The following is a 57,671-nucleotide window of genomic DNA, read 5'->3' as shown; positions in this document are numbered from 1 at the left end:
CATTTATCCACACCCCAAACGTGCGGGAATCGGGACCATCCTAAAATGATTCCGGCTCGTCCCCAACAACGACGTTGGGCCCGACAACCCGCACATCCCAAACTGGACTGTCCGCATCGATAGCCGTCCTCGACGACGCCGATCGCCGAATGCACCACGCGTCATATGCAAAATATGCAGCCGAAATGACAGGTTATCGGAGGGGCACGTCGCTGCGACGGTGTTGAACAGATTGCGTAACGCCTAAAACCCGCATGATTCCAATGGTTTGAGCATGACAATCATTGTTCCATGCGTATTAAGCATGGAATGCTCTGCGTCGCAGACATTGTTGTCCGTGAAACGAATTGCCGACAATGGGAATCACAACGTTCACAACAGTCGTGAATGCCAGTGATTTCAATGGTTTTCATGAAGACGCGCGCCATATGTCTGTGGTGTACGCCGCATATATGAAAACGGGGATTGCGCAGAAGCGAGGAAGAAAGGACTTGAACCATGCTGGAAATCAACATGGATGATGTCATTGCGGTCATACAGTCCGTGCAGAGCGGACTGATTGTCATAGCGGCATTTTTGCTGCTGGCCGTGGTTCTCACGGTGGCGGTCAACAGGAAGACGGTTGCCGACCAGTCCGTGCGTAAGCTCACGCACTCCACATCATGGATTATTGCCGGCGTCGCCGCCGTGATTTCCGTGACCATGATGCTCACGGGGCCTTTGAATAACATGATCACGATGGCCACTGCGGAAAAGCATGAGATGAGCGCTGCGACCATCGCGAAGACCAACAAGCTCGCCGTCGATATCGAACGTGAAGGTATCACGTTGCTGCAGAACAACGACGATACCCTGCCTCTTGCGGCTGGCAACATCAATGTATTCGGCTGGGCGTCCACCAATCCGATTTATGGCGGCACCGGATCCGGTGCGCTCTCCGACGCCTACGACACCACGTCGCTGCTCGACGGCCTGCACGATGCCGGGTACAAGACCAATGATGAACTCACCAAGTTCTACACCGATTACCGCACCGAACGTGGTGTCATCGCCGTCACCTCAGCCGACTGGACGCTTCCGGAGCCTGCGGCTTCGACTTATACGGACACCTTGATTAACAACGCGAAGGACTTCTCCGACACGGCCATGGTCGTCATCGGCCGCGTCGGCGGCGAAGGCCTCGACCTGCCGACCGACATGAACAAGGACGGTGTCACCTACACCGACAACTCCAGCGACTATCAGGATTTCCCTGAAGGCACGCACTATCTCGAGTTGAGCCAGTCCGAGAAGGACATGATCGATCTGGTCACCGCCAACTTCGACAAGGTGGTGCTGGTGTACAACGGTGCAAACGCGTTCGAGTTCGGCTTCCTCAAGGACTACCCGCAGATCAAGAGCGTGTTGTGGGCTCCGCACCCCGGCCAGGCAGGTTTCGAGGCGCTTGGTGAGGTGATGACCGGTGAAGTCAATCCATCCGGTCGCACCGCCGACACGTTCGTCACCGATCTGACCAAGACCCCGAGCTGGAACAACTTCGACGCCTTCCAATACGACAACGTGCAGGAATTCGAAGTGGATTCCGCTCGTGGCGTCCGCTCCCCGAAGTTCGTGAACTATGTCGAGGGCATCTACGTGGGGTATCGCTTCTACGAGACGGCCGCGGACGAGGGACTCATCGATTACGACGCAACGGTGCAGTACCCGTTCGGCTACGGTCTGTCGTACACCACCTTCGAACAGAAGATGGGTGACGTCTCCTACGCGAACGGCAAGGTCAGCTTCGACGTGACCGTGACCAACACCGGCGACAAGGCCGGCAAGGACGTGGTCGAGACGTACTTCAACCCGCCCTACACCGATGGCGGCATCGAGAAGGCGACCGCGAACCTCGTCGCGTACGACAAGACCAAGGAACTGAAGCCGGGGGAGTCCCAGACCATCACCATCGAATTCGATGATGACGACATGGCCTCCTACGATGCCAAGGATGCGAAGGCATACGTGCTGGAACAAGGCGACTACCGAATCTCCATCAACGAAAACTCACATGATGAGATCGCCTCCGCCACCGTCACCGTGCCGGAGACCATCACCTACAACACCGACGGCAACACGCACAATGGCGACAAGACCGTGGCCACCAATGCCTTTGACGACGTCGAGGGCGACGTGACCTACCTAAGCCGTGCCGACCACTTCGCCAACTATGCCGAGGCCACCGCCGCGCCGACGGACCTTTCGATGTCGGACGATGTGAAGGCCACGTTCTACAACAACGGCAATTATGATCCGACCAAGTTCGACAACGCAGATGACCAGATGCCGACCACCGGTGCCAGGAACGGCGTAAAGCTCATCGACCTGCGCGGCAAGGACTACGACGATCCCGAGTGGGACAAGCTGCTTGACCAGCTGACCTTCGACGAGATGGACAATCTCATCGCCAACGGCGGCTATCAGAACGCGGCCATCGCATCCATTGGCAAGGTGCGACTGTCCGATGTGGATGGCCCTGCCGCCCTGAAGGACAACTTCACCGGCGTGAGCTCCATTGGCCTGCCGGCGAACATCGCGCTCGCCTGCACATGGAACAAGGATCTCGCTCGCCAGTATGGCGAAAGCATCGGCGACATGGCCCATGAGATTCAGGTGTCCGGCTGGTATGCGCCTTCCATCAACACGCACCGTTCCGCGTTTGGCGGCCGTAATTTCGAGTATTTCTCCGAAGACCCGGTGCTGACCGCCGGACTTGCCTCCGAGCAGGTCTTGGGTGCTGCCGATCGTGGCGTGTACGCCTTCACCAAGCACTTCGCGCTCAACGAGCAGGAGACCGAACGCAACGGCCAGCTGTGCACCTGGGCCGATGAGCAATCAATCCGCGAGATCTACCTGCGTCCGTTCGAGGAAGTGGTCAAGGCTGATGGTGACGCACAGGCCATGATGGGCGCGTTCAACTACATCGGCAACACCTACGCCAGCGCGCACGTAGGCCTCAACAAGACTGTCCTGCGCGACGAGTGGGGCTTCAGAGGCATGCTCGAGACGGATTACTTCTCCGGCCCGAACTATGGCTATCAGACGGCTGATCAGGCTATCCGCGGCTACACCGACATCATGCTCGCCACCGCCGATACCACCAACCATGTGACCGATCATTCCGCCACTTCGGTGATTGCGATGCGCCGGGCTTCCCACAACATCCTGTACACCGCAGTCAACAGCTGGCGATACGCGGATGGGCAGCCTGACGCGAACATGCCGGCCTGGCAGATCGCGATGATCGTGGTTGATGCGGTGCTTGGCGTGGTGTTGGTCGGACTTGAGGTGCTGGCCGTGCGCCGGTTCCTGATCCGTCGCAAATCCGCAACTATGGTTCGCTGACTCGGTTCGCTGATTCACTGCCCTGAATCAGCGGGCTCCTCCTGGGCGGTAACCGATCTCCTTCCGGTTACCGCCCATATTTCGTTGAACGTCTGTGGGCAGTCGTCTGCTGCGTACACCGCTACGTTGCGCAGCCTTGTCGCCTTGCCACAGTCGGGTCCACAACCAATCGTGCGCGGGAAATGACAGGTTGTGTAACGTGGACGGCACAGCCCGACGGAACCTGATTCAATCAAACTAGCGACGAATCGTGTGCGATCCGAGCGCTGCGTGGATGCGGTGCCGGCAGTGTGGCGCAACGGGATTCGTCAGGCGGACGTACACGGTGCCAATGTGCAGTAATGCCAATATGACGGTGTCAACGGACAGCCAACGGACAACAGTGCAGTGCAAGGGAGAACGATATGGAACTCGAAGATCTTTCGGTGGCCGAGAAAGCGGCGATGCTCTCCGGCGGCTCCGAATGGGATTCGCGCGGCAACGACCGTGCCGGCATCCCCAGCTTTGTGATGAGCGACGGCCCCCACGGCGTGCGCCGACAGCTCGGCGAGGGCGACCACCTCGGTCTGGGCGCGTCCAAGCCCGCGACCTGCTTCCCGACCGCCGGCACCGTGGCCAACTCATGGGACCCGGAACTCGCCGAGGAGATGGGCGAGGCGTTGGGGCGCGAAGCGCACGACCTCGACGTCAACGTGTTGCTCGGCCCCGGCCTCAACATCAAGCGCAACCCGCTGTGCGGCCGCAACTTCGAGTACTATTCCGAAGACCCGATCGTGGCCGGACGCATGGCCGCCGGACTGATCCGCGGTATCCAGTCCAACGGCGTCTCCGCATGCCCGAAGCATTTCGCGGTCAACAGCCAGGAGCTGCGCCGCCAGGCTTCGAACTCGGTGATCGACGAGCGCACGATGCGCGAGATCTACCTCACCGGCTTCGAGATCGCCGTGCGCGAGGCCGCTCCGATGGCCATCATGACCTCCTACAACGAAATCAACGGCGTCTACGCCCACGAAAACAAGCACCTGCTGCAGGACATCCTGCGCAACGAGTGGGGCTTCGATGGCATGGTCGTCTCCGACTGGGGCGGCTCGAATTCCGCCGTCGCCGCGGTCAAGGCCGGCGGTTCGCTCGAGATGCCCAGCCCCGGCTTCACTTCCGTGCGCGAACTCGAAGGCGCGGTCAAGGCCGGCACGCTCTCCGAGGCCGACCTCAACGCGCGCGCCGCCGAAGTGGCCAAAATCGCCCGACTCACCAAAACCGAGGGAGTGGGACGCAACGACCTGCTCAAGGATGACATCATCGCCGCTCACCACGCCGTCGCACGTAAGGTCGCCGAAGGCTCGTCCGTACTGCTCAAGAACGACCCGAGCCAGCTGCCGTTGCAGCACGGCACTCGTGTGGCCGTGGTCGGCGATATGGCTGCAACCCCGCGATTCCAAGGCTCCGGCTCGTCGAAGGTGAACGCCACCCGCGAGGAGAACATTCTGGACGAGCTGCGTAACCCCGAAACCGCCGCGCAGACCGGCGTCACCGTGACCGGCTACGCCCAAGGCTACGACCGTCAGGGCACTGACAATCAGCAGCTCGCCGACGAGGCCGTCGCGCTCGCTTCGCAGGCGGACACGGACGTCGTGCTCGCCGTGGTGGGACTTGACGAGCGCAGCGAATCCGAAGGCCTCGACCGGTCCACCATGGCCATCCCGCAGGTCCAGAACGACCTCGTGGCCGCGCTGGCCGCTACCGGCAAGCCCGTCGTCGTGGTCCTTGTGGCCGGCTCTCCGGTCGAACTGCCGTGGTTTGACGACGTGGCCGCCGTCCTGTACGTCGGACTTTCGGGACAGGCCGGCGCATCGGCCGCAGTGCGTGCGCTGACCGGTCAGGTCAACCCCTCCGGCCATCTCGCCGAAACCTGGCCGCTGAACTATGACGACTGCCCGTCCTCCGGCTGGTATCCGGCCATCGGCCGCGACGCCATCTACCGCGAAGGCCCGTTCGTCGGCTACCGCTACTACGAAACCGCCGACGTGCCCGTCCGTTTCCCATTCGGCTACGGATTGAGCTACTCGACCTTCACCTACGGTGATCTCGTCGCCGACGAAACCGGCGTGCAGTTCACGGTCACCAACGATTCGGACGTACCCGGTTCGACCGTCGCACAGTTGTATGTGTCCGGACCGTCGCGCACCGGGGACGTCGGCGTGCTTCGCCCGACCCGCGAGCTCAAGGGCTTCGCCAAAGTAGCGCTGGACGCTCACGAATCCCGGACCGTGCGCATCGAATTCGACCGGTACACGTTCCGCCACTTCGATGCGGCGGCCAACGCGTGGCGCACTGAATCCGGCATCTGGACTTTGAGTGTCGGAGCCAACGTCGAGGATCTGCCGCTCACCACCGCATTCGCCGTTGCCGGCGACGTGGACGCCGAGCCCGCCGACGCCACCCTTGGCCATTACCTCACGGGTGACGTCAAGCAGGTGACCGATGCCGAGATGGCCGCGCTGTTCGGCCATGAGGTCATCGCCCCCGGCAAGCCCACGGTGCTCGGCGTCAACGACCCGATTTCCTCGTGGAGCGGCTCGAAAGGCTTCGTGGCCCGAACCATCGCCAACACGCTGACCAGCCGTGAGGCCAAGGTCCGGCAGAAGACCGGTGCGCCGGACCTCAACACGCTGTTCATCCTCAACATGCCGCCGCGGGCCATGAGCAAGATGACCCAGGGCATGATCGACTCGGCCATGGTGGACGCCATCGTCAAGATCGCCAACGGCCACACCTTCCGCGGCCTCGGCGGCCTGATCGCCGGGTTCTTCCGCAACCAATCCGCCAACAAGCGCATCGCAAAGGAGCTCAACCATGACTGACAGCAACAAGGCCGCCGCCGAGAAGCTCGGGCCCATCCGACAGTGGATCAAGGACCATCCCACCATCTGGGAGTTCATCCTGTTCAACGTGCTGTCGAACATCTCCACCATCTCCCGCTTCGTGGTCACATGGATCGGCACGGCCGTGTTCGTGGGCGCGCTGGGGCTGACCGCGCCGTTCTACTTCCTGATCTTCAACTACCCGGAGTCCGGCAATGGTCTGGGCGGTTTCCTCACCTTCCTGTGCGCGGAGGTGATTGCGCAGGTGGTGAACTTCTTCGTGCAGATGAAGTGGGTGTTCAAGTCCGATTCCAGCTTCAGGGACGCCGCGTGGAAGTACGCGATTCTGGCCGTGGTGATCGTGGTGGTGAATCTCGTGCTGCCGGGCTACGTCACGTCGCTGTGCCAGGGCTGGGGCATGAATGCAGGCGTGGCCGGCACCATCGCCTCTGTGGTGAATACTTTGCTCGCCGTGGTGGTGAGCTATCCGCTGCTCAAGTTCTGGATCATGCCGAAGAACCAGTGAGATGAGGCGGGCGCTTCGGCGCTGCGTTCATGTGGTGTGGCCACGGTCGTCCTAGTCGACCGTGGCCACACCTGTATTTGGAGGTATTCCGCGGTGGAAGTTGCCCCCGGGGAGATGCTTTCTCGCTTGCAAGGGGTACATCAGCGCTCCTGCGGACACGTATCTGCTTTGCAAGGGGTACCTCAAACGCAAAACCTCATGTATAACCGTTGCAATCGCGGCGTCCGTACACGAGGTTCATGAGATCATGTACCCCTTGCAAAGCAGATACATGTCCGCCAACCGCCCAATGTACCCCTCACAAGCAAGATACAGGGAAAGTGCGGGACCGAAACACAGAATCGCAAGACGCATGGGCGATGAATGGGACCGCAGCACGGTTGCAAGAAAATGTGAGCAACGCCACATCGGTTTCCGAGGGCCGTTCGGTGTCGATCTGGACGGACGTCGGGGTTGTCGGAATGGCGGAAAATCAACGAGGAAAACACTACATCTAGTATTGCGCTCCGCGACACCCCACTACACATAGTGGCTTGATTGTAAATCACATGGTTGTAATATGGCCTTCGCTTCATTGTTCATTCTTTGTTCAGCAGCACCGCCAAGGGGGGAGCAACACCATGACCGTCACCGTGTTCACCAAGCCGCATTGCCCGCAGTGCGAGGCCACCAAGCGTCAGTTCACCAAGCTCGGTGTGCCGTTCGAGACCGTGGATCTTGAGCAGAACCCGTCCACGCTCGAGCAGCTGCAGGCCGCCGGCTTCCGACAGGCGCCGGTGGTGATTACCCCCGACAACTCCTGGGCCGGCTACCGTCCGGACCTCATTCGCGAGGTCGCCAAGCAGGCTGCCGCTTCGGCTGCTGTCCCGGCTGCGGTCGCCGCGTGAGTGAGGACTTGGTTTCGAGCCTGAAGCCTGACGGCCGGCCAAGCGCCCGCATTGCCATTGATGGGTGCAACGGTGCGAAGAGCAGCGCGCAAGATGGCTTACCGCAGGGCGACTCGTCGGCCATGGGGCGGGAGACAGAAGCGCATGCCGATTCCGCCGCCCCTAGCCGCCCTGAGTATGCCACGCAAGACAAGGCAATCGGTGCGCTGGTCTATTTCTCCTCCGCATCGGAAAACACCGCGCGGTTTGTCGCCGGTTGCCGACTGCAGGACGAGGGCATCAACGTCTACCGCATACCGCTGAAGGCCGTCGAGGGGCCGCTGAATGTGCGCGAGCCGTACGTCATCATGGTGCCCACCTATGGCGGCGGCGTGGTCAAGAAAGCCGTGCCCGTTCAGGTCAAACGCTTCCTCAATGACCCGGCCAACCGGGCGTGGATCAGGGGCGTCATCGCCTCGGGCAACACGAACTTCGGCGAGGCCTACTGCGCGGCGGGAGACATCATCGCCGCCAAGTGCGGAGTGCCGTTCCTCTACCGATACGAACTCATGGGCACCCCTGAAGACACCGCCGCCGTGCGAGACGGGCTTGTCCGCTTCTTCGCCAAGAACGCGCAATAGGATGCGGAACGGCCGTACGATGCCGATACCCCACGGAGAAGCCTGTAACCTGCGCTGGTCCCCGCGCGGACTCACCTGATTCGCTTGAGCCAAGCGAGAAGCCTCGGAAACGCACGGCACACCCGCCACGGACGAGTGCCACGGACGAGTGGAACGACAACGCCTTCCGGAGATGGGAGCCGCGGCTCCGGCCGGCTCCCATCCATCAACTTCTGTCATAACCATCCAAGGACCATCATCATGACCGATTTCACCAACACCGGCCTGCAGCTCGACAACACCGCCATCACCGCGGCCGAGCGTGACGCCGATCCGGCACACGACTACCACGCCCTCAACGCGATGCTCAACCTGTACGACGAGAATCATCGCATTCAATTCGACAAGGACAAGGCAGCCGAACGCGCGTACGTCACCGGTCACGTCGAGGCCAACACCATGCGTTTCGCCTCCACCGCCGAACGACTGCGCTACCTCATCGACAACCAGTACTATGACCCGAAGGTATTCGGACAGTACACCCCGGAATTCCTCGACCGCTTCTACGCGCACGCAGAATCCACCGGCTTCGAGTTCGGCACGTTCCTGGGCGCCTTCAAGTTCTTCAGGTCCTATGCGCTCAAGACCTTCGACGGCAAGCAGTACCTCGAGGACTTCCCGCAGCGCTGCGCCGCCGTGGCCCTTGAGCTCGCCGCGGGCAGCGAGGAGCGCGCCCTCGAGTACCTCGACGAGATGCTCGCTGGTCGTTTCCAGCCGGCCACCCCGACCTTCCTCAACCTCGGCAAGGCCCAGCGCGGCGAGCCGGTGAGTTGCTTCCTGGTGCGCATCGAAGACAACATGGAGTCCATCTCGCGCGGCATCAACGCGGCCCTTCAGCTCTCCAAGCGCGGCGGCGGCGTGGCCCTGCTGCTGAGCAACCTGCGTGAGCTCGGCGCGCCCATCAAGCACATCGAGAACCAGTCCAGCGGCGTGATTCCGGTCATGAAGTTGCTTGAGGACTCGTTCTCCTACGCCAACCAGCTCGGCGCGCGCCAGGGCGCCGGCGCGGTGTACCTCAACGCCCACCACCCGGACATCCTGCGCTTCCTCGACACCAAGCGCGAGAACGCGGACGAGAAAATCCGCATCAAGTCGCTCGCCCTCGGCGTGGTGATTCCGGACATCACCTTCGAACTGGCTAAGCAGAAGGCCCAGATGGCCCTGTTCAGCCCGTACGACGTGGAACGTGTCTACGGCAAGCCGTTCGCGGATATCTCGGTCACCGAACATTACGACGAGATGGTGGCGGACGACCGCATCAGGAAGACGTACATCGACGCTCGCAAGTTCTTCACCACCATCGCCGAACTGCAGTTCGAGTCCGGCTACCCATACATCATGTTCGAGGACACGGTCAACCGCGCGAACCCCATCGAAGGCCGCGTGACCATGTCCAACCTGTGCTCCGAGATCCTGCAGGTACAGGAGCCGAGCGCGTACAACGAGGACCTGACCTACGCCCATGTGGGCCGCGACGTCTCCTGCAACCTCGGCTCGCTCAACATCGCCAAGGTGATGGACGGCGGTCGTCTGGGCGACACCGTCGAAACCGCGATCCGCGCACTCACGTCCGTCTCCGAGCACACCTCGATCAACGCCGTGCCCTCGATTCGACGCGCCAACGAGGAAGGCCACGCCATCGGTCTCGGCCAGATGAACCTGCACGGCTTCCTGGCCCGCGAAGGCATCCACTACGGCTCCGAGGAAGGCCTCGACTTCACGGACATGTACTTCATGACCGTGGCCTACCACGCCTATCGCGCCTCGCATGCGCTCGCCGTGGAACACGGTCAGGCGTTCAGGAGCTTCCCGACCTCCGCCTATGCCAAGCCGGTCGGCGAGGGCAACTACTTCGACAAGTACACCGACGGCAGCCGTTCGCTCGAGCCGCGCACCGCCCGCGTACGCGAGCTGTTCGCCAAGTTCGGTATCTCGATTCCGAGCGTGGCCGACTGGGTGGCGTTGCGCGATGCGATTCTGCGCGATGGTATCTACAACCAGAACCTGCAGGCCGTGCCGCCCACCGGTTCGATCTCGTACATCAACCACAGCACGAGCTCGATCCACCCGATCGCCTCGCCCATCGAGATCCGCAAGGAAGGCAAGCTCGGCCGCGTCTACTACCCGGCCGCCTACATGACCAATGAGAACCTCGAGTACTACAAGGACGCCTACGAGATCGGCTGGAAGGCCATCGTGGACACCTATGCCGAGGCCACCCAGCATGTGGATCAGGGCCTGTCCCTGACGTTGTTCTTCCCGGATACCGCCACTACGCGTGACCTCAACAAGGCCCAGATCTACGCTTGGCGCAAGGGCATCAAGACGCTCTACTACATCCGCATCCGTCAGCAGGCACTGGAGGGCACCGAGGTCCAGGGCTGTGTCTCCTGCATGCTGTAGTTGACGTGGCTGCTAGCGTTGGCATTGATGTTGAGACGTTGATGCTGACGCTAGCGTTGACGTTGACGCGATGGGGGAATGGCATGTGTTGCTCGACGCACTCAAGGCCGTTCGGCCAAGCCTACGGTCGAGCAACACATGCCATCCCCCCCCCCCCCCCATCGCTGCGCTCGCTGGTTTTACGAATCGTTATATTGCAATTGAATACGTAGCGGTTGGTTGACGGACGCGTTGTCCGAACGTAAAGACTTGGCCAGAGCGGCCCGGAGCGTGTCGGACAACACGTCCGTCAACCAACCGCGTCAACCCGATAAGGAACAACAATGGCACCAATCTCCATCCCGCGTAAGCCCCTGAAGCTCATCGACCGCGTCTCCGCGATCAACTGGAACCGTCTCGAGGACGAGAAGGACCTCGAGGTCTGGGATCGTCTCACCGGCAATTTCTGGCTGCCCGAGAAGGTCCCCGTCTCCAACGACATCCCTTCCTGGCAGCAGATGAGCGAGGAGGAGCACACGCTCACCATGCGCGTGTTCACCGGCCTGACCCTTCTGGACACCATTCAGGGCACGGTCGGCGCGGTCTCCCTCATCCCGGATGCGCTCACCCCGCACGAGGAGGCCGTGTACACCAACATCGCGTTCATGGAATCCGTGCACGCGAAGTCGTACTCGTCCATCTTCTCCACCCTGTGCTCCACCGAGCAGATCGACGCCGCCTTCGATTGGAGCGAGGAGAACGAGTTCCTGCAGAAGAAGGCCGAGATCGTGCTCGACTACTACGAGGGCGACAACCCGTACAAGCGCAAGGTGGCCTCCACCCTGCTCGAATCGTTCCTCTTCTACTCCGGCTTCTACCTGCCGATGTATTTCTCCGCGCACGCCAAGCTCACCAATACCGCCGACGTGATTCGTCTCATCATCCGTGACGAGGCCGTGCACGGCTACTACATCGGCTACAAGTACCAGCGCGGCATCGAGCGTCTCACCGAGGCCGAGCGTGCCGACATGCAGGATTACACGTACGACCTGCTCAACGAGCTGTACGACAATGAGGTGGGATACACCGAATCGTTGTACAGCGGCGTCGGCCTGGTCGAGGACGTGGAGAAGTTCCTGCACTACAACGCCAACAAGGCCCTGATGAACCTCGGCTACCCGGCGCTCTTCCCGGCCGAGATCTGCGACGTGAACCCCGCGATTCTCGCCGCCCTGAGCCCCAATGCCGACGAGAACCACGACTTCTTCTCCGGTTCCGGCTCCTCCTATGTCATGGGCAAGGCCGAGGAGACCGACGACGACGATTGGGACTTCTAAGGGCGTCCGAAGCCCGATAGGCGACGGTATGTACGCGTTCCGACGAGGTCGCCGCATACATACCGTCGCTGGGAGGGCCGAAACGGACGGTAAATACGCGGGACTCTTGTTCGGCCGCGTACATACCGTCGATTCCGCCGCAATCCGGACGGAATCGTCTCAGGGCCGCCGCACTTGCCGGGTCATCGGTCCGTCGGCCCGTCTGGGCCGCCCGCCGATTCACCGAGGAATCACCGAGGAATCAGCACGGTGAGCACGAACCAGTGGTCCTCGGTCCGGATTGTCACTTCGCCGCCGTACTGCGTGGCGATATGACGTATCGACTTCACGCCGAACCCGTGCCGGGAGGCGTCCCGTTTGGTCGTGCGCAGCGCGCCGGTCGAGTCCTTCTTGAGCGTCGAATCGTAGTAGTTCTCCACGCGAATCACCGTGAACCGGCCCTGGCCGTACAAGGCCAGTCGGATGAGCCGCTGCTGGGGATTCGGCAGCTTGCCGGTCGCCTCGATGGCGTTGTCCAGCGCATTGCCGAACAATGAGGCGATATCCATCGAGCTCATGCCGGCAAGCAGTTTGCCGTCCGCCACAGCCGTCAGTGTGATGCCACGGTCCGCGCATGTACGCATCTTCGTGGTCAGGATCACGTCCAGCACCGGATTGCCGGAATGCTGCTGCGCGCTGGCCGCCGCCACCGAATGCTCCAGCTGCTCGAAGCCGGCCGCCACATGCTCGGGGTCCACCTCGGCCCGCAGCGCCGCGATCTGATGCTTGAGGTCATGGGCCAGCCGCCCGATGGACTCGATGTTCTCCTTCGACGCCAGATACTCCTGATGCTGGCTGTTGAGTTGCGCGTTGATCGAGGCCAGCTCGGCGCTCGCCGCCATGCGCCGCGCCTGCTCCTGCTGGGCGTACAGGATCGCGAAACCGCAGAAATCCACCAGCGTGCGGATGTAGAACACTTCTTGGCCGACCCTGCCGGAGAACGGCGTGTTGGTCGAGACGAAGCTCAGGTTGCTCATCGCGAACGTCACGATGGTGATGGCCACCGTGCCCACCGACAGCTGCCAGGTGGTGCCAGTCGGGGCGTCATGCGCGAAATTGCCGCGCTCGATCGCCCACGCAGCGGCGAACCCGGCCGCGTATGTCGCCACCAGCAGTCCGGCCGACCACAAGGCGTTGCCGCCACCCACGGATTTCAGGCTCAGGAACGTCACGAGCTGCCAGTGCAGCGAGGCTACCAGCTCGGCCAGTACGAACGCGCGCGCCGCGATATACAGCCCTTCGCGATTGCCGGTGCCGGCGCCGAACCGCACGATCGCCCACATGCCGCCGAACGCGAGCAGCATGCCGCCGACCCAGAACCACAGCGGCATCGCGCCGTCGAAATACTGGATGCCGATCATGCCGGCAAGGCCCAGCGCCCCCACCGCAATCGTTCGCTGGCGGGGCACGCGCCGGTAGATGACCATGAGATAGGTCACGCAGGCCATCCATTCGCAGATTCCCGTATACAGGCGGGGGATGTCCGGCAGGGCGTTGGTGATGGTTCCGCCGATCATGCCGATTCGCCTGTCGCGCCGTCCGCTGCGCCGCCGACGGTCGCCGTACCGCCGACGGCCGGGCCCTCGCCGGCGCCCATCCGCGCGGTCGGCCCGGACGCGCCCATGTAGTTCGTCAGCGCGGTCAGGAACGCCTTCTTGCGCGGCCGGCTCACCCGCAGGCGCTCGGCGTTCGACATCACGCAGTCCTGTCCATCCACGCCCACCACATGCCGCAGATTCACCAGATAGCAGGAGTTGGAGCGGAAGAAGTCCTGATCAGCCAGCCGCCCCTCGAAGTCCTTCAGCGTGCCGGACACCGACAGTTTTCCATCGAGCGTGTGGACGATGATCGTATGCCGGATCGACTCGATGTACGTCACATCCGAAAGCTCCAGCCTCATCTGATTGCCGCCGGCCTCGATGAGCATCGACCCGTCCGAGCGCCGGCGCACCATGTCGATGGACCGTTTGAGCTCCTGACGGAACGCGAAATACGGCACGGGCTTGAGCAGGTAGGAGAGCGCCTGCACCTCGTAGCCGTTGATGGCGTATTGCGGCGCGGCGGTGATGAACACGATCACCACCGAGTCGTCGCGCTCGCGGATGCGCCGCGCCGCCGACATGCCGTCCATATGCGACATCTCGATGTCCAGAAACAGGATGTCATACGTGGGCGTGTACCGCTCCACGATCGCCTCGCCGTCGTTGAACACGGAGATCGTGAACTCCACGCCGGTCTCGCTACGGTATTGGTTGAGATAATCCAGAACACGCTGGCACGCCGACGGGTCGTCCTCGACCACTCCCACTCTCACACTGCGCATGACCTTACCTCCCTGTCATGTTCCTCCTGCATCCTATCCCAGTGCGGGCGATATCGGTTGCCGCGCCGGGTACCGTGCGCGCCTCGACGCGTGCCCCGGTACCGCTTTCGAACGGGGCGTCACATCTCCCGTACCTTCACACGGCGGCGACACGATGGCGGTACGCTGTACGTATGGAACATGAGCCGTTGGTCAGCATCATCATCCCGGTGTACAAAGTCGAGCGGTACCTTGACAAGTGCGTGGCGAGCGTGGCCGCGCAGACCTACGCCAATCTCGAAATCCTGCTCGTGGACGACGGCTCGCCGGACGGCTGCCCGGCCATGTGCGACGCCTGGGCCGCCAAGGACGCCCGTGTGCGCGTGATCCACAAGCCCAACGGCGGCCTGTCCGACGCACGCAACGCCGGAATCAAGGTCGCCACCGGCGCGTACATCTACTTCGCCGACTCGGACGACACCGTGGCCCCCACGCTGGTGGAGGACTGCCTTGCCGCGATGCGCGACTACGACGCCGACCTCGTGATGTTCCAGTTCGACACCATCTCCGAGAATGACAAGCCGTTGCTGTCCAACTACCGGCACAACGACTATTCCGAAGTCCAGATCCTCACTCCGGTCGAAGCCATCAAGAAACAGGTCAAGGCCGAGATCGACGGCTATTTCTGGGCGTTTCTGGCACCTGCCGCCACCTATCAGAACACCGGCTTCTCCTTCCCGGTGGGGCGCAAGATCGAGGACCTGTCCCGCATCTGCAACGTGATCGGCGAGGCCACGCGCGTGGTCCGCATCCCCAAGGCCCTCTACCACTACCGCATGCGCGAGGGGTCGATCACCGCCAGCTGGGACCCGCAGCTCACCCGCGACTGGACCCGCGCGGCCGATGACCGCGAGGAGTACATCGTCCACCGGTTCCCCGAACTCAAGGGGTTCATGACCCTGCAGCAGCTGAACTTCTTCGCCAACTTGGACTACGAGACCATCCGGCAGTCGTTGATCGCCGGGCTCAAGATCGATCCGGAGGATGCGGACGCGCTGCGCCGGCGCATCGAAGGATTGACCAAGTCCGCCAGCGAGGGCGACGAGCCCATTCCCGAGACCTTGCGCGAGCTGCTGGGGCTGTTGAAGATGGGGGTCGCCAAGGTCGCCGATGGTGCCGCCGACGCGCTCTCGGATAGTGCCGTTGCCAGTGAGGGAACCGGGGACGGAAGCGCCGATGATGGGTCGGTCTCCGGGCTCGCCGCAATCAAGGCCGCGATTGGCGCGGGCATCCCCGGTTCGGTCGGCAAGCGCGCGGCGTCGCCGGACGCCGGTGCCGGCGAGGCCGGTCCGGCCTACGACGCCGCCACATGGGCAGAGCGGTTCCGCGACATGCGCGAGGATTGGCGCCAGCTGCGCATTCAGCGCATGGAGGAGGCCGAGGAAAGGCGTGACGAGCGTAAGGCCGAACGGGAGGCCCGCCGCAACGGCGTCAGTTTCGACGCAGAGCGGTAGCAGATGTCCGCTGCGACACGCGGTGCGAAAAATTTCGCGCGATTGTCCTTGAGTTTGTACGCGGCCCGTGTATAGTGATTCTTGGCTCAACGAAGAGAACCTTCACTGAACCGGAAAAGTAAACGCTGAAGCTTGCAGTTTCCGAAAGCAAAGTTGTCGACGGTAGCGACAGGTCGAGGCACAGTAAATAACCGAAAATCCCTTTACCACGGATCGTGAGGCACGTACCTGCCTCTGAAAGGATTAGTAATTATGGCAGAAGTCGTTTTCGACCACGTCACTCGTATCTACCCGGGCAACGACAAGCCCTCTGTGGATGACCTGAATCTTGATATCAAGGATGGCGAGTTCCTCGTCCTCGTCGGCCCTTCCGGTTGTGGTAAGTCCACCACCCTGCGCATGCTCGCGGGTCTGGAAGAGGTCAACAAGGGCCGCATCCTCATCGGTGGCAAGGACGTCACCACGATGCAGCCGAAGGACCGCGACATCGCCATGGTGTTCCAGAACTACGCTCTGTACCCGCACATGACCGTTGCGGACAACATGGGCTTCGCTCTGAAGATCGCCGGCACTCCGAAGGACGAGATTCGCAAGCGCGTTGAGAAGGCCGCTGAGATCCTGGACCTCACCGAGTACCTCGACCGCAAGCCGAAGGCTCTGTCCGGTGGCCAGCGTCAGCGTGTGGCCATGGGCCGCGCAATCGTCCGTGAGCCGAAGGTCTTCCTCATGGATGAGCCGCTGTCCAACCTCGACGCCAAGCTCCGTGTCCAGACCCGTACCCAGATCGCCGCTCTGCAGCGCCAGCTGGGTGTCACCACCCTGTACGTGACCCACGATCAGACCGAGGCCCTGACGATGGGCGACCGCATCGCCGTCATCAAGCTCGGCATCCTGCAGCAGGTCGGCGCCCCGACCGAGCTGTACGATCGTCCGGCCAACGTCTTCGTCGCCGGCTTCATCGGCTCCCCGTCGATGAACCTGAACACCCACCCGGTGGTCAACGGCAAGGCGAAGATCGGCGAGGACACCGTGGACCTGCCGGCTGAGGCCGTCAACAAGCTCACCGCCGAGGACAACAACCAGATCGTGGTCGGCTTCCGTCCTGAGGACGCCGATCTGGCTCCGGCCGACGATCCGAACGCCTTCTCCCTGAAGGTCGTCAACGTCGAGGATCTGGGTTCCGACGGCTACATCTACGGCAACATCATCACCGATGGTTCCGCCGCTGAGGCCTCTCAGGTCATGTCCGATCAGAACAAGCTCACCACGATTCGTGTGAACCCGCGTGCGCTTCCGAAGATCGGTGCCGTCGTCAAGATCAAGATCGACCCGGCCAAGATGCACCTGTTCGCTCCGTCGACCGAGCTGCGTCTGAACTAGTCGATTGCCGATTGCGGCGTAGATATACTTGGCGAGGTCTAACCGCTTCGTCAACCATTAAACGAGGTTGTTCTCTTCCTCTCTTATGACCTCGTTGGAAAAGCCCTGCATAGCTGCGGGGCTTTTCTTGTTGTTTAGGGCATGAGGCGATGCCACTATCGATGACGCCATCGGACGCGGTTGATGCGGCGACGAGCCGTTGAGACGAGGCCGGTGTGCGTTTTTCGCGGTATGGGGGCCAATTCCGAGAAAAACGCGCGGGCGCAACGTAAAATCGAACACATGGAGTTGAATGAATTGCCCCAGTTGGATCCGCGCGCGCTGAAAGCCACGTCTGTCAAAGCCGAAGACGAACACGCCAATTCAGCCGAACCGCAGGCATTGAAGATCACCGCCGCCAGCTCGAACCCGAAGATGTTCACGTTGCCGTGGCACAAGCCGCTGGCCACATGGCCTCAGGAGCTGCTGGCCAACCTGCCTCGAGGCATCTCCCGCCATGTGGTGCGTTTCGTGCACGTTGGCGACGAGGTGTACGCCATGAAGGAGATCACCCGTCAGGTGGCCGAGCGCGAGTATGAGCTGCTGCGCCGGCTGCAGAAGCTCGACCTGCCCACCGTGCAGCCGATCGCCGTGGTCACCGGCCGCCACGATCGCAACGGCGAGCCGCTGGAGGCGATCCTCGTCACCCGGCACCTCAAGTTCTCGCTGCCCTACCGTGCCCTGTTCGCCCGCAATCTGCGCCCGGACACCGCCGAGCGACTGATCGACGCCCTCGCCGTGCTCATGGTCCGTCTGCATCTGGCCGGCTTCTACTGGGGCGACGTGTCGCTGTCGAACGTGCTGTTCCTGCGTGATGCCGACGCTTTCTCCGCCTTCCTAGTGGACGCCGAAACCGGTGACCTGCATGTGAATCTGACCGAAGGCCAGCGCGAATACGATATCGATCTGGCTCGCACGAACATCATCGGCGAACTCATGGATCTGGCGTCCGGCCGTCTGCTGCCCAGCGATGTGGACGAGATCGAGGTGGGCAACCGCCTGGTCGATCGCTACCATTCGCTGTGGAGCGCCCTGACCGACACCGACAAGTTCGGCCCGAATGAGATGTGGAAGATCGAGAAGCGCGTCAACAAGCTCAACGAGCTCGGCTTCGACGTGGACGAGCTCGAGATGAAGACCGCCGAGGATGGCAAGCGCGTGCTGGTTCGTCCGCGTGTGGTGGACGCCGGGTACGCCTCCCGCAAGCTCCTGCGCCTCACCGGTTTGGACGTGCAGGAGAATCAGGCCCGCCGTCTGCTCAACGACCTCGATGCCTACCGCGCCTCCACCTGGCGTGACGGCGAGGAGCTGGAGATCGTGGCCACCGACTGGATGCGCGAGGTCTACGAGCCGACCGTGCGTATGATTCCGTCCGAATACCGCTCGCAGATCGAGCCCGCGCAGTTCTTCCACGAAGTGCTCGACCACCGATGGTTCCTTGCGGAGAAGGCCGGTCACGACGTGCCGATGGCCGAGGCCGTCAAGAGCTATATCGACAACGTGCTGCCGCAGTACAAGCTCGACAAGAAGGACGTGGACGCGCTCAACGCCGAAGCCGATTCCGGTGTGGTGGACGATGAGTACACCTACGGCGACGACAGCTACAACCCCGACGACGACCCCGACGCGGCGGTATGGAGCCACTGAGCAGATAGTCCGGCGCGGGACACTAGCTGTGAGGTGAGCCTGGGTGAGGCGCAGTCGAGTGAGGACGACTGTGCCTCACCGTGGGCGAGTCCGTGATTGGCGGGTCTATTGCGTGAGGTTTCAGGAGCGAACGTTGTCAATATGGGGCTTGGTTTCTGGGGAAGAGGCCAGCTCTACTGCCGGTATGGGCGTCGGATGATCACCTTGGGTGCTGGTGGCGACCGGCAGGTAACATAATTGAATATGTTGCATGAGGAAAATAAAGACAAACGTTTGCAATTGCAGTGCATTTTCATGAAAATCATCGAATCTGCTGAATGAACAGAAAATGCACTAGATAGAACGACTTAAGTACATCCCCTGAACGAATGCGACATGCGGCAATCGTTTGCAATTAGGGCGTAATAAGGGGTATGCTCCATCATATGAGTCGAGCGGCGCCAGTCAATGGCGCAGGTGCCGCGATAGGAGAGAGAGCATGCCCGGTCGAAGCAGACGTCATTCCGTCGCCCCTGTATTGCGAACGTTCGCATCACTGTTCGTTGTGGTCGCCATGATGCTGGCCACCATGGTCGCGGGCGTGCCTCAGGCCCAGGCCTCCAGCCAATACGAAATCGGCAGCGCCCAAGCTCCGGTGGATAAGGATGCCACGTCCATCACCATCAACGGCAAGCCGTACACCACCGGCATGAAGGTGAACTACGGCGATAAGGTCAAGGTTCAGCTTCACTGGACCGTGCCGAACAACACCGCAATCCAAGCCGGAGACACCTTCACCTATGACCTGCCCCAAGGCATCACCTTCGAATCCGGCAAGACCTACACCATCTACGGTGAAGACGGCACCGAGCGCGGCACGTTCACCGTCAACGGCAACCGCATCACCGCGACTTTCGACCGTGCGGACACCGGCACCAACGTCAAGGCATATGTCACCGTCGACGGCACCATCAACGAGAAATCGACCGGCGGCGAGAACGGCGGCAAGACCAACTTCGAATTCCCCGGCATAGGCGATCTGGAAGTCGATGTCAACGAAAAGCACAGTCTGTGGGCTCAGAAGAACGGTGCCATCTCCACCGACGATCCCAGCGTGTTTGACTTCGTTGTCGAGGTGCATTCGACCGGCACCAACCGGAATGTCAAACTCGAGGACACGATGGGCGACCTCCTCACCCTGCAGCCGGGCACCCTCAAACTGTATACGGACGCCAACTGCACGCAGGAGTACACCGGCGGCTGGCAAAGCACGGATAACGCCGACCTCAAAGGATTCACTGCCAACATCGACCACATGGCCGACGGACAGGTGCTGTATGCACGATACAGCGTGAAGATCGACCGTAAAGCCGTGGCCGATGCCGTCAAGAACGGCAAGACCGAGCTCGTCAAGAACAAGGTCAAGTACTACAGCGACGACTCCACCAACCGCAAGACCACCGAACAGAGCATCTGGCTCAACAGCAGTTGGTATGTGAGTAAACGCGGTCAGGCCGGCACCGCCAAGAAGGACGAGAACGGCCAGAGCGTTGACGTCACCGTGGTCAACTGGACGATCACCATCGACGCCGATCCGGATTCCGACGTGATGCCGGACGCAACGACGATTCGAGACTCGCTTGGCGATAACCTCAAGGCTCCGACCGGCGCGGTAAAGGTCACGTACACCGACAGGAACTGGCAAACGCATGAGACCACGCTGGACTGGGCTGATCTGGTGAACGGTACGGCCAAGCTGCCGGACGACAACGGCAAGCCATACCGCAGGTACGAGATCAAGTATTCCACCGAAGTCGAAAAACTGCCCGAGAGCGGCAGCGGCGACAAGATCACATACAAGAACAATGTGACGGTGACGCCCGGCGATGGCAGCGGGCAGCTACCCGGCAGCGGCACGGTGACGATCGGCAAGGACGCCGTGGACCTCGACAAAAAGTATGTCGGCGACGCAAACGAGACCAAGACGCTCAAATGGCTGACCACGTTCAGGGCCAAGGACGATCTGCCCGCCGGCAAAGTGCTGACCGACACGGTCGACGACGACGGCAAAACCCATCCGGATGGGTACACGCGGCCCGATTGGCAGGTGCTTGACCCGGACGCGGACACAATCAGGATCTACACGGATAGCAAGCTCACCAAGGAATACGCCGGCAGTATTACCAAAACAGTTGCCGCGGATCGCAAATCGTTCACGATCACGTTTAACGACGCCATCAGCAAAGACACCAAACTGTACATCTCGTACACTTCCACGGTGCTTGACTCCGCGCCCGCCGGCAGTACGTTCGCCAATACGGTCCGATTCGTGAACAAGGAAGACACCGCCACCCACAAGCCGGTGGTGGACAATCTCGACAAGTCCGCCAACCAGTCGTATCAGGACGACGGCAACGGGACGCCGCTAAGCCGCAACACCATGCGTTGGCGGCTCAAGGTACACGATATTCCCGAGAACGCGCAATCCGTGACCATCACCGACACGCTGTCGCATGGGGAGACCGTCAACTGGCAAACCTTCGGCGACCACAAGTACATTCCCGGCTCCATGGTGGCCAAGGACTCAAAGGACAACACCTACAGCGGCGTGACCGTGACCGACAACGGCGACCACACGCTCACCTTCGTCATCGCCAAAGGCAGCCCAGCATTCGCCAAAGCGCAGAGCGGCTCGCTGTTCATCGAGTACGACACCACGTTCTCGAACATCGCCGACGCGCTCAACGGCGGCGTCAAACAGTACACCAACAAGGCCGTCATCCACATCGATGGAGAAGCCCAGTTGCCGGACAATGCCGATATCTGGGTCAAGCCGAACAATCTCGTATCGAAACAAGGCACGTACGACAAGAACACCGCACCGTACATCAATTACACCGTGACCGTGAACCCCGGCGGCAGTACACTGAACGACGGCAAGTCGCTGACGTTGACCGATACGCTTGGCGCGGCGCTCGACTTGCGCATGGACAGCGTGACTATCGCCGACTCGCGTACGAAGGCTGAAGTGGAGGGCGCGACATACGCGTACGATCCGGCGAAGAAAACGATTACGTTCACCGTGCCCGACGCGCGCGCGATGACGATCACGTACAAGGCGTCCGTGCAGCTCAAGCCAGGGGAGGACTTCGGCTCCCTCGGCACCAACACGATTGTGCTGTCCGGCTACGGCGAGAACGGCGGCACTTCGACCACCACGCAAACCGGCAAGGTGATTGAGGCGCAGGGTGGCATCAGCTCCAGTCTGCACTCACTGCAGATCTACAAGTACGCCGACGGGGATACCACCAAACCGTTGAATGGCGCACGATTCAAGGTTGAGCGGCTGAACGTGGACATGTCAACAAACGGCGATGAGTGGACGTCGAGCGGTACCCCGGAGACCGTGAGCGAAAGTCTGCAGTCCGGCACCAGCGGTTACACGCCGGTGGTTGGTTTGCGCGCGGATGCGATCTACCGGGTCACCGAGACCAAGGCGCCGGAAGGCTATACCGCCGCCGCCATCCCGCTGTATATCGTGTTCCCGGGCGGTGAGCCGCAGGGACATAATGCCGCGTTCTACCAAGGCAAGACCGTGGATGGCTCCCCGCTGACCGTGGCTGCCGTAGGCGAAGGCGATAATTCCACCACGTTGCAGACCTACCTGTGGTCGGTAAGCAATGCGAGTGCAATCACGGCCTCCATCGAATTCGCCAAAACGGACGAACGCGGTAGCCATGTCCCCGGCGCTACGCTGACCCTCACCAAGGATGGCGACGCGACCTTCAAACGGGAGTGGACGACGGACGACGCCGGTGACACCGGTGCTAAACACAAGGTCGAGAACCTCACACCCGGCACGTATACGCTCACCGAAACCACGACGCCGGAGGGGTACCAAACCGCCGACCCGATCACTATCGTCGTCACCAACAAGGGTGCGGTGCTGGTCAACGGCGTCGACGTGCGCGATACCGGCAACGTCGGCCAGGTTACGATGATTGACCGGTCGAACGTCACGTCGATCCGCGCTCGCAAGGTCTGGGATGACGATAACAATCGCGACGGCAAACGCAAGCCGGTCACATTCCAGCTCAACAAATCGCTGGACGGCGGCAAGAAGTGGACCGTCGTCGCCGGACAGGACAAGGTGCTGAACGAAAGCACGCCTGAATCTCAGGCCGTGGTCGAATGGACCGATCTGCCGGTGCGTGAAGGCGGCACAGCGGTGACATATAAGGTCACCGAAAAGAATGCGAATCAGGACGGGTATACGACCACTTCGCGCGAGTCCACCGGAAGCGACGTCGTGCCAACCACCACGTTCACCAACACATACACGCCGGAAACCGTCAGCGTGCCCGTCACCAAAGTCTGGAATGACGCGAGCGACGCCGACAAGCTACGCCCGGAGAGCATCACCGTGCAGCTGGTCGCCAACGGCAAGGCCGTGGATGGCAAAACGCTCACGCTGAACGCCGAGAACAACTGGCAAGGCACGTTCGCCGATCTGCCGAAGTACGAGAACGGCGGTCTGATCACGTACACCGTGCAGGAAACCGGTGCGCCGAAGGGCTACACCGTGACTGTCGCCGGCAGCGCCACCAGCGCAGGCGGCATCACCATCACCAATACGCATTACCCGACCGACGCGAAGATCCGCGTGTCCAAGCGTGACCTCGGCGGCACGGAAATCGCCGGAGCCAAGATGGAAATCACCGGTACGGACGAGAACGGCAAGAAGGTCTCCAAGTCGTGGACCAGCAAGGCCGGCACGTCCTACGAAGCGGAACTCAAGCCAGGCTCGTACACCCTCTCCGAAACCAGCGCGCCGAACGGCTACCTCGTCGCCGACCCGATTGATTTCACCGTGGAACGTCAGGCCGACCAGTCGCTCGTCGTGAAGATCGGCGGCAACGCCGCAGATGGCAACGTAATCGTCATGACCGACATGTATAAGCCGACCAATGTCACCGTCTCCAAGGTGAGCCTCACCGGCGGTGTGGGCGAGATCGCCGGTGCCAAGCTCCTCATCACCGGCACCACGCTGGCGGGCGAGGTCATCAACCCGATTGAATGGACGTCCACCGGTACCGCTCGAGTCGTCACACTCGCCCCCGGCACGTACACGCTGCACGAAAGCGAAGCGCCATCGGGATACCGGCCGGCGAGCGACATCACGTTCACCGTGAACCTCGACGGCACGGTGACGGTCGGCGGCGGCACGGCCAAGAACAACACGGTGGTCATGACCGACGAACTCAACACCACCAACGTGACCGTCTCCAAGACGGCTGTGGCCGGTGTGGCCGAGCTCGCAGGCGCGACGTTCGAGCTCACCGGGACCACATTCGAGGGCGACGAAACGCCGTTCGACGATGATGTCTTCACCGGACTCGACGGTGTGACCGTGGGCGACAACGGCAAGACGTTGCGCTGGACCTCGTCCGCAGAGGGCCCGAGAACGTTCCAGCTGCCCAACGGCACGTACACGCTCACCGAAACCGCCGCGCCGGTCGGCTATGACGTGGCCGCCAAGCCGATTACGTTCACCGTGCGCGACGGCAGGGTGACGATCGGCGACGTGGCGGCCGGCGGCAATCTGGTGCGCGTGGAGGACGCGGCCAAGTCGTACACGGCCGTATCCGTGACCAAACGCTGGGAGGACAATGACGACAGCGACAAGTTGCGTGACGGCGTGACCGTGACCGCCGTGCTGTACGCGAACGGCAAGGAGATGGAAGACACGGACGACGTGAGCTATCACGTCGAGCTCAACGCGGACAACAACTGGTCGCACGACTGGACCGGACTGAACAAGAAGGACGAGGAAGGCAACGACATCACATACACCGTGAGCGAGGTGCTCACCGGCGACAACAAGGATGAATACCACGCCTCCATCGTCAGGAAACCGACCGCGAACGGCTACGAGTTCACGCTGTACAACATCCACCAGCCCGACGCGGTGAACCTCGATTTGGTCAAGAACTGGGATGATCACGACAACCAGGATGGTCTGCGCCCGGAGGCTATTCAGGTGACCGTGACCGGCACTTCGGAGCGCCCGAAGAGCGACGGTAGCAACGGTTCGGAGGATTACGAACAGTATTCCGAAACGATGATCGTCACCACACTCAAGCCGAACGAACAGGGCGAGTGGAAGTGGACGCTGGAGAATCTGCCCGAGAAGAACCCGTATGGCAAGCCGTATACGTATTCCGTGACCGAAACGCCTGTGGCGGGGTACAACGGGTTTGACGACGAGCTCAAATGCACGTCTTCGGACGCCGATGCCTGCAACGTGACGTTCACGTACACCAAGGGCGAAAACGGCCAGAACGATAAGTATGCGATCACCAATACGCATGCGCCGGAGACCGTGGCCGTCACCGTGAACAAGGTGTGGGACGACGCGCAGGACTTCAACGGCCAGCGGCCGGATGCAGTGACCGTCTGGCTGCTCACCAGCCTGTGGGACAACTCCAACGGTTGGCCCGAGCCGCAGGGCGACAAGTGCAAGGAATCAAATAAGGAGATTTGGGGCGTCAGCTGCATGGTGCTCACCTCCAAAGACAAGGTACAGGAGCCCAGTGCGGGCGATTCCGGTTCCGACATCGGCGACACCAGCTCGCCCCGCCCCGAATCCGGCTCTGCCGAATCGGGAACCACCGAGTCCGATAGCCATACGGGTAAGACCGGCGCCGACGAGCCCAGCACCTCCGAATCGGAGTCGGACATCGACGCACAGACTGCCGCAACCGGCGACACATGGACCTACACGTTCACGAACCTGCCCAAGTATCGCAACGGCAAGCTGCTGCGCTACTCCGTGACCGAGGAGGCGGTGGATGACTACACGGCCACCTTCGCCGACGACACGAAGTATGACCAGCAGAGTGGCGAATCCGGCGAGAGCGGCAGCACCTCCGATGCTGCCGGTTCCGCCAAGAGCACCGGCGTGGACGACTATCGGTTCACGCTGTCCAACCGCAACGTGCCGGACAAGACCGACCTGAACGTGCGCAAGAACTGGGAGGACAACGATAACGGGAACAACACCCGTCCGACGTCGATTTGGGTCCAGCTCTACGAGAAGACGACCCCGGACACCTCGGACACGGCGCTCGCGGACCTCCGCGACACCACGGTCATCGACCAGTCGCAACCGGCGACCTTGCAAAACCTGACCGCAGTCGGCAAGCCTGTCGAACTGAACGAGGGCAACAGCTGGTCGTATACGTTCACCGAACTGAGCACACACAAGACCTACGAGGTGCGCGAAGTGGTCCCGAACGGCGACGGTACGTACTCGCCGGGAACCCTCGATGGCTACTACCCGCCGATCATCACCGGCGACCAGACCAAGGGATACACGATTACCAACACCAGCCTGCCGATTCTGCCGGAAACCGGCGGTGAGGGCACCGCACGCCTCACGCTGCTCGGCCTGACGCTCGTCGCGCTGTCCGGTGCGTTCTTCGCCAACCGCATCACCGCCGCGCGTGCCAATGGCAAGCGCGCCAAGAAGGGAGATCTCCGATGACTCGGAATACTACGCTGCGCGGTCCGAGCGCTTTGCGGTCCGCCGGGAAGCCGGCTCACCTGTCCAAGCGCGGCAAGGCGACTATGGCGCGATCCTTCCGGAGAGGCGTCTCGAAACTGTGCGCAATAGTGCTGGGGGCGTCCGTGATGCTCGGCGGCGCGGTGGTGACCAGCGCAGCGGTTGCCGACGAGTCGAACGCCGCGGCCTCCAAACCCACCGCGGCATCCGCCGACGCTTCCAGCCGCGACGTTACGGTCGTGGCGTTCCAGCAATCGTGGAACACCATCGCCAAGGAATGCACCACCACCTACGGGCCGGAAGGCGTGGGCTATGTGCAGATCTCCCCGCCCGAGGAGTCAGTGCAGGGCACCCAATGGTGGACCGTCTACCAGCCCATCAGCTACTCGCTCAACTCGCGGTTTGGTACGGAATCCGAGCTCAAATCCATGATCGAAACCTGCAAGGCGGCCGGCGTGCAGATTATCGCCGACGTGGTCCTCAACCACACTTCCGGCCATGACGTCTCATGGGTGGACGACCAGTTCGGCGTGGCCGGCACCGCCTACAACGGCACCTACGGCCGCTATCCGGGCATCGGCATCTACCAATACGAGGAAAGCGGCAACAACCACCAGTACGGCCTTGCGTCCGGCGATTTCCACTCCTGCCGGACCAACATCGCCGACTACACCAATGCCGACGAGGTGCAGGAATGCCGGCTTTCCACCATGTGGGACATCAACACCGGTTCCAGCCGTGTGCAGACCATCCAGGCCGACTACCTCGCCAGATTGTGGAATCTTGGCGTGCGAGGATTCCGCATCGACTCGGCCAAGCACATCAACGCGAGTGATCTGAAGGCCATCAAGGCCAAGCTGGCCGCCAAGATCGGCGTCGCCGCCGCGGACATCCCCTTCCAGCAGGAGGTCATCTACCACCAAGGCGAATCCGACCTGCTCGCCCCGAAACGGTACACCGCCAATGGCGACGTCACCGAATTCTCGTACGCCTATCAGCTTCGCCAGTATTTCAATGGCGACATCAGCAATCTGAAGAGTATCGACGATGGCCTGCTGCCAAGCGACAAGGCCACGGTGTTCGTCTCGAACTGGGACACCGCGCGCGGTTCCGAGACGCTAACGGTCGATTCCGGTTCTAAATACGAGCTCGCGACCGCGTTCATGCTCGCCTACGATTACGGCTCGCCGAAGATCATGTCCGACTACTATTACACGGCCGACAACAGTGACGCCGGTCCGAACGGCACCACCGACACCAGCGTGGCGGATGTGGATTTCGATGCCGTGTGCAAGACCAGCGGCACCCGTGTGCAAGGACAGTGGCTGTGCGAGCAGCGATGGACGTCCGTGCGAGGCATGATCGGCTTCCGCAATGCGGTGGCCGGTACCACCGTGGGCAACTGGCAGGACGTCAGCACCAACAATATCGGTTTCGCCCGCCAGAATTCGGCTGGTAAGGACGTGGGATTCGTCGCCATCAACAACACGTTGCAGGAACACAAGAACACCTACGCGACCAGCCTGCCCGACGGTACGTACTGCGACGTGTACTCATCCTCCGGCAAGACCTGCACGCCCGTGACCGTCAAGGACGGCAAGTTCAGCGTGACGCTGGGCAAACGTTCGGCTGTGGCGATCTATCAGGGCATGACCCCGCAGACTTGGGGAGAGGGGTACGAGGGTGCCGATTCGGGATACGACGATGAGGTGGACACCGACCGTATTGGCGATGATTCGGCCACCATCTACTACAAGCCAAGCGCCGACTGGGGCGACGACGTGTACATCCAGTACGCCTCCGGCGACAATCTGCTCAACGGTACGCCGGTGAGGATGACCAAGGCCGCCGATGTCTCCCAATCCGGTGCGGGTTCCGGTTCGGGCGGCATCGGTGCGTCCTGCGCGGCCGCCGACGGCTGGTACGTGATCACGCTGGACAAGGTCACCGCGCATCGCCTGCGGTATCGTTTCACCAATGATGCGGCGGGTGGCGAGGCCGCGCTCTGGGATTACCGCGACGGCTACTCGACCGACGGCGGCGGCAAGCCGTACGAGAATGCGGTCGGCACGGCCATCACCGCAGTTCAGAACCACGACGAGACGATTGGAGTGCCGTTCGCGTGCGAGGCCTCCGTGCAGACACGATTCACCGTGCACTTCAAGGCCGTGAGCGATGCACAGAACGCTGCCACCGGCGTCGTGGTGTGGGGCGCCGATGCGTCCGGCGCCGTGCTTCAGGCGACGTACCATCCGTTCGACTCCGTCATGGATAGTGACGGCAAGCGCATGACCACAAGCCTGCCCGGTGATTTCACCGCGGTCAATTACCGCATCGTCGGTTCGGCCGACGCCGCAGCCCCGGCCGTGGACGGCACGAACGCCACGTACTCCGCCGCCGTGATCGACCGGACTTCCGGCAGTGTGACGGCCAAGGTGCGCGGTTCCATCGAATCGTGGGTGGACGGCGGCGACGGCGCGAACGGTGCCGCATACGATTCCTCCTCCGAATCGCGTCATCCGTCATCCGTGCCGCAGCCAAACGATGTGAAGAACCCGAAACGGCTCAACGTCATCGTCCACTACATGCGTGCGGACGGCAATTATCAGGAATACGACCACGATACCGACTCCTGGAAGGGTTGGGATCTGTGGACCTGGTCCAACGAGCAGACCGGTTCGCCGGTACAGTTCACCGAGCATGACGATTACGGCATGATCGCTCGCTATACGCTCAATCAGGAGACCAAGGGCAACCGCAGCCCGGAGTTCATCCTGCGTCGGGGAGGCGACTCATGGAGTGGCAAGGACCCGGACGGCAACGACCGTTTGATTCCGGAATCCGCGATTCAGGTTGAAGCCGGTCAGACGGATGAGGGCGTCGCCGAGATCTGGCTGGTGAGCGGAGACCCGACCATTTACACCTATCGTCCGTCCGTGGTCGGCGTGACGTTCGAGACGCGTACGGACTGGTACGTCAGCCCGCAGGCGGTCATGGTCGGCGGCACCGTGCGCGAACTTACCGACAACGAGAATCCGAAGCGCGACGGGTATATCTTCAAGGGCTGGACCACTGATGAAGCCGGTGCGGATGACTTCGTGCTCGGCGAGGGAGGCACTCCGGTGACCGGCCGACTCAAGCTGTGGGCCAAGTACGAGAAGGCGAACCTCATCGCATTCGATACGGGCATCGACTGGAAGGTCGACGCGCAGACCGTGGAGACCGGCGGCTATGTGCAGCCGATAGCCGATAGTCAGGTGCCGCAGCGGGAAGGCTACGATTTCCTCGGCTGGAGCCGAACGGAAGGCAGCGAGGTAGCGGATTATGTGCTTGGCGATGGTCCGGGCAGCGTTCCGGTGACCGAATCGTTCACGCTGCATGCGGTGTGGCGCGTCAAACGATTCACCGTGACGTTCGACACCGGCGCCGAAGGCTCGCCGGTCGCCCCGCAGACGGTCGAATATGGCGGCGCCGTGAACAAACCGATCTCGCCGACCCGCGTCGGATACACGTTCGTTGGATGGGTGACGGATGTTGATTCCGTGACCGGCGAGCCCGGCAATACGCCGTACATGTTCGGCACGGCCGTGACCGGCGATCTCACGCTGTATGCCAAGTGGTCGGTGGAGGGCACCACCATGCATGTGGTGACGTTCCACCGCAACGATGGCTCAGGCAATGCCGACGGCGATACGACCTCGTATGTGGAGCACGGCACCACGCTTACGGCGCCGGCAATCACGCGCGACGGTTATCGTCTGCGCGGCTGGAGCACCAGTGCGGACGGGTCCGCCGGACTATTTGATTTCGCCTCCACGCCGATTACCGATGACGTGACGCTGTACGCCCAGTGGGTCAAGACATGGACGGTCTCGTTCGACCTCAACTACGCGGGCGCGCCGAGCGGTTCCGAACCCGGTGCTGTACCCGCGCAGACGGTGGACGACGGAGGTTATGCCGCTGCGCCCACGCCCGCACCGACCCGTGACGGCTACGAATTCGACGGCTGGTACGTCGATGCCGATCTCACCGAACCGTTCGTATTCGCCGAGTCGGCGAAGAGCGGGAGCGCAGATGCCCTCGGCGACGGCGCAACCGGTGAACGTGGTGCAACCGGCGAGCACGACATTGCCGGAGGAGCCGGCACCCCCACGCCGGTGACGACTGATACCACGCTGTATGCCAAGTGGGTGAAGGCCGGTCGGAAGTGGACGATCACGTTCGATCTCAATGGCGGCACGCTGCCGGACAATGCCGGCAAGGCATTGGACCCGAAGCAGGTCGCGGATGGCGAATACCTCACCAAACCAAAGGTCAACCCGGTTCGGTCGGGCTACACCTTCCAAGGCTGGACCACTGTGCGCAATGACGCCCTCGCCTTCGTTGGCGGCACGTCATTCAGTGGAGGCAGCGCCTTCGGATTCGACGAGAACGGCAGGAGCCTCATCCCCATCGACCGCAACGGCACCCTTTACGCCCTCTGGGCCAAGAGCCGGGACCAGTAGCAGTTCCGCGGGCCGGTGCAAACGGCCTTCGGTCCAATACAACTGACATCCCGATACCGAGTGGGTCCCTTCACAGAACGCTGTGAAGGGACCCACTCGACTACGCGGCTTGAATCGCGGTTGCTTCTACTTCGCCGCGGCGGCCTTGGCGGCCTCGCCGGCCTTGCGGCGGGCGTTGGATACGGCGTAGAGGCTGATGCCCGCAGCCACGGAGGCGTTCAGCGACTCCACGGACGAGCTGATCGGAATGCCGGCGATGGCGTCGCAGGCCTCGCGCACCAGACGGCTCAGGCCGCTGCCTTCGGAGCCCAGCACCACCACGAGCGGATCGGTCTCGAAACCGGTTTCGCCGACGAGCTTATCGCCGCCGCCGTCAAGACCCACCACGTAGTAGCCGCGTTCCTTAAGACCTTCGATGGCCTTGTTGAGGTTCACCACACGGGCCACCGGCATGTGCGCGGCCGCGCCGGCGGACACCTTCCATGCCGCGGCGGTCACCGAAGCGGAACGACGCTCCGGCAGGATCACGCCGTTCGCGCCGAATGCGGCGGCCGAGCGGATCACCGCACCGAGGTTCTGCGGGTCGGTCACGCCGTCGAGCGCGATGAATAGCGGACGCGCGTTGATGCGCGCGGTGGCCGAATTCGCGGCCTCCATCGCCTTCGCCTTCTTCTCCGCGCGGTCGGCCAGCGAAGCCAGCGAGGAGTACTCGAACGGATTGACCTTGAGAATCACGCCCTGATGGTTGCCGGAGCGGGCGATGCGGTCCATCTCCAGACGGTCGGCCTCCAGCATGTGCAGGCCGCTGGTGCCGGCCAGCTTCACGATCTCGCGCGTACGGTCGTCATGCTCGATGCGCGAGAGGATGTACAGCGTCGAGCTCGGCACGCCCACGCGCAGCGCCTCGAGCACGGAGTTGCGGCCGAACACCAGATCCGAGGTGTCCGACGAGGCGAACTTGTCCACGCGCCTGCGGGCCGCGAGACGCGGGTCCGCCATCCTGCGGCGCTCGGCCGCCTTCTTGGCCGCGTACGCCTTGTGATACACGCGGTCCTCGGCCTTCGGGGTCGGACCCTTGCCGCGAAGCGCGTTACGATGCTTGCCACCCGACCCTTTGGTCGGTCCTTTTTTGATAGCCATACGGTTCATTGTCCCAGCACCCCGCCCCAAGCGTGCCGGAACGTCAAGTGCGAGTAGGGTATTGCAGGTGAGACGGCAACGTGAGATATTCGGTTTGTCCCCGCTGTACTGGGGACTGTGGTTGGCGATTCTTATCTTATGGATGGGACGCTTCGTCACGTCGTTCCTGTCGATATATCTGGTTTCCGCGTTGCATATCGACGAGGGAGTGGTCGGTGCGGTCGTCTCCATGTACGGTTTCGGCGCAATCATCGGATGCCTGTTCGGTGGCACGCTGTCCGACCGTTTCGGCCGCCAATCGATGATCGTCATCGGCGAGATCGGCGCGGCGGCATCCCTGCTGGCTACGTCCGCGCTCACGGCCCCCGCGCCCATCGGCGCGGCGTTGTTCGTCTATGGCGCGTTCGCCTCGCTGCCGAGCCCCGCCATCGCCGCGTACATCGCCGACGTGGTGCCCGTCGAGCGCCAGCAGCGCGCATATGTGCTGCAATCGTGGGCCATCAACTTCGGCTACGCCATCGGCCCGATCATCGCCAACCAGCTGGTCAAGGTCTCGTACTCGCTGATGTTCTACGTCGAGGCCGCCGTGCTGATCGCCGTCACCGCGCTGCTCGTCCTCTTCTTCCGCGAGGTCCGTCATTTGGGGATCGCCGTGGCGGATGCGGCGAGAGTTGACACGGCAGGGCCGGCGGATGCGGTGTGCGCAGTCGGCGAATCGGATTCCGCCGGGTCGTCGGCCCCCGCTCCCGGCGATGGCGTACGACCGACGAACGCATCGTTGCGCGACAACTGGCGTCGCGTGCTGACCGACGGCCCGTTCCTCGCCTTCTCCCTGCTGATGTTCGGCTACTATCTCGTCTACTTCCAGAGCACGTCCGGTCTGCCCATCGCCATGACGAATCTTGGCATGGGACTGGGCGACTATTCCGTGCTGCTCACCATCAACGGCGGTATGCTGTGCCTGCTGCAGATTCCCGCGATGAAGCTGTTCGCGCGCATGGGCAACTCGCGTGTGCTCATCGTGGGGCTGGCCGTGACGGTCGTCGGCTACGCCGTGCAGATCGTGGCCGATTCGTGGGCCGGCTTCGCGCTCGCCGTGGTGCTGTGGACGTTGGGCGAACTCGGCACCTTCCCGATTGCCACCACCACGGTGGCCGCGATGGCCCCGGCGGCCGCACGAGGCACCTACCAAGGCGTTTACAACATGGTGTGGTCCGTGTCCATCGCCTTGGCGCCGCTGGTGGGAGGTTGGGTCATCAGCGGCTTCGGGGGCCGGGTGCTGTGGATCGCCTGCACGGTCGTGCTGATGGCCGTCACCGTGGGACTGCAGCTGACCAAAGGGCTGCGCGACCGCTCCATCGCGCGCAATCTTCACGAGCAGCTTGGCTGAAAGTCGGCCTGATGCGAGAACTAGTATCCCGCGTCAGAAATTCGTTATTAATTCACTACCCTTCAGACCCGTTTCGCGGGCCAGCTCCCCTAACAAGGGGAGCCAAAAATATAATCAACGAACTTATGGCGCGGCATACTAATTGCACCGTTCGGCCGGCCCGCGGCCAGCACGCGCGGCCGGCACGCCCAACCCTCCAAACCCCTCCAAAACCCCACAAAACGCATTACGCTGTGCGCCCACCGATTCTCGGGGGTATGGAATAATGGCAATCGTATGCATCGGCAGCAGTTGCGTCGATGTCCATAACCGCGCAGTCCCACGCGGCACCGGAAGAGAGAATCCGGCGGCTGTCCGGGGCTGACTACTCCGCGGCTATACCAAGGAGAATGACATGGTTGATCGTCAGCAAGATCAATCCAAACAGTCCGCGATTGCAACGAATGAGGTCGCGGAATCAGAGGAAGTGCGCGCGCAGCAGGCGTTGTTGGGGGACGCCGATCCAAGCCTGACCAGTGCCGAAGACGTGGCCAAGGCCCTGAATGTGGACCCTGCGCGCGGTCTGAGCGAGGATGAGGCCAAGCGCCGACTCGCCAAATTCGGTCCGAACGAGCTGGCCAGCGCGCCGCCCGTACCCAAATGGAAGAAGTTCCTGGCCCAGTTCCAGGACCCGCTGGTGTATCTGCTCATCGCGGCCACCGGCATCTCGCTGGTCGCGTGGTTCATCGAAAAGGCGAACGCGCAGCCCGGCGCGGAAGGCGGCGAGGCGCTGCCCTTCGACGCCATCGTGATCATCCTGATTCTTATCGTCAACGCCGTGCTCGGCTATATGCAGGAGGCCAAGGCGGAGGCCGCGGTCGAGGCGCTCGCGCAGATGACCGCCCCGCAGACCTCCGTGCTGCGTGACGGCAAGGTCCAGCGCATCAACACCACGGACGTGGTCCCCGGCGACATCATCGTGCTGGCCGAGGGCGATTCGGTCTCCGCGGACGGACGACTGGTCAATGCGGCCAGCCTGCGCATCGCCGAGGCCTCGCTCACCGGCGAGTCCGTGCCGGTCGGCAAGAAGCCGGACACGCTCGAAGCGGCCAAGGCCCTCGGCGACCGGGCCAACATGATCTTCAACGGCACGTCCGTGACCCAGGGCACCGGTCGCGCCATCGTCACCGGCACCGGCATGAACACGCAGGTCGGCAAGATCGCCGACATGCTGTCCGCCACCGAGGACGAGAAGACCCCGCTGCAGAAGGAGATGGACTACGTCTCCAAGATTCTCGGCATAGCCGTGTGCATCATCGCCGTCGTGGTGCTGGTCGCGCTCGCCGTGCTCGAGGGCTTCAACGACATCCACGACGTGATTGACTCACTGCTGCTCGCCGTCTCGCTCGCCGTGGCCGCCGTGCCCGAGGGCCTGGCCGCGATCCTGACCGTGGTGCTGGCGCTTGGCGTGCAGCGCATGGCCGCCCACAACGCCATCGTCAAGAAGCTGCACTCGGTGGAGACGCTCGGTTCCGCATCCGTGATCTGCTCGGACAAGACCGGTACCCTGACCCGCAACGAGATGACCGTCGAGCGTGTGGTGACCCCGTCCGGCGAAGTGCAGATCACCGGCACCGGATACGCGCCGGAAGGCCGTATGGTCATGACCGGCGGCGTCTCGCCCGAATCGGACGAGGCCCGCGTCATCGCCGACGAAGTCGTCGCAGCGCTCGCCGCCGGCGCGCTGGCGAACGACGGCGAACTGCGGCAGGAGAACGGCCGCTGGGAGATCGTGGGCGACCCCACCGAGGTCTCGCTCATTGTGGCCGCGCGCAAGGTCAAGGCCGATCGCAAGACCGAGCGGTTCACCCGCGTGGCCGAGATTCCGTTCACCTCCGAGCGCAAGCGCATGTCCATCATCGCCAAGGACGACACCGATTCCGGCAAGCTCACGGTCTTCGCCAAGGGTGCGCCGGACGTGCTCCTGAGCTACTGCTCCCGCATCCGCGTGGGCGGGCATGTGCGCAAGCTCACCGAAGGCGACCGCCAGTCGATTCTCGCCACCGTCGAGCGCCTCTCCTCTGAGGCCTACCGTACGCTTGGCGAGGCATGCCGCCCGTTGGAGACGAGCTCGCTGGCCGATGTGCCGGGCGTGACCGTCAACGCCGCAGGCCAGGTCGCGGACATCGCCGATCAGGCCGAGGCCATCGAAACCGATCTCATTTGGAACGGCATGGTCGGCATCATCGACCCGCCGCGCACCGAGGTCCGCGACTCCGTGGCGGAAGCCCACCGCGCCGGCATCCGCACGGTGATGATCACCGGCGACCACCCGCTCACCGCGGCTCGCATCGCCTCTGATCTGGGCATCATCGCCAAGGACGGCAAGGCGATGACCGGCGACCAGCTTGATCAGCTGGCGGACGAGGCGGCGCTCGACAAGGCCACCGCCGATGTCTCCGTGTACGCGCGCGTGGCGCCGGAGCACAAGCTCAAGATCGTCGAATCCCTGCAGCGGCAGGGCAACATCGTGGCCATGACCGGCGACGGCGTCAACGACGCCCCGGCCGTCAAGACCGCGGACATCGGTGTCGCCATGGGCATCACCGGCACCGAGGTGACCAAGCAGAGCGCCAAGATGATCCTGGCCGACGACAACTTCTCCACCATCGTGGCCGCCGTGCGCGAAGGCCGCGTGATCTTCGACAACATCCGCAAGTTCCTGCGCTACCTGCTGAGCTCCAACGTGGGTGAGGTGTTCACCGTGTTCTTCGGCGTGGTGCTCGCCGGATTCCTCGGCATCCGCCAGCCGGAAACCGTGGGCGTCACGGTGCCGCTGCTCGCCACCCAGCTGCTGTGGATCAACCTGCTGACCGACGCGGCCCCCGCGCTGGCGATGGGCGTGGACCCGCAGACCGATGATGTGATGGCCCGCCGCCCGCGCAAGGTGACCGACCGCGTGATCGACGCCTCGATGTGGGGCGACATCATCTACATCGGTGTGATCATGGCCATAGTCACCCTGATTGGTATGGACATGCATCTGGCCGGTGGCCTGTTCACCGACCGGTCGGTGGACGCGCTCGGCCACGAGGCCCAGATGGTCGAGGCCCGTACGATGGGCTTCACGATTCTGGTCTTCGCCCAGCTGTTCAACGCGCTGGCCTCGCGCTCCCACCTGCAGTCCGCATTCGTCGGCTTGTTCTCGAACAAGTGGCTGTGGGGCGCGATTGGCCTGTCCATCGTGCTGCAGCTCGTGGTGATTTACGTGCCGTTCCTGAATTCCGCGTTCGGCACCACGCCGTTGAGCGCCATGGCGTGGCTGGAATGTATCGGTTTGGCGGCATTTGTGCTTGTCGCTTCCGAGTTGCGCAAGATTGTGCTAAGAATAATGGATAAGCGCCAGTAACGCCTTATTCGTTTTCATTTCCTAGGGACAAACCCGGTGGCCCGGACCTTCAACTACGAAGGTCCGGGCCACCGGGTTTTGCGGGTTGTATGTTGGCGTTTCCCCCCGCCTGGCGTCCCATTCGTCCCATGATGTAGGGATCATCACACGGTGTAGGGATTGGCCCACCGTGTAGGGATTCTCCCACGGTGTAGGGTCCCAAAACGGCTTAATTCCGCGGATGGTAAAATTTTTCTCCCTACACCATGGGGATTTCCCTACACGGTGGGCCAATCCCTACACCGTGTGATGTGCACGCTGCGTTGTCGCACCGTGTGGTGTACACGGTGCGATGGGGTAGGCACGTCAGTTTTCGGCCGAATCGTCTTCGGTACCGTTGCCGCCGGTATCGGTCGAATTGTCGTTGCCGGTGTTGGTTCCGCTGTTGTTGTTGCCGTTACCGTTGCCAGTGGTGCCATTCTGGGTTTCGTTGCCGGTGTTCCCGTTGTTGGTGCCGGTGCTGCCGTTGGTGCCGGAATTGTTGGAGTTATTCGCGTTGGCCTGCTCCTGCTGCTGGGTCTGCATCGAGGCGTTCACGTCCGATTCAGCCTTCTGCAGCGCGGAGATGGCGTTGTTCACGTCCGATTCGGACGGCTTGGAGCGGCCCAGCACGTTGTTCGCGTCGGTGATGGCGGTCTGCAGGGCGGTGCGCGTGGATTCGTCCGCCACGGCACCGGCGGAGTTGTTCAGCGTGGTCTGGGCCTGCGAGATGGCGGAGCTCAGGCTGGACTTCAGCGATTCGGTATTGGCGGTGTCCTTCGAGGAGTTGATGGCCTTGATGGCGTCATTGATGGCGTCGGTCTTGTCGGTCGCGTCGTCGGACTGCGCCTGCATGTCCTTGGCCTGCGACTTGAGCTCCTCGGTGGTGGCCGAGGTCTCGCACTTGGCGGTGTCCGAGGGGTTGGCCGCCGCCGAAAGCGCCTGATTCAGGGTATTCAGCGTGCTGGCATCCGTCACCTGATCCGAGGCGGTCTGGGCGATGGCCTGACCATTGGCCACGGCGGCAGTGAGCTTGGCCTTGGCCGCGTCGTATTCCTTGGCGGCGACCTGGCATTCCACCAGCGCCGCGGCATGACTCACTTTCGAGCTGCTGGAACGCCAGAACAGCACACCTGCCACAATCAAGGCGATGACCACGATGGCGGCGATCACACCGCCGACGATTGCGCCGGTGTGCTTTTTCTTGCCGCCATCGCCCCGGCGCGAGCCGCGGCCGTCCGGGTTTTCGCCCTCCGGTTCATCCCCTTCCGGGTCCCCCGGAAGAATGGACGGGGGCAGCGTCGCGGGTTGTGCCGCCGGTGCCGCATCGGTCAGAGGCCGGAACACCTGAGTCGCCGCCTCGCTGGCCGCGGCCGGCGAGGTCTGGCCCATGGATGACTGGGCGGGATAGGCGGCCGGATAGGACGGCGCGGCCGACGCCGCCATCGGCACCGTCTGTGTCGGGTACTGCTGCGCCACCGGTGTGGCGGCGGGATAGGCCTGCGTGGCACCTTCGCCGGCGTATGGCATGGCCTGCGTGGCGCTGGTTCCTGTATAAGGCAAGGCTTGCGTCGCGCCGGTGCTGGCGCCCGACTGGAACACCTGCGTGGGTGCGCTGGACTGCGCTGCGGAGGGTTGTCCGTATGGAGAGGCTGATTGTGCGTTCTGGCCGTATGCCATCGTCGGCTGGGACGCGTCCGTTGCAGTCTGGGCCGGGTACTGCTGAGCTGCCGGCTCGGTGCCGATGGGGATGAATCGCTGGGTGGCCCTATCCCACACGTACTGCTGCTGGCCTGCCGCCGTCGCGCCGGAGGCGTTGCCGGTCAGGTTGCCGGAGGCGCGCTGCAACGGTTGCGTGGCTCCGGTCGGCTCTGTCGCACCGGCGAAAGAACCGGTCGACGGAGTGGCCGAAGCGGGGAAGCTGGCCGGCTGAATCGGAGCCGGCGCAGACTGCACCGGCTGCACGGTCGGCGCGGTCAGCGGGGGAACGGTCGGCTTGGAAGGCTTGTCGTGGTGCTGGAAATCGAAATCAAAACCGCCATCGATATTGGTCATGGCATCTCCTTGACGTATGCGGGCAGAAACGGAAGGGCCGGCATCACAGCCGGCCGGAAACGGGGGGAGCGGGGCGGAATGCGCGTGCGGCCTTCCGCCGTCAGTCGTCGATGTGGGCGCGGTAGAAGTTCACATAGGACCGGCTGGGCGTGGGGCCGCGCTGGCCCTGATAGTGCGAGCCGGTGCCCTGCGAGCCGTACGGATGCTCGGCGGGCGAGCTGAGCTGGAAGAAGCACATCTGACCGATTTTCATGCCGGGCCACAGCTTGACCGGCAACGTAGAGACGTTGGACAGCTCCAGCGTGATATGCCCCTCGAAGCCCGGGTCAATGAACCCGGCGGTGGAGTGGGTCAGAATGCCCAGACGGCCCAGCGAACTCTTGCCCTCCAGCCGGGCGGCGATGGTCGGATCGAGTTTGACGTATTCCCATGTCGAACCAAGCGCGAACTCACCGGGATGCAGAATCCACGGTTCGTCCGGGCCCACCTCGAACTGCTCGGTGAGCGCACCCTGATTCTCCGCCGGGTCCACGTAGGTGTAGGCGTGATTGTTGAACAGGCGGAAATATCGGTCCAGACGGACGTCGATGGAAGCGGGCTGCACCATCTCGGGGGTCCACGGTTCGAGCGAAATATGGCCGGCGGCCTGCGCGGCGAGGATATCGCGATCGGACAGCAGCATACAAACTCCTTGTTTTACGTACTGTTGCCCAGTCTAGCGTTTTGTGTGGAAACGGTATTCTTCGGCATTCTCAGGTTATTCCCAGAAAAACCCATCGTTAGACCCAGAAAGCGGTGGTTATATAAATGATGTCAGCAAGAAGCTGGCCAGGAGCCGCAGCAGTTCCCGACAATTGAACCCCTTTCTTCTTCTCTCTCCTTTCTCTCCCCGGCGGTCTCCCCGCCGGGGTTCTTTTTTGCTCCGGTGTTCCGCAAAGCCGGCGACTGCTGTGACGCACATCATGAGCCGTTCCGGGCGGCGCGGCCCGCCGACCCTTTACCATGGACAGGTATGAGCGACGATGCGAATGACGACCTGACCCCCGAGCAGTTCCTCGACATGTTCCCGGACCCATTTGGGGATTCCGGGGCTTCGGATGCGGACCATTCCGGCAAGGCTGCCGATGAGCTAATCGGCCGCGAATCCACTGAAGTGCCGGGACGGTTCGGCGAGCCGCTGGCCGTGGATCATGCGTTGGTCTCACGCGGCGGCTTGGGCCGGCACCCCACGCATCCTCTCTTCCTCTGCCTGCACGGATGGGGCTCCAACGAACAGGACATGGCGGATATCATGCGCCTTATCGCCCCCTACAACGATTTCGTCGCGTTGCGCGGTCCGATCACCCTTGCCGAACCGGCGCCGTCCACCGACGGACGTGCGAACGGCTCATCGGCGCCGGCGCCGGCGTCATCGGATGCGCGGACTGATGCCGGCACCGGAACGTACGGAATGTACGAAGATCGGCCGGACAGCCGTCCCGAACCGGGCAATTACGCGTGGCTCCACGCCGCGATGCCCGTGGGGGAGGATCTCGACTATGACGCCCATGCCGCCGCACTTGCCGTGGACCGATGGGTGGCCGACAACATCCCCGCCGACCGGGACGTCGTGCCGCTGGGCTTTTCACAAGGCGGACTGGTGGCGGTCCAGTTGCTCAGGATTCACCCCGAGCGCTACCGGGCGGTCGTGTCGCTGTCCGGCTTCAACGCGCCGGGACAGGTGCCGGGCACCGCGCCCGCGGACGACCGGCTTGCGGATTTCGATATCCCCGTGTTCTACACGTACGGCAAACTCGACGGCGTGATTCCCAAGTACGAACTGTTCGCCACGGCCGCATGGCTTGAGGAACATACGTGGCTCAAAACCAAGAGCTACCACGGGCTTGACCACAACGTCAGCCTTGAGGAATTCGCCGACCTGCGGCAGTGGCTGCTGGACAACGACATCACGTCGGGTGTGCTGTAGCCTGCGGGTTGTTCGCGGGCGGGCGTGCAACAGTCGGACGCTGCCACCCGTCCTCGCCGGGTCCGGTCCTAGACTGGGCGTCGTGAGCGAAGTGAGCATCGACGAGAACCATCTGGACGAATCCCCGCGCGGCATGGTCATCATGGCCGTCGTGGGCGTGGCGGTCGGCATCCTGTCCGGCCTGTTCGGCATCGGCGGCGGCACGATCATCGTGCCCGCCTTGGTCTGGCTCGGTCTGACGCAACGGCACGCGGCCGCCACTTCGATGATGGCCATCGTGCCGACCGCGGTCTCCGGCGTCGTCTCCTATGCCGTCGAAGGTGATGTGGACTGGATTGCGGCGGCGATTATTTTCGCCGGGATGTTCGTGGGCGGGCAGATCGGTTCATGGCTGCTGTCCAAACTGCCGGAACTGGTGCTGCGATGGGCGTTTGTGCTGTTTCTGGTGTTCGTGATCGTCAATCAGGCCATGTCGAATCCATCGCGTGATTCCACGATCCACATGCATGCGGGCACCATCGTCGGGCTTATCGTCTTCGGCGTGATCGCCGGCGTGCTGGCCGGTCTGCTGGGCATCGGCGGCGGGGCGATCTGCGTGCCGGCCCTGTCGATCATCTTCGGCGCGAGCGATCTGATCGCGCGCGGCACGTCGTTGCTGGCCATGTTCCCGAACGCGATCACCACATCCGTGGCGAACGCGCGACGCCGTATGGTGCATGTCAAGGCGGCGCTCATCATCGGCATTGTGGCTGCGGCGACGGCGCCTCTCGGCACATGGATGGCCTCCGCGGTCACACCGCGCACCGGCGCGATCCTGTTCACCGTCTACCTATGCGCGTTGCTGATCCGGTCCATCTGGGTCGCCATCAAAGCTACGCGCCGCTGAACGGAGGCTGTGCCGCGACGGTCATGCAGGTCAGATGCCGGAATCGGCATCGACTTGCCGAGCCGTGAAGTGGACAGTCCGGTGGACTGTCCATAGGCGAGGCCTGAACGAGACGGTAGTCGAGTGAGGGGTGGATTGAGTCTTCGCGTAGCGAAGTCCGTGATTGCTGATCGAGCCGTGAAGTGGACAGTCCAGTGGACTGTCCGTAGGCGAGGGGAGCGGCTGTGCCGCGACGGTCATGCAAGTCAGATGCCGGAATCGGCATCGACTTGCATGACATAGATGTTCCGTCGCAGCGAACGCATCTGCGCTCGATTGATGTCGCCGGCCTCGAACATATCCTGAATCACGCTGAGTTCGATGCCGTAGCTTTCCTTCTTGACCTCTTCGATCTGCGCGATGGCTGCCGCGCTGCCGCTCATATTCGGCCGGGCCTGCAGCGAGGCCTCGGCGCGTCGGTAGTCGAGCAGCAGCGCCGAGCAGTGCTCCGTGTTGTACGTATCAAGGCCCATCTCATCCACCAGACGGTCGATCACATGGTGAATCGCCTCCACCTGAATCTCGCGTGTGCGGGCGAAGATTTGGTCCTCGCTCACCAAAGGCGTGGTGCGCCGGATCTTGGAGATCGTACGTTTGGCGAGATTATTCAACCGGCGCTGCAGCATGCGCCCACGTCCGCGGATCTGGGAGACAGCGTGTCCGGCCGTCGGATCGGTCGCCGTGTGCCGCAGCGTGTTCATGATCTGGTCGAGCATGCGCTCGCAGGCCTCGACGTTCAGCTCCTGCGTGGCCTCGTCCGCATCGGGATGCGCCTTGATGTCGGCGAGACGGTCGCGCACGAATTCCTTCTCCCAATGCAGGGCCTCGATCTGCAGTTGCTCGAGACCATGCGGGTCGGATTCTCCGATGCGCTGCTTCAGACGGCTGATGCGCTTGGTGTACAGATCGATCACCACCAGCACCGCGCGACGGTTCTCCGGTGTGATGCGACCGGTCAGTTCCTCCACGGTGGCGCGCAGCACGTCGATGGTGATCGGCACCATCGCGGCAGCCGGGTCCTTGCCGCGGTTCGGCGCAAGCAGCGGCAGCAGGAAGTTGGCCAACAGCAGCGTCAGCACGATAACGCCCGAGGCGATGAAAAGCAGCTCGTCGCGCATCGGGAACGGCACGCCGCTGGCCAGATAGTAGGGGATGGTGAACATCAGGGACAGGGTGATGGTGCCTTTGGGGCCGCCGAAGGTCATCACCGCGGCCGACCGCCAGCGTTCCGGAGTCATTTTGCGGCGTTGCCCAGTATTGATGTCGCGCGCGATGCGCAGCATGGCCGCCACCCATACGAAGCGCAGCGCAATCACCACACCGGTGACCAGCAGAATGACCCCGATAAGCATGTTGTTGCTGATGAAGGGGTCCGACCAGCTGGCCTGCATGGCCCACGGCAGCTGCATGCCGAGCAGGATGAACACCGCGCCGTTGAGCGAGAAGCTCAGCACGCCCCACACCGAGGCGGACACGATGTTCGTGCGCGCCACGTTCGGCCCCACGCCCGTGCGGTCGAAGCGTGTGAACAGGCCGGCCGCCACCACCGCCAGAATGCCGGACACATGGAATTCCTCGGCGCCCAGATACAGCAGGAACGGCAGGAACAGTTCCATGAGGATGCGTGTGGTGGTGGTCTCCCAACCCAGCGACCGCACGGTTTCGAACACCCAGTTGGCCAGTGTGCCCACAATCAGGCCGAATATCGTGCCGCCGATGAACGAGACGACGAACTCGCCGGCCGCCTCGCCCACGGCGAACGTGCCGGTGAATGCGGCAGCCAGCGCGAACTGGAAGCCCACGATGCCGGAGGCGTCGTTGAACAGCGACTCGCCTTTGAGCAGGCTGCGCTGACGTTGCGTCAGGGACGCCTCACGTCCGAGCGAGCTCACGGCGACGGCGTCGGTGGGCCCCAGCGCCGCGCCCAGCGCCAGAGCCGCCGCCAGGGTTATGGACGGCCATACGGCATGCAGGATGAATCCCACCGCAACCATGGTGACGATGGCCAGACCGATCGCCAACGACAGGCTGAGCTTCAGGGTTTTCAGCAACGCCGATTTGTCGATCTCATGCGCTTCGAGATACAGCAGCGGCGCGATGAAGAGCACCATGAACAGTTCCGGGTCAAGGCTTGTGTCCGGGAAGAACGGCAGATACGTCACGATCACGCCGAGCACGATCTGGACCAGTGGGGTGGAGACCTTGGGGATGAAACGACTCAGGAACGAACTCAATACCACCGCAGCGATGATGCACACAATGAGTTCGAATACCGCCATGATCCCACCTTCTCCCCGTGTCGTGAAAAGTATAGGAAAACAGCCGGAACTTACGGGTAGCCTTACGGCGGCTCGCGTCCGGGCACGGGGCCGACAGGACCACGACACGGTCCGCTACTACCTGACCGGTGGTCCGGGCGCGGGGCCGCCGACGACGACTCGCGGATTCGCCGTAGACTCGGAGGTGTGAATCAAGATTATGAGGCGGCGATGCGCGAGGCCCTGGCGCTGGCCCGACAGGCCGCGCTCGCCGGCGACGTGCCGGTCGGCGCTCTGGTGCTGGACCCGGACGGGCGCATTATCGGTCGCGGCTTCAACACGCGGGAGACCGGGGGAGACCCGCTGGCCCATGCCGAGATCATCGCGATGCGCGAGGCGGCCGACGCCCGTCGCCGCGGCCTGCTGGCGGACGGTCTCCACCGGGTCGGCTCCGGCTTACGCGCGGCGCAATCGGCGCTCGATGATTCGGCTCCTGATGATTCGGTACTGGATTGGCGCGCAATGGGCGGCACGCTGCCGTCGGATATGGGCGGAATCGCCACGGCGGCCGTCGATTCCTCGACTTCAGCGTCAACGTCGGATTCGGTTCCGGCCTCCCCGGCCCGTGCGTGGAACCTCGCCGATTGCACGCTGGTGGTCACGCTCGAACCGTGCCCGATGTGCGCCGGCGCCTGCATCCAGACGCATGTGGGCCGCATCGTGTTCGGCGCATGGGATGCGAAACTCGGCGCCTGCGGCTCGGTGTGGGACATCCCTCGCGATCCGCATGTGGGCCATGCGCCTGAAGTGTACGGCGGTGTGCTGGAATCGGCGTGCCAGTCCATCCTCACGGATTTCTTCGCAACCCGTCGTTGAGCCGTGTCCGGTTTGCCCGGACTGGGTGCCGGCCCCATGATGGCGTTGTCGTTCAGCTGCCGAAGCGGGACATTTTCTTACCCGGTCCCGCCAACACGCGGCGACGAGTCAACATATTCCGTTTTTCCTACCATCGGAATCAGGAAAACCGTCGTCAAGATCACGTAAGAGTCACAGTCAAAGGAGACAGGAACCATCATGGCCGAGAACGAAACCCTCACTTTCACCGGAGTCGCCGCGGACGGCACGCCGCTGACCGCCGTGTATCTGGCCCAAACAGCAGCCGACGCCGCGCTCGGCCTGATCTTCGCCGGCGACGAACTTCCACGTATCGTCCATTGGGGACGCCCCCTCGCCGACCCGAAGACGCTGCTCGCCGCCTACGATGCCCTGAAGCCCCAGCGCGTCTCCGGCGCCCTCGATGAGACCGCATGGCCCAGCGTCCTGCCCACCCAGGCGGAGAGCTGGATCGGCGAGCCTCGCGTGGTGTTGCGTCGCGACGGCATCGAACTGTTCCCCAAATTCACCGTGACCGATGTGCAGGCCGAGGGCGTCGTGGCCGCTTCGCTGGACGCCGCCACCGCCGACCAGTACACGGATGTAGCCGGTCATGCCCGCACCACCGGCCCGGTCCGCGTGCCCGGCGTGTCCGTCACCGCGCGGGACGAGGAACAGGGCCTCGGCATCGAATGGCGACTGGAGCTGCTGCCCGGTGGTCTGGCCCGGCAGAAGGCCATCGTCACCAACCTGTTCGGCGGCGATCAGCCGGCGCTCGAGGTCGGCAAGATCGAACTCGGATTCCCCGTGCCCGAAATCGCCGGCGAAATCCTCACCACCACCGGACATCATCTGCGCGAACGCAGCCCGCAGCGTCAGCCCCTGACCGTCGGCCGTTTCGAGAAGCCGCAGCTCGCCGGGCGTCCGGACTTCGACGCCAGCCTGCTGCTCACCGCCGGTGTGCCCGGCTTCGGGTTCGAACACGGCGAGGCGTACTCGGTGCATGTGGGCTGGAGCGGCAACTCCGTGCTGTCCGCCGAACGTCTGCCGTACACGCAGGGTGTCATCGGCGGCGGCGAACTGCTGCTCGGCGGCGAAGTGACGCTTGCGGCGCAGGGCGAGGGCGAGAGCTCCTACGAAACCCCGTGGCTGTTCGGTTCCTTCGGCGACGGACTCAACGAAATCGCCGCGCGCTTCCACGCCTACGTCCGCTCCCGCCACCCGCGCCTGTTCGCGAAGGGACGCCCGGTGATTCTCAACACCTGGGAGGCCGTGTACTTCCAGCACGATTTCGATACGCTCAAGGCGCTCGCCGACAAGGCCGCCGCGTCCGGCGTGGAACGGTTCGTGGTGGATGACGGCTGGTTCGGCTCCCGTCGCGACGACACGTCCGGTCTGGGTGATTGGCAGATCGCGCAGGAGGTCTGGCCCGATGGGCCGAAGTCGCTCAAGGCGCTCGCCGACTACGTGCACGGCAAGGACATGCAGTTCGGCCTGTGGTTCGAGCCGGAGATGGTCAATCCCGATTCCGATGTCGCCCGTGAGCATCCCGACTGGATTCTGGCCCCCACCGCCGGCCGTCTGCCGATGCAGGGCCGCAGCCAGCAGGTGCTGGACCTCACGAATCCCGAAGCGTTCGAGTACATCTTCAATGCCATGGACGCTCTGGTGGGCGAGCTCGGCATCGACTACATCAAGTGGGATCACAACAAGCTCGTCACCGAAGCCGCATCCCGTCGTTCCGGACGTCCGGCCGTGCATGCGCAGACCTTGGCGGTCTACGAGATCTTCAAGGGACTCAAGACCGGCCATCCCGGTCTCGAGATCGAAAGCTGCTCCTCCGGCGGCGGCCGCGTGGACCTCGGCATCCTGGAATATGCCGACCGCATCTGGGCCTCCGATTGTGTGGACCCGGTCGAGCGCGCGGACATTCAGCGCTACACGTCGCTGCTCGTGCCCCCGGCCATGATGGGCGAGCACGTCGGCGCCAGCCCGGCGCACTCCACGCAGCGAGCCACCAGCCAGGAGCTGCGCATGGCCATGGCGTTCTTCGGTCATATGGGCATCGAATGGAACCTGCTGAAGGAGCCTGAGGATGCGCTCGCCAAGCTGGCCGTGTGGGTGGCTGAGTTCAAGAAGCACCGCGACTGGTTCGCCATCGACACCTGCGTGCATGCCGACGCCAACGATCCGGCCGTGCGACTCGACGGCATGGTGATGCCCAGTCGTGACGCCGCGATCTACCGCTTCACCCAGCTCGTCACGGGTCAGACCTATCCGGCCGCGCCCGTGCGGCTGCCGGGTCTCGACCCTGACCGCACCTATCGTGTGAGCCCGCTCGACCCCAGCCTTGACCTGACCGGTCTGGCTAACGGTCAGAGCCCGCTCGGCTGGTGGAACGAGGACGGTGTGGTCATGACCGGCGAGGCTCTGGACCGTTACGGCATCCGCCCGCCGTCCCTCCACCCCCAGCAGGCCGTCCTTCTGAAGGCAGTCGCTGAATAGGCCGCTGGGCTCCCCTCAGTCCGCCCTAGCCCCGCGCCAGTCCAGCCGCTCTAACTACCCGATGTGCTTCACGATCACACGGCTCGCGGCGGCCTTGGCCCACAGCTGCCAGTCGTGGTTCATAATGGTGAACTTCACCGGCTGGGCTTGGCTGTGCCGATAGAAGCGGATGCCGTCGCGCAGCGAATCGGTGCCCAGCTTGGCCAGGAACGCCGATTCTCCGGCGATCATCACATGCCCGGGCATCGCGATGTTCGCCACGGTGGAAACCAGTGCGCCCAGCCGGAAACAGGTGCGATTCACCAGCTGCGTGGCCTGCGGCACGCGGGAGCGGGCGTCACGCGCGAAATCCTCGAACGTCACCGGACGGCCCACAATCGCGGAGTACTGTTCCGCGATGGAATCGTCGGTCAGGCACTGCGAGCAGCCGATATGGCCGCTGGTGCAGCGCGGCCCTTCCGGATCGACCAGCACATGCCCCACCAGCCCGTAACTTTTGTCCGGATAGGTCACCGGCTCGCCATGCACCGCCAGCGAATAGCCCACGCCCACGCCGATGGTGACCACGGCGAACATGTCCAGTCCCACGCCGGGGCCGAACCAGGAGGCGTCCACCAGCAACGAGTCGATATCGTTGAACACGCCGCACGGCAGCCCGGTGGCCTGCCCGACCATCGCCCCCAAGTCGACCGCGCTCTCCCAGTGCAGGAAGGGGGCGAACGTCACCGTCGAATCGTCGACCACATGGCCGCCGACCGCCACGCCAACGGCAGTGGGGGAGGGCAGTCCGGCAGCCATCACGTCGTTTGCGCACGCGGACACGAGCCGGGCGATCGCCTCGGTCACATATTCCGGTGACTGGTCCTCGCCGATGGGCGCCTCGTGACGCCCGGAGACCACCTCGCCATGCGCGTTCACCGCCGCGGACACGATGGACGTGCCATGCACCTTGACGCCCACGAATGTGCGTGCGTTCGCGCACAGGATGAGCGCCGTCTGCGGCCTGCCACGTCGGTCGGAGCTCTCCTTGGGCGTGAATCGCTCCGGCAGCTTACCGGAGGCGCCGGAGACGGCAGGCATTTCCTCGATCACGCCCGCGTAGATGAGATCGCTGGTGATCCGGGACAACGCCCCCTGACTCAGCCCCAGCATCTGGGCCAGTGTAGTGCGTGCGATCGGCCCGTACTGGGCCACGGCCGCGGCCACCCGATGCGTATGCTCCGATCCGGAAAACCACTGCGGAATCGCATTGGAATCAGCCATCACGCCCCTTTGCGAAAGTATTAATTGCGTTAATCACAAAATACCGCGTTTTTAATTGCCAGCGCAAGCAGGCTCGCTGGCACTGGGAATGAAATGGACGAAACGGTACCTTGGACACCGTGGAAAGAACCTACCGGCATAGGGGCCGGAGGTTGGAAGGAAAGATAAAGGAGTCACATATGCTGTCAGATTCCACCAACTCGACCAGACTGAAGCGTCTGGGCATGCGCGTAGCCGCAACGGCGTGCGCGCTCGCCGTGGGGCTTGGTCTGGCCGGCTGCGGTTCCAGCACCGCCGGCACCGTCACGCTGGACTTCTTCCAGTTCAAATCCGAGGCCGCCGATACCTTCAAGGGCATCATTCAGGACTTCGAGAAGCAGAACCCGACCATCAAGGTCAATATCAACAACTCCGCCAACGCCCAGACCGACCTGCGCACCCGTTTCGTGAAGAACCGCGTGCCGGACGTCATCACCTTCAACGGCGACATCAGCTTCGGCATGTTCGCCGCATCCGGCGTGTTCTACGACTTCACCAACGAGGACATCGTCAACGAGCTCAATCCGGGCATGGTCCAGATCGCCAAGAACCTGGTCCAGACCACCGATCCGGCCAAGAAGCGTCTGTACGGACTGCCGTTTGCCGGCAACGCCTCCGGATACATCTACAACAAGGACCTGTTCAAGCAGGTCGGCCTCGACCCGGAGAACCCACCCGCCACTTGGACCGAGTTCACGGACATGCTCAACACGTTCAAGGACGCCGGCATCAATCCGATTCAAGGCACCGTGGCGGACGCGTGGACCACGCAGGCCCCGCTCGCCTCGCTCGCCGGCACGCTCGTGCCCGAAACCAAGTACACCGAGCTGAAGCAGGGCAAGACCACATTCCAGGAGCTGTGGAAGACCACGGTCGAGAAGGAGGCCGAGCTCTTCACCTACTCCACCGCCGACACTGGCGTCACCTACCAGCAGGGCACGCAGAGCTTCGCCCAGGGCAAGGCCGCGATCATCCCGCTCGGTACCTACGCCATCCCGCAGATCCTGCTCATTAACAAGGACATCAACCTCGGCTTCGCGCAGATGCCGGCCTCCGATGACGCCGACGAGCAGATCCTCACCGCCGGCGATGACGTGATGCTCACCATCGGCGCCAACACCAAGCACAAGGACGAGGCGATGAAGCTCGTCGAGTTCATGATGCAGAAGGAACAGCTCGACGCCTACGCCGATGCCCAGTCCGCCATCACCCCGCTCAAGGACACGTACTTCGGCAACGAAGCGCTGGAGACCGTGCGCCCATTCTTCAAGGAAAACCGTCTGGCCGACTTCTGCGACCACTACATCCCCTCGTCCATCAACATCGGCGGCTATCTGCAGACCATGGTGACCTCCGGGAACACCGACCGTTTCCTGAGCCAGATGCAGACCGAATGGGACAAGGTCCAGGCCAGGACCTTCGAGTGACGAGCAGGAGAGGAGAACAATAATGTCCAACGCAACCATCGGTCAGCCCGCATCGCACAAGGCCGCCAAGCCGGCCAAGAGGAAGGTGGCCACCTTCTCCAAGCGCAAGGTCGATCCCGCCTACTACTGGATGGCGGTCCCGGCGGCGATCATCTTCGCCTTCTTCCTGTACCTGCCGTTCCTCGACGGTGTGAAGTACTCCTTCACCAACTCCCAGGGCTACGGCGACTACAAGTTCATCGGCTTCAATAACTACATCGCCCTGTTCCAGGACAACCGTGTGGGCCACGCCTACCTGTTCACGCTGCTTATCGCCATCGCCATTACTGTGCTCATCAACGTGATCGCCCTGTTCCTGTCGGTGCTGCTGAACTCGAAGATCGCCTTCAAGAACGGCTTCCGCGCCATCTTCTTCGTGCCCTACACCCTGTCCGTGCTGGTCATCGGCTACGTGTTCAAGTACATCTTCATGAACCCGCTGCCCGAGCTTGGCAAAGCGCTCGGCATCGAATGGCTGTCCACGTCGCTGCTGACCAACGAGCAGCTGAGCTGGATTCCGATCGTCTTCCTCGCCGTGTGGCAGGGCGTGGCCTACTCCGTGCTCATCTACCTCGCCGGCCTGCAGACCATCGACGACGAGATCTACGAGGCCGCCGCCATCGACGGCGTCAACGCATGGCAGAAGTTCTGGAAGATCACCTTCCCGCTCATCGGACCGTTCTTCACCATCAACCTCGTGCTGTCCATGAAGAACGCGCTCGGCACGTTCGATCAGGTCGTGGCCTTGACCGAAGGCGGTCCGAACTCCGCCACCGAGACGGTCACCTACCTCATTTGGAAGGGCGGCCTGACCGGCGGCGAATACGCCTACCAGACCGCGAACGCCGTGCTCTTCTTCATCGTGCTGGCGGTTATCGCCTTCATTCAGCTGCGCATCTCCCGCAGCCAGGAACAGATCTGATTTCGGGGAGAGGAAAGACCAATGACTACCGCAACTCTCGCTTCGCCGTCCAAGTCCGGCGCTTCCGCCAAGGCCGCGCCCGTCAAGTACCGCAAGGACCGCAACATCAACTGGTGGCTGACCGCCGCCGTGGCCGTGCTGTCGTTGACGATTCTGGTGCCGCTCTACTTCACCATCGTCACTGCGCTGAAAACCCCGGCCGAGGCCGGTACGTTCGCCCTGCCCGCCAGTTGGGAATGGCATAACTTCGCCGATGCCTCCGCCAAGGTCAACTACCCGAAGGCCGCACTCAACTCGGCGATCATCACGGTCGTGGCCGTGGTGCTCACCCTGCTGACCAACACCTTCGTGGCCTACGCGGTGGCCCGCAACATGGACAAGCGGTTCTTCCGCTTCCTGTACTACTTCTTCATCGCCGCCATGTTCGTGCCGTTCCCGGTGGTCATGCTGCCGATCGCCAAGCAGATGGGCTCGCTGCATCTGGACAACCAGTTCGGTCTGATCATCCTGTACACCGTGCTCGGTCTGGGCACCAACCTGTTCATCGCCACCGGTTTCATCCGCTCGATTCCGGTATCGCTGGAGGAGGCGGCACGCATCGACGGCGCGTCCACATGGCGCATCTTCTGGACCATCATCTTCCCGCTGATGAGCCCGATCAACGCCACTATCGCCATCCTGACCGCGCTGTGGGCTTGGAACGACTTCCTCCTGCCGTTGATCGTGCTCACGGACCAGACGAACCAGACCATCCCGCTGGCCCAGTACGTGTTCAGTTCGCAGTTCGCCACCAACTACCCGATGGCCTTCTCCAGCTACCTCATGGCCATGGCCCCGATCCTCATCGTCTACATCTTCGCCCAAAAGTGGGTCGTCGGTGGTGTGATGAGGGGCGCTGTGAAGTAGTGCAGCGCTCGGCGCTGCACTACTTCACAGCGCCGAGCGAGACGAGTCGATTAAGGCAACAGCCCAGTGGGCTGTTGCCCGACTCGGGCGGTCGATAGACCGCGAACTCGCGAGGTGACATTGAGCCTCGCCATAGGCGAGTCCGTAATTGCAGGACGCCGTCAAATAAACAGTCCGATGGCCTGTTTGAAGGCTCCCCTCAGCGCAATGCCTCCGTACCAGTACCCCGTAATTACTTTCCGCCACGCCCGCTGAACAGCCCGATGGGAATAAAACCATCGGGCTGTTTCAATATTCGTATATCCAAACCAAGCAACAACGACGTTTGCAACGTTTGCAACGAAAGGAACCTATGATGACGGCATTCAATCGTCCGCTGCTTCCCGATTCCATCCGCACCAACGGCGCGACCCCGAACCCGTGGTGGTCGAACGCGGTGGTCTACCAGATCTACCCGCGCTCCTTCCAGGACACCAACGGCGACGGTTTCGGCGACCTCAAGGGCATCACCAGCCGCCTGGACTACCTCGCCGACCTGGGCGTGGACGTGCTGTGGCTCTCCCCGGTCTACAAGTCCCCGCAGGACGACAACGGCTACGACATCTCCGACTACTGGGACATCGACCCCCTGTTCGGCACGCTGGAGGACATGGACGAGCTGCTCGCCGAGGCCCACAAGCGCGGCCTGAAGATTGTGATGGACCTGGTCGTCAACCACACCTCCGACGAGCACGCCTGGTTCGAGGCGTCCAAGAGCAAGGACGACCCGCACGCTGACTGGTACTGGTGGCGTCCTGCCCGTCCGGGCCACGAGCCGGGCACGCCGGGCGCGGAGCCGAACCAGTGGGGTTCCTACTTCGGCGGCTCGGCGTGGGAGTACTGCCCCGAGCGCGGCGAGTACTACCTCCACCAGTTCTCGAAGAAGCAGCCGGATCTCAACTGGGAGAACCCGGATGTACGCCGCGCGGTGTACGACATGATGAACTGGTGGCTCGACCGCGGCGTTGACGGCTTCCGCATGGACGTCATCACGCTGATTTCCAAGCGCACCGATGCCAATGGCAAGCTGCCCGGCGAGGCCGGTAGTGAACTCGAGGATTTGCCTGTGGGCGAGGAGGGGTACTCCAACCCGAATCCGTTCTGCGCGGACGGCCCGCGTCAGGACGAATTCCTCGCCGAAATGCGTCGTGAGGTGTTCGAGGGGCGCGAGGGCTTCCTCACGGTGGGTGAGGCCCCTGGCATCACTCCTGCGCGCGACGAGCACATCACCGATCCGGCCAACGGCGAACTCGACATGCTGTTCCTCTTCGAGCACGTCGATTTCGATTGCGAAGGCGTCAAGTGGAAGCCGCTGCCGCTGGACCTGCCGAAGCTCAAGTCCATCATGGCCGGCTATCAGACCGCCGTGGCAGATGCGGGCTGGGCGAGCCTGTTCACCGGAAACCATGATCAGCCGCGTGTGGTCTCCCGCTGGGGAGACGACTCCAACGAGGAGAACCGTGTGCGTTCGGCCAAGGCTCTGGGCCTCATGCTGCACATGCACCGCGGCACCCCATACGTCTATCAGGGCGAGGAGCTCGGCATGACCGATGCGCACTTCACCCGTCTCGACCAGTACCGCGACCTGGAATCGCTCAACGCCTATCGTCAGCGCGTCGAAGAGGCCAAGGTGCAGACCCCCGAGTCGATGATGGCCGGTCTGGCCGCGCGCGGCCGCGACAATTCGCGTACGCCGATGCAGTGGGACGGCTCCGCCTACGCCGGCTTCACCGCGCCGGATGCCGAGACCGAGCCTTGGATTTCGGTGAACCCAAATCATGCCGAGATCAATGCGGCCGGCGAATTCGACGACCCGGATTCGGTGTACTCGTTCTACAAGCGTCTTATCGCACTTCGACACGAGCGTCCTGTGATCGCCGCCGGCGCGTGGCAGCTGCTGGATGCGGATGACGAGCATGTCTACGCCTTCACCCGCTCGCTGGGCCGCGAACGGCTGCTGGTGGTCGTCAACATGTCCGGCCGTACCGTCGATCTGCCCCGCGAATCCGCCGCTGTGATCGCTTCCGGGGTCGCCGAGCCGGATGTGGTCATCACCAATTACGACGCCTCGCACACGGTGGTGTCTCTGGCCAATCGCGAGCTCGACCCGTGGGAGGCCGCTGTCATCCAGCTGTAAGCGGCGAACGCGGACGGGCTCCCCTCCAGTCGACAGCATATGCAGCTTCCGTGAGCCGGCGATTCCCCTATCTCGCTTGCAAGGGGTACATTTCCGCTTTTCCGGACAGCTATCTGCGTTGCAAGGGGTACCTTATCTGCGAAAACCCGAGTATGAACGGCTTAATGGCAACGTTTCTACTCGGGTTTTCCGTGTCGAGGTACCCCTTGCAACGCAGATAGCTGTCCGCTACCGCAAAGATGTACCCCTCGTAAGCGAGATACCCGCGCTTTGCGGCCAGTCACGGTCTTACAATGCTCACTATGGAACAAAAGGATGTTTTGAAGGCGCTGCAACGCGATCATGCAGCGGAACTGAAGCTCGCCGCCAAGCGTCTCAAGGGCACGGCCCGTCACACGGAGATCATTCCCTCTCCGGTCCTGAGCGAGATGACCGGCCATGAGATTCTGCTCAAGCCTGAGAATCTGCAGGTCACCGGATCGTTCAAGATTCGCGGTGCCTACAACAAGATCGCATCCTTGTCCGAGGAGCAGTTGGCCCGTGGCATCGTCACCGCATCCGCCGGCAACCACGCGCAGGGTGTGGCCTATGCGGCGCGGGAGCGTGGCGCCAAAGCCACCATCTGCATGCCGACCATCACTCCTCCGCTCAAGGTGGATGCCACCAAGGCCTACGGTGCCGATGTGGTGCTGTACGGCGATGTGTTCGACGAAGCGGCCGCCCATGCCGCCGAACTCGCCGAAACCCAGGGCATGATCTATGTGCCGCCGTTCGATGATTATGAGGTCATCTGCGGTCAAGGCACCATCGGCCTTGAGATTTTGGAGGATGTGCCGAACGTCACCGATGTGGTGGTGCCGCTGGGCGGTGGCGGCCTCGGTGCCGGCGTTGCTCTGGCCATCAAGACCTTCAAGCCGGAAGTCCGCGTGATCGGCGCGATTCCGGAAGGCTCTCCGGCATGGAAGGACTCGCTGACCTCCGGTCATGTCTCCCCGGCCGATCAGGTGGTCACGTCCGCGGAAGGCGTCGCCGTCAAGCATCCGGGCGACCTGCCGTTCGCACTGCTCAACGAGTTCCTGGACGATCTCGTGACCGTTTCCGAGCGCGACATCAACGAGATGATCCTGCTCATGCTCGAAAAGCACAAGTTGGTGGTCGAGGCCGCTGGAGCCGTGTCCTTGGCGGCGCTGGAGCACCTGAACCTGCGCTCGCGCAAGTTCGCCGCGGCCGGAGGCCCGCATGTGGTGGTGCCGATCATGTCCGGCGGCAACATCGACACCGTGACCATGGGCGCGGTCATCCAGAAGGGCATGATCGCCCGTGGCCGCATCATGAACTTTGAGGTCGAGTTGCCGGATATCCCGGGCCAGCTGGTCAAGGTGGCCACGTTGCTGGCCGAGCAGCGGGCCAACGTCATTCAGCTTGACCATGACCAGTTCAAGGCGTCCGGCCATTACACCAATGCGGTGTCGTTGGGTGTCACGGTGGAGACCAACGGCCCCGACCATATCGACCGCATTCTTGCGGCCTTGCGTGAGGCCGGATTCCAGCCCAAGCGCATCTACTGATTTGCGCTTTTTGCGTAGAGAACACTGACGTAACTATTCGCTGGAACTGAGAAGGGGCGCCCTAATCCTGTTCGCGACCGTAGGCTTGGCTGCTGAGCCGTGAAATGGAAAGCCCAAGGGTTTTCCATAGGCGAGGTGAGCGGCTTGCTGCGAAGACCGGCGCAAGCCGATGCCTTGAGTATGTCGCGAACAGGATTATGGCTCCCCTTCGGCCGTTGCCCCAAGCAGTTGTGTCAGCTGTTCTCCGCGATAGTCTCGTCCACGAGCTTGGGCAGCGCCACGGCGATGTCCTCATGGATGAGGCGTGTGGCCAACCGGTCGTATTGCGTACGTCCCATGTTCATGATGGTGATCGGCACTCCGGCCTGCGCGGCCACCGGCACGATGCTCGCCGCCGGGAACACCTCAAGCGTCGAGCCGATGACCCACAGCTCGTCCGCCTTGGTGGCGCGTTCGTAGGACTTCTCCATTGCACCGTCCGGCAATGCTTCGCCGAAATACACCACATCCGTCTTGATGATGCCGTTGCATGGCATGTCGCCGCGGTACTTGAGCTTGCGATGGCAATGCGGGTCCGGCTCCTCATCCAGTCGCGCCATGATGTCGGCGGTGTCGTATTCCTGATGGCATTTCATGCAATGCGATGTGCCGATGGTGCCATGCAGATTGACGATGAGATCCGGGCTGTTGCCGGCCTTTTCATGCAACGCATCGAAATTCTGCGTGGCCAGCAGCGTGAGCATGCCGGCCTTCTCCAGCTTGACGAGTGCCTTGTGTGCGGCGCCCGGCTGCGCATTCCATACGGGAGATTCCTTCTGCCAGCGCCAGGAGTATTCGCGATCCTCCTTATTGGTCAGGAACAGGTCGATGTCATAGACGCTCATCTGGTCGGGGTGTTTAGTCCACACACCGTCCGGGCCGCGGAAGTCGGGGATGCCGGCGGACGTGGAGATGCCGGCGCCGGTCAATATAGCGATTTTCTTCGTCATGACTACAGGTATACCCGCTTTCGGTGAACGACATTTGGCGTGATGATGATGTGCTGAGGTTCTTCCTCGTTCGCGACACGCCCGCCGTATAGCGGATTCGCTGCTGTTCGGAACTCTTCTGAAGCGTATTGTGGTGATTAGCAAGGCGGAAATGCGAAAAATGCGCCTTGTGCGACACGCCGAGGGAGGCGCGCTATTATGCCGTTTCCTTGGGTTTTTGCGCGCTCTGGTTTGCGTGGATGCGTGTTTGGGTGTAGGTTATTCATCTGTTGCCGCTGAGCGGTTCGGGTTTCTTCCTTGTGTTTGGTTGGGGCTTGGGTTGCTTGTGTGGTGGTGGTTTGAGAACTCAAGAGCGTGTTTGTACTACTTCTTTATAGTCAATGATTGCCAGTCCATTGCCTGCCTGCTGGTTTTCTGGTGGGTGCCTGAGAGATGGTTGAATGGTGATGGGGTTTTGTGTGAGAGGTCCTTTTTCCTTATAAAGGATTTTTCTCGTCTTTTTTGTTTTGAGAGTCTGTTTTTCGGGCTTTCTTCATGAAGGTTTTTTTGTGGAGGGTTCGATTCTGGCTCAGGATGAACGCTGGCGGCGTGCTTAACACATGCAAGTCGAACGGGATCCCTGGTTTCGGCCGGGGTGAGAGTGGCGAACGGGTGAGTAATGCGTGACCGACCTGCCCTGTACTGCGGAATAGCTCCTGGAAACGGGTGGTAATGCCGCATGCTCCGCACTGCTGCATGGTGGTGCGGGAAAGGTTTTTCCGGTATGGGATGGGGTCGCGTCCTATCAGGTAGTCGGCGGGGTGATGGCCCACCGAGCCT

30 protein-coding genes, 1 rRNA gene and 2 pseudogenes are annotated in these 57,671 nt (G+C 62.6%); 25 read left to right on the top strand and 8 right to left on the bottom strand.

Features of this window, described 5'->3' with window-relative positions:
• Nucleotides 1–498: 498 nt before the first annotated feature.
• The 7 genes from BMYO_RS08305 to nrdF all read left to right on the top strand — a co-directional run bounded on the left by BMYO_RS08305 (nt 499) and on the right by nrdF (nt 12,036).
• The gene (locus BMYO_RS08305; RefSeq protein ID WP_094668026.1) at nt 499–3,384 is read left to right on the top strand and encodes a glycoside hydrolase family 3 protein; all 2,886 of its coding nucleotides are present in this window, start codon (nt 499–501) and stop codon (nt 3,382–3,384) included.
• 404 nt (nt 3,385–3,788) lie between these two features.
• Nucleotides 3,789–6,245 (top strand): beta-glucosidase GluB, encoded by a 2,457-nt coding sequence (gene gluB, locus BMYO_RS08300; RefSeq protein WP_094668025.1) that lies wholly within the window; start codon nt 3,789–3,791, stop codon nt 6,243–6,245.
• Entirely contained in the window at nt 6,238–6,771 is a 534-nt protein-coding gene (locus BMYO_RS08295) for a GtrA family protein (protein ID WP_094668024.1), read from the top strand. The genes gluB and BMYO_RS08295 overlap by 8 nt, the downstream gene beginning before the upstream one ends.
• A gap of 620 nt (nt 6,772–7,391) precedes the next feature.
• Nucleotides 7,392–7,658, top strand: coding sequence for a glutaredoxin family protein (locus tag BMYO_RS08290; protein ID WP_094668023.1), 267 nt, complete (start codon nt 7,392–7,394; stop codon nt 7,656–7,658).
• Nucleotides 7,659–7,780: 122 nt separating this feature from the next.
• Nucleotides 7,781–8,278, top strand: coding sequence for a class Ib ribonucleoside-diphosphate reductase assembly flavoprotein NrdI (gene nrdI, locus BMYO_RS08285; RefSeq protein ID WP_169834103.1), 498 nt, complete (start codon nt 7,781–7,783; stop codon nt 8,276–8,278).
• Nucleotides 8,279–8,518: 240 nt separating this feature from the next.
• Nucleotides 8,519–10,720, top strand: a complete 2,202-nt coding sequence (gene nrdE, locus BMYO_RS08280) for a class 1b ribonucleoside-diphosphate reductase subunit alpha (protein ID WP_094668022.1) — start codon at nt 8,519–8,521, stop codon at nt 10,718–10,720.
• A gap of 323 nt (nt 10,721–11,043) precedes the next feature.
• The gene (gene nrdF, locus BMYO_RS08275; protein ID WP_094668021.1) at nt 11,044–12,036 is read left to right on the top strand and encodes a class 1b ribonucleoside-diphosphate reductase subunit beta; all 993 of its coding nucleotides are present in this window, start codon (nt 11,044–11,046) and stop codon (nt 12,034–12,036) included.
• A 230-nt stretch (nt 12,037–12,266) separates the two neighbouring features.
• On the opposite strand, the gene BMYO_RS08270 is transcribed toward nrdF, so the two are convergent.
• Both BMYO_RS08270 and BMYO_RS08265 read right to left on the bottom strand, forming a co-directional pair.
• Nucleotides 12,267–13,589: an ATP-binding protein gene (locus BMYO_RS08270; protein ID WP_211276838.1), complete on the bottom strand. Its 1,323-nt coding sequence runs from the start codon at nt 13,587–13,589 to the stop codon at nt 12,267–12,269.
• Nucleotides 13,589–14,398: a LytR/AlgR family response regulator transcription factor gene (locus BMYO_RS08265; protein WP_094668019.1), complete on the bottom strand. Its 810-nt coding sequence runs from the start codon at nt 14,396–14,398 to the stop codon at nt 13,589–13,591. Before BMYO_RS08265 ends, BMYO_RS08270 begins: the two co-directional genes overlap by 1 nt.
• 173 nt (nt 14,399–14,571) lie before the next feature.
• On the opposite strand from BMYO_RS08265, the gene BMYO_RS08260 reads away from it, so the two are divergent.
• The 5 genes from BMYO_RS08260 (at nt 14,572) to BMYO_RS08240 (ending at nt 31,005) form a co-directional block, all read left to right on the top strand.
• A complete protein-coding gene (locus tag BMYO_RS08260) occupies nt 14,572–15,891 on the top strand; it encodes a glycosyltransferase family 2 protein (RefSeq protein WP_233428223.1) in 1,320 nt (439 codons plus the stop codon).
• A 252-nt stretch (nt 15,892–16,143) separates the two neighbouring features.
• Nucleotides 16,144–17,271, top strand: a complete 1,128-nt coding sequence (locus tag BMYO_RS08255) for an ABC transporter ATP-binding protein (protein ID WP_094668018.1) — start codon at nt 16,144–16,146, stop codon at nt 17,269–17,271.
• Nucleotides 17,272–17,553: 282 nt separating this feature from the next.
• Nucleotides 17,554–18,957: a DUF4032 domain-containing protein gene (locus BMYO_RS08250; protein WP_094668017.1), complete on the top strand. Its 1,404-nt coding sequence runs from the start codon at nt 17,554–17,556 to the stop codon at nt 18,955–18,957.
• 478 nt (nt 18,958–19,435) lie between these two features.
• A complete protein-coding gene (locus BMYO_RS08245) occupies nt 19,436–26,482 on the top strand; it encodes a Cna B-type domain-containing protein (protein ID WP_094668016.1) in 7,047 nt (2,348 codons plus the stop codon).
• Nucleotides 26,479–31,005: an InlB B-repeat-containing protein gene (locus BMYO_RS08240; protein ID WP_094668015.1), complete on the top strand. Its 4,527-nt coding sequence runs from the start codon at nt 26,479–26,481 to the stop codon at nt 31,003–31,005. The genes BMYO_RS08245 and BMYO_RS08240 overlap by 4 nt, the downstream gene beginning before the upstream one ends.
• Before the next feature lie 126 nt (nt 31,006–31,131).
• On the opposite strand, the gene rlmB is transcribed toward BMYO_RS08240, so the two are convergent.
• Nucleotides 31,132–32,145 carry a 23S rRNA (guanosine(2251)-2'-O)-methyltransferase RlmB gene (rlmB, locus tag BMYO_RS08235; protein WP_094668014.1) on the bottom strand — a complete coding sequence of 338 codons (1,014 nt, stop codon included), beginning with the start codon at nt 32,143–32,145 and terminating at the stop codon, nt 31,132–31,134.
• 67 nt (nt 32,146–32,212) lie between these two features.
• On the opposite strand from rlmB, the gene BMYO_RS08230 reads away from it, so the two are divergent.
• On the top strand, nt 32,213–33,535 hold the full coding sequence (locus BMYO_RS08230; RefSeq protein ID WP_094668028.1) for an MFS transporter: 1,323 nt from the start codon (nt 32,213–32,215) through the stop codon (nt 33,533–33,535).
• A 394-nt stretch (nt 33,536–33,929) separates the two neighbouring features.
• The gene (locus BMYO_RS08225; RefSeq protein ID WP_094668013.1) at nt 33,930–36,923 is read left to right on the top strand and encodes a cation-translocating P-type ATPase; all 2,994 of its coding nucleotides are present in this window, start codon (nt 33,930–33,932) and stop codon (nt 36,921–36,923) included.
• A gap of 345 nt (nt 36,924–37,268) precedes the next feature.
• Here the strand turns inward: BMYO_RS08225 and BMYO_RS08220 are convergent, their stop codons facing one another.
• Complete coding sequence (locus BMYO_RS08220; protein ID WP_094668012.1) at nt 37,269–38,996, bottom strand: FIVAR domain-containing protein; 1,728 nt, start codon at nt 38,994–38,996, stop codon at nt 37,269–37,271.
• A 100-nt stretch (nt 38,997–39,096) separates the two neighbouring features.
• On the bottom strand, nt 39,097–39,678 hold the full coding sequence (gene dcd / locus BMYO_RS08215; protein ID WP_094668011.1) for a dCTP deaminase: 582 nt from the start codon (nt 39,676–39,678) through the stop codon (nt 39,097–39,099).
• 378 nt (nt 39,679–40,056) lie between these two features.
• Here dcd and BMYO_RS08210 point away from each other — a divergent pair, with 378 nt between their 5' ends.
• Complete coding sequence (locus tag BMYO_RS08210) at nt 40,057–40,962, top strand: alpha/beta hydrolase (protein ID WP_094668027.1); 906 nt, start codon at nt 40,057–40,059, stop codon at nt 40,960–40,962.
• Between the two features lie 82 nt (nt 40,963–41,044).
• Nucleotides 41,045–41,848, top strand: a complete 804-nt coding sequence (locus tag BMYO_RS08205; protein WP_094668010.1) for a sulfite exporter TauE/SafE family protein — start codon at nt 41,045–41,047, stop codon at nt 41,846–41,848.
• A gap of 245 nt (nt 41,849–42,093) precedes the next feature.
• Here BMYO_RS08205 and BMYO_RS08200 read toward each other — a convergent pair whose 3' ends face one another.
• Nucleotides 42,094–44,166, bottom strand: a complete 2,073-nt coding sequence (locus tag BMYO_RS08200; RefSeq protein WP_094668009.1) for a Na+/H+ antiporter — start codon at nt 44,164–44,166, stop codon at nt 42,094–42,096.
• A gap of 186 nt (nt 44,167–44,352) precedes the next feature.
• Between BMYO_RS08200 and BMYO_RS12455 the strand changes: the two are divergent.
• The 3 genes and pseudogenes from BMYO_RS12455 to BMYO_RS08190 form a co-directional block, all read left to right on the top strand.
• Nucleotides 44,353–44,547, top strand: a pseudogene (locus BMYO_RS12455) (deaminase); the annotation flags it as partial.
• Between the two features lie 225 nt (nt 44,548–44,772).
• Nucleotides 44,773–45,021 (top strand): annotated as a pseudogene (locus BMYO_RS12450) (nucleoside deaminase); the annotation flags it as partial.
• Between the two features lie 198 nt (nt 45,022–45,219).
• Entirely contained in the window at nt 45,220–47,523 is a 2,304-nt protein-coding gene (locus tag BMYO_RS08190; RefSeq protein WP_094668007.1) for an alpha-galactosidase, read from the top strand.
• Between the two features lie 54 nt (nt 47,524–47,577).
• Here the strand turns inward: BMYO_RS08190 and BMYO_RS08185 are convergent, their stop codons facing one another.
• Nucleotides 47,578–48,786, bottom strand: a complete 1,209-nt coding sequence (locus BMYO_RS08185; protein ID WP_094668006.1) for an ROK family protein — start codon at nt 48,784–48,786, stop codon at nt 47,578–47,580.
• Nucleotides 48,787–48,965: 179 nt separating this feature from the next.
• Here BMYO_RS08185 and BMYO_RS08180 point away from each other — a divergent pair, with 179 nt between their 5' ends.
• From BMYO_RS08180 to ilvA, 5 genes are all read left to right on the top strand, one after another.
• Nucleotides 48,966–50,252, top strand: coding sequence for an ABC transporter substrate-binding protein (locus BMYO_RS08180; RefSeq protein WP_094668005.1), 1,287 nt, complete (start codon nt 48,966–48,968; stop codon nt 50,250–50,252).
• 22 nt (nt 50,253–50,274) lie between these two features.
• On the top strand, nt 50,275–51,213 hold the full coding sequence (locus BMYO_RS08175; RefSeq protein ID WP_094668004.1) for a carbohydrate ABC transporter permease: 939 nt from the start codon (nt 50,275–50,277) through the stop codon (nt 51,211–51,213).
• Between the two features lie 21 nt (nt 51,214–51,234).
• Nucleotides 51,235–52,119, top strand: coding sequence for a carbohydrate ABC transporter permease (locus BMYO_RS08170; protein WP_094668003.1), 885 nt, complete (start codon nt 51,235–51,237; stop codon nt 52,117–52,119).
• A 355-nt stretch (nt 52,120–52,474) separates the two neighbouring features.
• The gene (locus BMYO_RS08165) at nt 52,475–54,295 is read left to right on the top strand and encodes a glycoside hydrolase family 13 protein (protein ID WP_094668002.1); all 1,821 of its coding nucleotides are present in this window, start codon (nt 52,475–52,477) and stop codon (nt 54,293–54,295) included.
• A gap of 302 nt (nt 54,296–54,597) precedes the next feature.
• Nucleotides 54,598–55,863 (top strand): threonine ammonia-lyase, encoded by a 1,266-nt coding sequence (gene ilvA, locus BMYO_RS08160; RefSeq protein WP_094668001.1) that lies wholly within the window; start codon nt 54,598–54,600, stop codon nt 55,861–55,863.
• Nucleotides 55,864–56,096: 233 nt separating this feature from the next.
• Here the strand turns inward: ilvA and BMYO_RS08155 are convergent, their stop codons facing one another.
• Nucleotides 56,097–56,852, bottom strand: a complete 756-nt coding sequence (locus tag BMYO_RS08155; protein ID WP_094668000.1) for a Sir2 family NAD-dependent protein deacetylase — start codon at nt 56,850–56,852, stop codon at nt 56,097–56,099.
• A gap of 545 nt (nt 56,853–57,397) precedes the next feature.
• Here BMYO_RS08155 and BMYO_RS08145 point away from each other — a divergent pair.
• Nucleotides 57,398–57,671, top strand: a 16S ribosomal RNA gene (locus BMYO_RS08145); the annotation flags it as partial.

The sequence above is a fragment of the Bifidobacterium myosotis genome, from assembly GCF_002259745.1.
GTDB lineage: Bacteria > Actinomycetota > Actinomycetes > Actinomycetales > Bifidobacteriaceae > Bifidobacterium > Bifidobacterium myosotis.
Note: the sequence above shows the minus strand (reverse complement) of the source record. Positions and strands in the feature narration are given on the sequence as shown.

What these genes read in the sequence shown, in the direction of transcription:
- BMYO_RS08180 (WP_094668005.1), top strand. Translation starts at nt 48,966, where the DNA reads ATGCTGTCAGATTCCACCAACTCGACCAGACTGAAGCGTCTGGGCATG.
- BMYO_RS08240 (WP_094668015.1), top strand. Translation starts at nt 26,479, where the DNA reads ATGACTCGGAATACTACGCTGCGCGGTCCGAGCGCTTTGCGGTCCGCC.
- BMYO_RS08165 (WP_094668002.1), top strand. Translation starts at nt 52,475, where the DNA reads ATGACGGCATTCAATCGTCCGCTGCTTCCCGATTCCATCCGCACCAAC.
- BMYO_RS08250 (WP_094668017.1), top strand. Translation starts at nt 17,554, where the DNA reads ATGGAGTTGAATGAATTGCCCCAGTTGGATCCGCGCGCGCTGAAAGCC.
- BMYO_RS08155 (WP_094668000.1), bottom strand. Translation starts at nt 56,852, where the DNA reads ATGACGAAGAAAATCGCTATATTGACCGGCGCCGGCATCTCCACGTCC.
- dcd (WP_094668011.1), bottom strand. Translation starts at nt 39,678, where the DNA reads ATGCTGCTGTCCGATCGCGATATCCTCGCCGCGCAGGCCGCCGGCCAT.
- BMYO_RS08170 (WP_094668003.1), top strand. Translation starts at nt 51,235, where the DNA reads ATGACTACCGCAACTCTCGCTTCGCCGTCCAAGTCCGGCGCTTCCGCC.
- nrdE (WP_094668022.1), top strand. Translation starts at nt 8,519, where the DNA reads ATGACCGATTTCACCAACACCGGCCTGCAGCTCGACAACACCGCCATC.
- BMYO_RS08260 (WP_233428223.1), top strand. Translation starts at nt 14,572, where the DNA reads ATGGAACATGAGCCGTTGGTCAGCATCATCATCCCGGTGTACAAAGTC.
- ilvA (WP_094668001.1), top strand. Translation starts at nt 54,598, where the DNA reads ATGGAACAAAAGGATGTTTTGAAGGCGCTGCAACGCGATCATGCAGCG.
- gluB (WP_094668025.1), top strand. Translation starts at nt 3,789, where the DNA reads ATGGAACTCGAAGATCTTTCGGTGGCCGAGAAAGCGGCGATGCTCTCC.
- BMYO_RS08190 (WP_094668007.1), top strand. Translation starts at nt 45,220, where the DNA reads ATGGCCGAGAACGAAACCCTCACTTTCACCGGAGTCGCCGCGGACGGC.
- nrdI (WP_169834103.1), top strand. Translation starts at nt 7,781, where the DNA reads ATGGGGCGGGAGACAGAAGCGCATGCCGATTCCGCCGCCCCTAGCCGC.
- BMYO_RS08245 (WP_094668016.1), top strand. Translation starts at nt 19,436, where the DNA reads ATGCCCGGTCGAAGCAGACGTCATTCCGTCGCCCCTGTATTGCGAACG.
- nrdF (WP_094668021.1), top strand. Translation starts at nt 11,044, where the DNA reads ATGGCACCAATCTCCATCCCGCGTAAGCCCCTGAAGCTCATCGACCGC.
- BMYO_RS08185 (WP_094668006.1), bottom strand. Translation starts at nt 48,786, where the DNA reads ATGGCTGATTCCAATGCGATTCCGCAGTGGTTTTCCGGATCGGAGCAT.
- BMYO_RS08220 (WP_094668012.1), bottom strand. Translation starts at nt 38,996, where the DNA reads ATGACCAATATCGATGGCGGTTTTGATTTCGATTTCCAGCACCACGAC.
- BMYO_RS08290 (WP_094668023.1), top strand. Translation starts at nt 7,392, where the DNA reads ATGACCGTCACCGTGTTCACCAAGCCGCATTGCCCGCAGTGCGAGGCC.
- BMYO_RS08200 (WP_094668009.1), bottom strand. Translation starts at nt 44,166, where the DNA reads ATGGCGGTATTCGAACTCATTGTGTGCATCATCGCTGCGGTGGTATTG.
- BMYO_RS08255 (WP_094668018.1), top strand. Translation starts at nt 16,144, where the DNA reads ATGGCAGAAGTCGTTTTCGACCACGTCACTCGTATCTACCCGGGCAAC.
- BMYO_RS08295 (WP_094668024.1), top strand. Translation starts at nt 6,238, where the DNA reads ATGACTGACAGCAACAAGGCCGCCGCCGAGAAGCTCGGGCCCATCCGA.
- BMYO_RS08225 (WP_094668013.1), top strand. Translation starts at nt 33,930, where the DNA reads ATGGTTGATCGTCAGCAAGATCAATCCAAACAGTCCGCGATTGCAACG.
- BMYO_RS08265 (WP_094668019.1), bottom strand. Translation starts at nt 14,398, where the DNA reads ATGCGCAGTGTGAGAGTGGGAGTGGTCGAGGACGACCCGTCGGCGTGC.
- BMYO_RS08210 (WP_094668027.1), top strand. Translation starts at nt 40,057, where the DNA reads ATGTTCCCGGACCCATTTGGGGATTCCGGGGCTTCGGATGCGGACCAT.
- rlmB (WP_094668014.1), bottom strand. Translation starts at nt 32,145, where the DNA reads ATGGCTATCAAAAAAGGACCGACCAAAGGGTCGGGTGGCAAGCATCGT.
- BMYO_RS08175 (WP_094668004.1), top strand. Translation starts at nt 50,275, where the DNA reads ATGTCCAACGCAACCATCGGTCAGCCCGCATCGCACAAGGCCGCCAAG.
- BMYO_RS08305 (WP_094668026.1), top strand. Translation starts at nt 499, where the DNA reads ATGCTGGAAATCAACATGGATGATGTCATTGCGGTCATACAGTCCGTG.